The organism is Maritimibacter sp. HL-12, assembly GCF_900177545.1.
GTDB lineage: Bacteria > Pseudomonadota > Alphaproteobacteria > Rhodobacterales > Rhodobacteraceae > Sinisalibacter.
Genome location: NZ_FXBQ01000001.1, coordinates 1,290,169 through 1,347,533 on the forward strand (window position 1 = coordinate 1,290,169; position 57,365 = coordinate 1,347,533).

General features: G+C 64.7%; 52 protein-coding genes (2 of these 52 only partly in view). 23 read left to right on the forward strand and 29 right to left on the reverse strand.

The window, feature by feature from the left end; all coding sequences use genetic code 11:
- On the forward strand, positions 1–73 hold the 3' end of the coding sequence (locus B9Y97_RS06425; RefSeq protein WP_139828245.1) for a DUF721 domain-containing protein. Its footprint begins 425 nt before the window's first position; 73 of the gene's 498 nt are visible here — the last part of the coding sequence; its start codon lies beyond the left edge, outside the window; its stop codon occupies positions 71–73.
- 10 nt (positions 74–83) lie between these two features.
- Positions 84–752, forward strand: a complete 669-nt coding sequence (locus tag B9Y97_RS06430; RefSeq protein ID WP_085525967.1) for a DsbA family protein — start codon at positions 84–86, stop codon at positions 750–752.
- Here B9Y97_RS06430 and lpxK read toward each other — a convergent pair.
- The 3 genes from lpxK to B9Y97_RS06445 are packed head-to-tail and all read right to left on the reverse strand — an operon-like array spanning position 746 to position 3,255.
- Positions 746–1,693: a tetraacyldisaccharide 4'-kinase gene (lpxK, locus tag B9Y97_RS06435; RefSeq protein ID WP_085525968.1), complete on the reverse strand. Its 948-nt coding sequence runs from the start codon at positions 1,691–1,693 to the stop codon at positions 746–748. The genes B9Y97_RS06430 and lpxK overlap by 7 nt on opposite strands.
- A gap of 2 nt (positions 1,694–1,695) precedes the next feature.
- Positions 1,696–2,994, reverse strand: coding sequence for a 3-deoxy-D-manno-octulosonic acid transferase (locus tag B9Y97_RS06440; RefSeq protein ID WP_085525969.1), 1,299 nt, complete (start codon positions 2,992–2,994; stop codon positions 1,696–1,698).
- Between the two features lie 60 nt (positions 2,995–3,054).
- A complete protein-coding gene (locus tag B9Y97_RS06445) occupies positions 3,055–3,255 on the reverse strand; it encodes a heavy-metal-associated domain-containing protein (protein ID WP_085528138.1) in 201 nt (66 codons plus the stop codon).
- Between the two features lie 128 nt (positions 3,256–3,383).
- Between B9Y97_RS06445 and B9Y97_RS06450 the strand changes: the two genes are divergently transcribed.
- Both B9Y97_RS06450 and cueR read left to right on the forward strand, forming a co-directional pair.
- A complete protein-coding gene (locus B9Y97_RS06450) occupies positions 3,384–5,825 on the forward strand; it encodes a heavy metal translocating P-type ATPase (RefSeq protein ID WP_085528139.1) in 2,442 nt (813 codons plus the stop codon).
- Complete coding sequence (gene cueR / locus B9Y97_RS06455; RefSeq protein WP_085525970.1) at positions 5,822–6,220, forward strand: Cu(I)-responsive transcriptional regulator; 399 nt, start codon at positions 5,822–5,824, stop codon at positions 6,218–6,220. Before B9Y97_RS06450 ends, cueR begins: the two co-directional genes overlap by 4 nt.
- On the opposite strand, the gene B9Y97_RS06460 is transcribed toward cueR, so the two are convergent.
- Complete coding sequence (locus B9Y97_RS06460) at positions 6,217–6,540, reverse strand: P-loop NTPase family protein (RefSeq protein ID WP_085525971.1); 324 nt, start codon at positions 6,538–6,540, stop codon at positions 6,217–6,219. The genes cueR and B9Y97_RS06460 overlap by 4 nt on opposite strands.
- 135 nt (positions 6,541–6,675) lie before the next feature.
- Between B9Y97_RS06460 and B9Y97_RS06465 the strand changes: the two genes are divergently transcribed.
- The 7 genes from B9Y97_RS06465 to B9Y97_RS06495 all read left to right on the forward strand — a co-directional run bounded on the left by B9Y97_RS06465 (position 6,676) and on the right by B9Y97_RS06495 (position 12,955).
- Complete coding sequence (locus tag B9Y97_RS06465; protein ID WP_085525972.1) at positions 6,676–7,407, forward strand: GntR family transcriptional regulator; 732 nt, start codon at positions 6,676–6,678, stop codon at positions 7,405–7,407.
- Between the two features lie 113 nt (positions 7,408–7,520).
- Complete coding sequence (locus tag B9Y97_RS06470) at positions 7,521–8,930, forward strand: vanillate/3-O-methylgallate O-demethylase (protein ID WP_085525973.1); 1,410 nt, start codon at positions 7,521–7,523, stop codon at positions 8,928–8,930.
- A gap of 227 nt (positions 8,931–9,157) precedes the next feature.
- Entirely contained in the window at positions 9,158–10,144 is a 987-nt protein-coding gene (locus tag B9Y97_RS06475; protein WP_085525974.1) for a TRAP transporter substrate-binding protein, read from the forward strand.
- A 3-nt stretch (positions 10,145–10,147) separates the two neighbouring features.
- Positions 10,148–10,654: a TRAP transporter small permease gene (locus tag B9Y97_RS06480; RefSeq protein ID WP_085525975.1), complete on the forward strand. Its 507-nt coding sequence runs from the start codon at positions 10,148–10,150 to the stop codon at positions 10,652–10,654.
- On the forward strand, positions 10,651–11,955 hold the full coding sequence (locus B9Y97_RS06485) for a TRAP transporter large permease (RefSeq protein WP_085525976.1): 1,305 nt from the start codon (positions 10,651–10,653) through the stop codon (positions 11,953–11,955). The genes B9Y97_RS06480 and B9Y97_RS06485 overlap by 4 nt, the downstream gene beginning before the upstream one ends.
- Positions 11,956–11,959: 4 nt before the next feature.
- Positions 11,960–12,634: an alpha/beta fold hydrolase gene (locus tag B9Y97_RS06490; protein ID WP_085525977.1), complete on the forward strand. Its 675-nt coding sequence runs from the start codon at positions 11,960–11,962 to the stop codon at positions 12,632–12,634.
- A 3-nt stretch (positions 12,635–12,637) separates the two neighbouring features.
- A complete protein-coding gene (locus B9Y97_RS06495) occupies positions 12,638–12,955 on the forward strand; it encodes a YciI family protein (RefSeq protein WP_085525978.1) in 318 nt (105 codons plus the stop codon).
- Positions 12,956–12,978: 23 nt separating this feature from the next.
- Here the strand turns inward: B9Y97_RS06495 and B9Y97_RS06500 are convergent, their stop codons facing one another.
- Entirely contained in the window at positions 12,979–14,187 is a 1,209-nt protein-coding gene (locus tag B9Y97_RS06500) for a LysR family transcriptional regulator (RefSeq protein ID WP_176224315.1), read from the reverse strand.
- 110 nt (positions 14,188–14,297) lie between these two features.
- On the opposite strand from B9Y97_RS06500, the gene B9Y97_RS06505 reads away from it, so the two are divergent.
- Positions 14,298–15,674: an aminomethyltransferase family protein gene (locus B9Y97_RS06505; protein ID WP_085528140.1), complete on the forward strand. Its 1,377-nt coding sequence runs from the start codon at positions 14,298–14,300 to the stop codon at positions 15,672–15,674.
- A 10-nt stretch (positions 15,675–15,684) separates the two neighbouring features.
- Positions 15,685–16,563: a methylenetetrahydrofolate reductase gene (locus B9Y97_RS06510; protein ID WP_085525980.1), complete on the forward strand. Its 879-nt coding sequence runs from the start codon at positions 15,685–15,687 to the stop codon at positions 16,561–16,563.
- Positions 16,564–16,713: 150 nt separating this feature from the next.
- Here B9Y97_RS06510 and B9Y97_RS06515 read toward each other — a convergent pair whose 3' ends face one another.
- The 8 genes from B9Y97_RS06515 to B9Y97_RS06550 form a co-directional block, all read right to left on the reverse strand.
- Complete coding sequence (locus tag B9Y97_RS06515; RefSeq protein WP_085525981.1) at positions 16,714–17,883, reverse strand: polysaccharide biosynthesis/export family protein; 1,170 nt, start codon at positions 17,881–17,883, stop codon at positions 16,714–16,716.
- A 4-nt stretch (positions 17,884–17,887) separates the two neighbouring features.
- Entirely contained in the window at positions 17,888–19,822 is a 1,935-nt protein-coding gene (locus B9Y97_RS06520; RefSeq protein WP_176224316.1) for a GumC family protein, read from the reverse strand.
- A 189-nt stretch (positions 19,823–20,011) separates the two neighbouring features.
- Positions 20,012–21,643, reverse strand: coding sequence for an alpha-D-glucose phosphate-specific phosphoglucomutase (locus B9Y97_RS06525; protein WP_085525983.1), 1,632 nt, complete (start codon positions 21,641–21,643; stop codon positions 20,012–20,014).
- Positions 21,643–23,763: a glycogen debranching protein GlgX gene (glgX, locus tag B9Y97_RS06530; RefSeq protein WP_254900866.1), complete on the reverse strand. Its 2,121-nt coding sequence runs from the start codon at positions 23,761–23,763 to the stop codon at positions 21,643–21,645. The genes B9Y97_RS06525 and glgX overlap by 1 nt, the downstream gene beginning before the upstream one ends.
- Entirely contained in the window at positions 23,760–25,190 is a 1,431-nt protein-coding gene (gene glgA, locus B9Y97_RS06535) for a glycogen synthase GlgA (RefSeq protein ID WP_085525985.1), read from the reverse strand. Before glgA ends, glgX begins: the two co-directional genes overlap by 4 nt.
- 9 nt (positions 25,191–25,199) lie before the next feature.
- A complete protein-coding gene (glgC, locus tag B9Y97_RS06540) occupies positions 25,200–26,471 on the reverse strand; it encodes a glucose-1-phosphate adenylyltransferase (protein WP_085525986.1) in 1,272 nt (423 codons plus the stop codon).
- Between the two features lie 49 nt (positions 26,472–26,520).
- Positions 26,521–28,719, reverse strand: coding sequence for a 1,4-alpha-glucan branching protein GlgB (glgB, locus tag B9Y97_RS06545; RefSeq protein ID WP_085525987.1), 2,199 nt, complete (start codon positions 28,717–28,719; stop codon positions 26,521–26,523).
- 17 nt (positions 28,720–28,736) lie between these two features.
- Positions 28,737–31,139 carry a glycogen/starch/alpha-glucan phosphorylase gene (locus B9Y97_RS06550; RefSeq protein WP_085525988.1) on the reverse strand — a complete coding sequence of 801 codons (2,403 nt, stop codon included), beginning with the start codon at positions 31,137–31,139 and terminating at the stop codon, positions 28,737–28,739.
- A gap of 354 nt (positions 31,140–31,493) precedes the next feature.
- Between B9Y97_RS06550 and B9Y97_RS06555 the strand changes: the two genes are divergently transcribed.
- The 3 genes from B9Y97_RS06555 to B9Y97_RS06565 all read left to right on the forward strand — a co-directional run bounded on the left by B9Y97_RS06555 (position 31,494) and on the right by B9Y97_RS06565 (position 35,537).
- On the forward strand, positions 31,494–32,261 hold the full coding sequence (locus tag B9Y97_RS06555; protein WP_085525989.1) for an SDR family NAD(P)-dependent oxidoreductase: 768 nt from the start codon (positions 31,494–31,496) through the stop codon (positions 32,259–32,261).
- An 89-nt stretch (positions 32,262–32,350) separates the two neighbouring features.
- Positions 32,351–34,246, forward strand: coding sequence for an amylosucrase (locus tag B9Y97_RS06560; protein WP_085525990.1), 1,896 nt, complete (start codon positions 32,351–32,353; stop codon positions 34,244–34,246).
- Between the two features lie 124 nt (positions 34,247–34,370).
- Complete coding sequence (locus tag B9Y97_RS06565; protein WP_085525991.1) at positions 34,371–35,537, forward strand: nucleotide sugar dehydrogenase; 1,167 nt, start codon at positions 34,371–34,373, stop codon at positions 35,535–35,537.
- 82 nt (positions 35,538–35,619) lie between these two features.
- Here the strand turns inward: B9Y97_RS06565 and B9Y97_RS06570 are convergent, their stop codons facing one another.
- The 8 genes from B9Y97_RS06570 to B9Y97_RS06605 form a co-directional block, all read right to left on the reverse strand.
- Positions 35,620–36,366: an endonuclease/exonuclease/phosphatase family protein gene (locus B9Y97_RS06570; protein ID WP_176224317.1), complete on the reverse strand. Its 747-nt coding sequence runs from the start codon at positions 36,364–36,366 to the stop codon at positions 35,620–35,622.
- A gap of 214 nt (positions 36,367–36,580) precedes the next feature.
- Positions 36,581–38,272 carry a thiosulfohydrolase SoxB gene (soxB, locus tag B9Y97_RS06575; protein WP_085525993.1) on the reverse strand — a complete coding sequence of 564 codons (1,692 nt, stop codon included), beginning with the start codon at positions 38,270–38,272 and terminating at the stop codon, positions 36,581–36,583.
- An 87-nt stretch (positions 38,273–38,359) separates the two neighbouring features.
- Positions 38,360–39,223: a sulfur oxidation c-type cytochrome SoxA gene (gene soxA / locus B9Y97_RS06580; protein WP_085525994.1), complete on the reverse strand. Its 864-nt coding sequence runs from the start codon at positions 39,221–39,223 to the stop codon at positions 38,360–38,362.
- A gap of 42 nt (positions 39,224–39,265) precedes the next feature.
- Positions 39,266–39,592 (reverse strand): thiosulfate oxidation carrier complex protein SoxZ, encoded by a 327-nt coding sequence (gene soxZ, locus B9Y97_RS06585; protein ID WP_085525995.1) that lies wholly within the window; start codon positions 39,590–39,592, stop codon positions 39,266–39,268.
- Positions 39,593–39,652: 60 nt separating this feature from the next.
- Positions 39,653–40,069, reverse strand: coding sequence for a thiosulfate oxidation carrier protein SoxY (gene soxY, locus B9Y97_RS06590; protein ID WP_085528141.1), 417 nt, complete (start codon positions 40,067–40,069; stop codon positions 39,653–39,655).
- 34 nt (positions 40,070–40,103) lie between these two features.
- Positions 40,104–40,583 (reverse strand): sulfur oxidation c-type cytochrome SoxX, encoded by a 480-nt coding sequence (soxX, locus tag B9Y97_RS06595; protein ID WP_085525996.1) that lies wholly within the window; start codon positions 40,581–40,583, stop codon positions 40,104–40,106.
- A 193-nt stretch (positions 40,584–40,776) separates the two neighbouring features.
- Positions 40,777–41,268, reverse strand: a complete 492-nt coding sequence (locus B9Y97_RS06600) for a SoxW family protein (RefSeq protein ID WP_254900968.1) — start codon at positions 41,266–41,268, stop codon at positions 40,777–40,779.
- 113 nt (positions 41,269–41,381) lie between these two features.
- Positions 41,382–42,131: a cytochrome c biogenesis CcdA family protein gene (locus B9Y97_RS06605; RefSeq protein WP_085525998.1), complete on the reverse strand. Its 750-nt coding sequence runs from the start codon at positions 42,129–42,131 to the stop codon at positions 41,382–41,384.
- A gap of 175 nt (positions 42,132–42,306) precedes the next feature.
- On the opposite strand from B9Y97_RS06605, the gene B9Y97_RS06610 reads away from it, so the two are divergent.
- Both B9Y97_RS06610 and B9Y97_RS06615 read left to right on the forward strand, forming a co-directional pair.
- Positions 42,307–42,597: a hypothetical protein gene (locus B9Y97_RS06610; RefSeq protein WP_254900867.1), complete on the forward strand. Its 291-nt coding sequence runs from the start codon at positions 42,307–42,309 to the stop codon at positions 42,595–42,597.
- 22 nt (positions 42,598–42,619) lie between these two features.
- Positions 42,620–43,072 (forward strand): hypothetical protein, encoded by a 453-nt coding sequence (locus B9Y97_RS06615; RefSeq protein WP_085526000.1) that lies wholly within the window; start codon positions 42,620–42,622, stop codon positions 43,070–43,072.
- 22 nt (positions 43,073–43,094) lie between these two features.
- Here the strand turns inward: B9Y97_RS06615 and B9Y97_RS06620 are convergent, their stop codons facing one another.
- The gene (locus B9Y97_RS06620; RefSeq protein WP_217809441.1) at positions 43,095–43,637 is read right to left on the reverse strand and encodes a DUF302 domain-containing protein; all 543 of its coding nucleotides are present in this window, start codon (positions 43,635–43,637) and stop codon (positions 43,095–43,097) included.
- Between the two features lie 461 nt (positions 43,638–44,098).
- Entirely contained in the window at positions 44,099–45,127 is a 1,029-nt protein-coding gene (locus tag B9Y97_RS06625) for a GlxA family transcriptional regulator (protein WP_085526002.1), read from the reverse strand.
- Between the two features lie 105 nt (positions 45,128–45,232).
- Between B9Y97_RS06625 and B9Y97_RS06630 the strand changes: the two genes are divergently transcribed.
- The 4 genes from B9Y97_RS06630 (at position 45,233) to B9Y97_RS06645 (ending at position 49,290) form a co-directional block, all read left to right on the forward strand.
- A complete protein-coding gene (locus tag B9Y97_RS06630) occupies positions 45,233–46,309 on the forward strand; it encodes a class I SAM-dependent methyltransferase (protein ID WP_085526003.1) in 1,077 nt (358 codons plus the stop codon).
- A 111-nt stretch (positions 46,310–46,420) separates the two neighbouring features.
- Complete coding sequence (locus B9Y97_RS06635; RefSeq protein WP_176224318.1) at positions 46,421–47,704, forward strand: MATE family efflux transporter; 1,284 nt, start codon at positions 46,421–46,423, stop codon at positions 47,702–47,704.
- Positions 47,705–47,717: 13 nt separating this feature from the next.
- Positions 47,718–48,470 (forward strand): methyltransferase family protein, encoded by a 753-nt coding sequence (locus tag B9Y97_RS06640; protein WP_085526005.1) that lies wholly within the window; start codon positions 47,718–47,720, stop codon positions 48,468–48,470.
- A 25-nt stretch (positions 48,471–48,495) separates the two neighbouring features.
- A complete protein-coding gene (locus tag B9Y97_RS06645) occupies positions 48,496–49,290 on the forward strand; it encodes an alpha/beta fold hydrolase (RefSeq protein ID WP_085526006.1) in 795 nt (264 codons plus the stop codon).
- 254 nt (positions 49,291–49,544) lie between these two features.
- On the opposite strand, the gene B9Y97_RS06650 is transcribed toward B9Y97_RS06645, so the two are convergent.
- On the reverse strand, positions 49,545–50,759 hold the full coding sequence (locus B9Y97_RS06650; protein ID WP_085526007.1) for a serine hydrolase domain-containing protein: 1,215 nt from the start codon (positions 50,757–50,759) through the stop codon (positions 49,545–49,547).
- Positions 50,760–50,865: 106 nt separating this feature from the next.
- Here B9Y97_RS06650 and B9Y97_RS06655 point away from each other — a divergent pair, with 106 nt between their 5' ends.
- Positions 50,866–51,894 (forward strand): GlxA family transcriptional regulator, encoded by a 1,029-nt coding sequence (locus B9Y97_RS06655; protein WP_085526008.1) that lies wholly within the window; start codon positions 50,866–50,868, stop codon positions 51,892–51,894.
- A 328-nt stretch (positions 51,895–52,222) separates the two neighbouring features.
- Here the strand turns inward: B9Y97_RS06655 and gyrB are convergent, their stop codons facing one another.
- The 5 genes from gyrB to dnaN all read right to left on the reverse strand — a co-directional run.
- Positions 52,223–54,640 (reverse strand): DNA topoisomerase (ATP-hydrolyzing) subunit B, encoded by a 2,418-nt coding sequence (gene gyrB, locus B9Y97_RS06660; RefSeq protein ID WP_085526009.1) that lies wholly within the window; start codon positions 54,638–54,640, stop codon positions 52,223–52,225.
- A gap of 81 nt (positions 54,641–54,721) precedes the next feature.
- Complete coding sequence (locus B9Y97_RS06665) at positions 54,722–55,342, reverse strand: LysE family translocator (protein WP_085526010.1); 621 nt, start codon at positions 55,340–55,342, stop codon at positions 54,722–54,724.
- The gene (locus tag B9Y97_RS06670) at positions 55,339–55,755 is read right to left on the reverse strand and encodes a VOC family protein (RefSeq protein WP_139828406.1); all 417 of its coding nucleotides are present in this window, start codon (positions 55,753–55,755) and stop codon (positions 55,339–55,341) included. Before B9Y97_RS06670 ends, B9Y97_RS06665 begins: the two co-directional genes overlap by 4 nt.
- Positions 55,756–55,757: 2 nt before the next feature.
- Positions 55,758–56,873, reverse strand: coding sequence for a DNA replication/repair protein RecF (recF, locus tag B9Y97_RS06675; protein ID WP_085526012.1), 1,116 nt, complete (start codon positions 56,871–56,873; stop codon positions 55,758–55,760).
- A gap of 70 nt (positions 56,874–56,943) precedes the next feature.
- Positions 56,944–57,365: the final stretch of a DNA polymerase III subunit beta gene (gene dnaN, locus B9Y97_RS06680; protein ID WP_085526013.1), read on the reverse strand. It continues 697 nt past the right edge of the window; the window shows 422 of its 1,119 coding nt (coding positions 698–1,119); its start codon lies off the right edge, out of view; its stop codon occupies positions 56,944–56,946.

Below are 57,365 nucleotides of genomic sequence, written 5' to 3' on the forward strand. Positions count from 1 at the left end.
TGAAAACCTGCGCGAGGCGCTTGAATCGCTGGCGCAAAACGTCCTATCCCGCCGGAAACAACCGGCCGACTGAGAGGAATTCCATGACCCGTATCCTACCCGTTATCGCCCTTGCGCTCATCGCCGTTGCCGGTGGCGCATGGTATTTCACCCAACCCGGCGGCAATGGCGTGGTATCTCCCGCCGGGGCGCAGGACTCCGAGGAAGCACTGGAGTCCGCCGAACTTCTGCCCGAGCGGGTGATCGGAGACGAAGACGCGCCGGTAACCGTCGAGGTCTTTTCCTCCTACACCTGCCCGCATTGCGCCACCTTCCACGCCGACCAGTACAAGAACCTCAAGGCCGACTACATCGACACCGGCAAGGTGCGCTACGTGCACCACGAAGTCTACTTCGACCGCTACGCGCTCTGGGGCGGGATGGTCGCCAATTGCGGCGGCGACATGCGCTATTTCGGCATCTCCGGCATGCTCTACGAGCAGCAGAAAGACTGGATCGGCTCGGGCGAAGGCGACGAGATTCTCGCCAACCTGCGCCGGATCGGCAAGACCGCCGGGCTTTCGGATGACGAGATCGACGCCTGCTTCGCGGATCAGGACATGGCCACGCGCCTTGTCGCCACCTACCAGACCAACGCCGAGGCCCACGAAATCGACGCCACGCCGACCCTCGTGATCGACGGCGAAAAGCACTCCAACATGAGCTACGACGCGCTCAAGGAGATCATCGAGGCACGGCTCGCGGCTCAGTAGGGCACCGGCAGGCGCGCATCCAGCGCCGCCCAATCGTCGAGTTCGAGACGCACCGGCAGGCTCACCACCTTCGGGCGAAAGGCGCGGGGCAGACGCACCGCGTCTTTTTCCGTTGTGACAAGTTGCGCGCCGCGCTGGCGCGCCTCGGCATCGAGCCGGGCCATCAACGCAGGCGTCAACTCCTGGTGATCGGTGAGCGCCTGCGCCCGCAGCAGGTTGGCCCCAAGCCCCCGCAGCGTGGCGAAGAAGCGCTCGGGCGCACCGATCCCGGCGAAGGCCACGACGTCGAGCCCGTGCCAGTCCATGCCCGTCGGCAAGGGCTCCAGCCGCGCGGTGAGGTGCAGGCAGGGCAGCGTATCGGCCCAGACGTCGCGAAACCGCGCCTGCGCCGATTCCGGCCCCACCGTCAGCACCAAGTCAACTTCGGAAAGCCCGGTCGCAAGCCGCTGCTTCAACGGCCCGAGTGGCCAGGCAAACCCGTTGCCGAAGCCGCGCGCGGCATCTTCGACCATGATCCGCAGATCGGCGGCCACAGGCCCCGCGGGCACGCCGCCGTCGAGCACGACGATCTCCGCACCGGCCTCCGCCGCCGCCTGCACGCCCGCAACCGGGTCTGCCGCCACCCAGGTCGGCGCGAAGGCCGAGATCAGGATCGGCTCGTCGCCGACGTCGGCAACCCGGTGCCGCCGTTCCTCGACTCGCAGCGCAGCGCCTGTCCCGCCGGTGACGACATGAACCGCGCGCCCCTGCAGCGCCAGCCGCTGCGCCAGCGCGATCACTGTGGGCGTCTTGCCGGTGCCGCCAAGCGACAGGCTCCCCACCGCCACGACCGGCACCGCCATCCGTTGGGGAACGGGAGAACGCAGGGTTCGCCCCGGCGAGATCGGGCCGACAAGGCGCAGCACCGGGCCGGGCGAACGATACCAGAAACGCGCCGCCATGGTCACAATCCCCGGGCGTCGAGCGCATCGAAGACAAGTGCCACCACCCGGTCGGTCGCCTCCGCGCCCGAGGTCGTCACCTCCCAGGCCGCCGATGCCATGTCGGCCACCTTGTCGGGCGCGAGCAGAAATTCCACCGCGCGCGAGAGGCTGGCGGTATCGCTCACCGTGCGTGCCGCGCCGCCTTCGCGCAGCCGGGTATAGCTCTCGCGCCATAGCCCCATGTGCGGGCCAAACAACACCGCCGAGCCGAGCGCCGCCGCCTCGTAAGGGTTGCGCGCGCCGAACTCGGGTTCGCCAAGCAGGGTGCCCCCGATCAGCGAGATCGGTGAAAGCCGATACCAGAGCCCCAGTTCGCCGGGCACATCGGCGATGAAGATTTCCACGTCCGGCTCGGGTTCATCCTCTGCCGACCGCAAACCGACCACCCAGCCGTCCGCCTCCAGACCGGCGGCAATCTCCGGTCCATTCTGGCCGGGTTCGGGGGCGAGAATCAACAACAGCCGATGTGCCCGCCGCATCGCCTGTTGATGCGCCGCGGTGATCATCGGCACTTCGCCCGGCGTCGCCCCCGCGGCGAACCAGACCGGCCGTGCGGCCAGCAATTCCGCGAGCAAGTCGCGCTCGGCCTGACTGCAGGGCAGCGGCGCGGCACCCTCCTGCAAAAATCCCGTCACCTCGATCCGCTTGGCCGCGACACCGAGCGCACGCAATCCCGCGTCGGCGCGCGCATCGCCCGCCAGAACATGGGCAAAGCGGCGCAATACCGCGCGGCGAAGCCCCGGCATCCAGCGCCAGCCGGGCCGCTCCGGCACCCGGGCATCGACCAGCAGCAGCGTAACGCCAGCCCGGTGCGCCGTCTCGATCAGAACCGGATCCAGTTGGTTGTCGGCCCAGATCGCCACGTCGGGCCGCCAGTGCGCCAGAAACCCCGCCGGCCCCGGCCCGATTCCATAGGGTGCCGATTGCAGCAAGACATCGCGTGGCAGCCGCGCCGCGAGCAGTTCGTCGGCGCCGTGCCGTGCCGTTGTGATCAGGACGGCGATTTCCTCGCGGTCGTCGCGCAACCGGTCGATCAGGTCGGGGATACCAAGCGCCTCGGTCTCGCTACCAACGTGGATCCAGACAAGCGGCCCCTCCGGGCGCGCGAGATCGGATGCGCCCAGACGCTCCGCGGCGCGGGCAGCATCTTCCCGCCCGGCTTTCATTTCCTGCCGAAGGCGCTTTTCCGCCCGCACCCGTCCGCGCGATTTCTGCGCGGCAAGGTAGAGCGAGAGCGCTAGCCCCGGTCCTCTGGTCATGACGCCTCCGCCGTGTCGGTCACGGTGACCGTAGTTCACCGCTGCGAAAGCGAAAAGCCCTCAGCCGAGCGGCTTGGCTTCGAAACCCGCGGCCTTGATCGCGGCGATGATCTCGCCCTCGTCGAGCACGGCGTCCACCGCGACTTCGCGCGCCGCCATGTCGAAGTCCAGCTCTGCGCCCGGATCGGCATCGAGCAGCGCGCCCTCGATCGACGCCTTGCAATGGCCGCAACTCATCTCGGGAACGGAAAATCGGCTCATGGTCACCTCCATTTTTTTCGAGGTAAGGTCGGCGCCCGGCCGCGGTCAACGGTCAAAGCGCAGGTGCCCCTTGACCTTCCAGTAACTGGAATGTCTAACTGTTGCGCGAAAACATCCATGGACCGCAGATGACCGATCTCACTCTCCAAGTCGAAGGCATGACCTGCGCAACCTGCGTCGGCAAGGTGGAACGTACACTCGACGATCTCCCGTTCGTGCAAGGTGCCAGCGTGAACCTTGCGGGCGAAAGCGCGCAGATGTCGGTCGAAGACCCGTCCGACCTTGCCCGCGCCGTCGAGGCACTGTCTCACGCCGGCTACCCTGTGGTAACCGACAGGCTGGAGGTCGCGGTCGACGGCCTGACCGACGCCGCCGCCGTCTCCAAGGTTGAACGCGCGCTCATTGGCCTGCCCGGCGTGGTGGAAGCCCATGTCAACCTCGCCACCGATACCGCGAGCGTGACCATCGCCTCCGGTGCGGTGAAGCCTTCCGCCGTGGCTGCCGCGATCACCGCCACCGGCTATCCGGCGAAGGTGCGCACCGCCTCCGGGCAGGACATGGCCCGGCGCAAGGCGCAGGAAATCACCCGTCTCGGCTGGCTGACGTTGCTCGCCGCCGCACTGACGCTGCCGGTCTTCATCGTCGAGATGGGCGGGCATCTGGTGCCTGCGTTTCATCACTGGGTTCATGACACGATCGGGATGCAAACGTCCCGCGTTCTGCAATTCCTGCTCACCGGGGCGGTGCTGATCGGCCCGGGCCAGCGGTTCTATACCAAGGGCATCCCGCAGCTCCTGCAAGGCTCGCCCGACATGAATTCGCTCGTCGCCATGGGCACCGCCGCGGCGTTTGTCTACTCCAGCCTCGCCACCTTCGCGCCGGGGCTGTTCCCCGAGGGCACCGCCAACGTCTATTTCGAGAGCGCGGCGGTGATCGTGGTGCTCATCCTGTTCGGGCGCTGGATGGAAGCGCGCGCCAAGGGCCGCACCGGCGAGGCGATCCGGGCGCTGATGCAGCTTCAGCCCAAGACCGCGCGAGTCGAGCGCGACGGCGCGACGGTGGAAATCGCCGCAGACGAGATCACGACCGGCGACATCGTCCTCGTGCGGCCCGGCGAGTCGGTCGCCACCGACGGGCGGGTGGTGTCCGGCGAGAGCTACGTTGACGAAAGCATGATCACCGGCGAGCCGGTGCCGGTGGAGAAGGCGCAAGGCGCGCAGGTCACCGGCGGCACCGTGAACACCACCGGCGCGCTCCGGGTGGAGGCCACCCGTGTCGGTGCCGATACCACGCTTGCGCAGATCATCCGCATGGTCGAGCAGGCGCAGGGCGCCAAGTTGCCGATCCAGTCGCTGGTCGATCGGGTCACGCGCTGGTTCGTGCCGGGGGTGATGGCGATTGCCGTGATCACCGTGCTGGCCTGGCTTGCCTTCGGCCCGGCACCGGCGCTGAGCTTCGCGCTGGTGGCCGGGGTTTCGGTGCTGGTCATCGCCTGCCCCTGTGCCATGGGTCTCGCCACGCCCACCTCGATCATGGTGGGCACCGGGCGCGGGGCCGAGCTTGGGGTGCTGTTTCGCAAGGGCGACGCGTTGCAGGTGATGGAAAGCGTAAAGGTGATCGCGCTCGACAAGACCGGCACACTCACCGAGGGCCGCCCGGAACTGACCGACCTCGTGACCGCCAAGGGAATGGACGACGCCGAGGTGCTCCGCCTCGTCGCGGCCGCCGAGGCGCAATCGGAACACCCGATTGCCTCCGCGATCCTGCGGGCCGCCGAGGCGCAGGGCCTCACCTTGCCGGAGGTCGCAAAATTCCGCGCCCTGCCGGGCTATGGCATCAAGACCGAGATCGAGGGCAAAACCGTGCTCGTGGGGGCCGAGCGGCTGATGGAACGCGAAAAGATCGCGCTTGAAACGCTGGCCGATACCGCCGCCGGGTTCGCCCGCGACGGCAAGACCCCGCTGTTCGCCGCCATCGACGGAAGCGCCGCCGCGGTGATCGCGGTGGAGGACCCGATCAAGCCGAGCACCCCCGCCGCGATTACGGCGCTGCACCGGATGGGGCTCACGGTCGCCATGATCACCGGCGACAACCGTGCCACCGCTGAGGCCATCGCGCGCCGCCTCGGGATCGACCATGTCACCGCCGAGGTGCTGCCGCGCGGCAAGGTCAAGGCGATCGAAGACCTGCGCGCGGCGCATGGTACCACCGCGTTCGTCGGCGACGGGATCAACGATGCCCCCGCGCTTGCCGGGGCCGACATCGGGCTGGCCATCGGTACCGGCACCGACGTGGCCATCGGCGCGGCCGACGTGGTGCTGGTGTCCGGCGAGTTGTCCGGCGTGGCCACGGCAATTCACCTCTCGCGTCAAACCATGCGCAACATCCGGCAAAACCTGTTCTGGGCTTTCGGCTACAACGTGTTGCTGATCCCGGTCGCCGCCGGTCTGATCTACCCCGCCACCGGGCTGCTGCTCTCGCCGATGCTCGCCGCCTTCGCCATGGCGATGTCGTCGGTCTTCGTGCTGACCAATGCGCTCCGGTTGCGCTTCGTGGAGGTGCCGTCATGAACATCGGCGAAGCCGCAGAGGCCGCGGGCCTGCCGGCGAAAACCATCCGCTATTACGAGGAAATCGGGCTGATCACGCCGGGCCGCACCGCCAATGGCTACCGCGCGTTCAGTGCCCGCGACGTGCACAACCTCGCCTTCCTCGCCCGCGCCCGTGCGCTCGGATTTTCCATCGAGGATTGCCGCGCGCTGCTGGCGCTCTACGAAGACACCTCGCGCGCCAGTGCCGATGTGAAACGGATCGCCCAGCGCCATCTCGACGAGATCGAGGAGAAGATCCTCCAGTTGCGCGAGATGCGCGACACGCTCGCCCGCCTCGTGGAAGCCTGCCGGGGCAACCACCGGCCGGATTGCCCGATCCTCGCCAGCATGAGCGGTGCCAAGGCCGAGGCCTAGACCGACGAGAAACAACCGATGGCATTGCCGTGCACGTCGATGTCGACCGGGCCGAACCGGCTTTCCACGGCAAGCGAGAACGCGTCGAGCCAGGGCAGCCAGAGCACCCTGTAGCACCCGTTGGTTCGGGTGACGGCCCAGGCCCAGTCGGTGACCCCGCCGGCGAGGTGGACCTCGATCAGCTGCGGCTCGATCAGCGCCGCCTCGAAATCGGCGAGGATCGCCCGGTTCCACGCGCCGATGCCATGGCCGTGGCTGTCGGGATCGAACCCGTCGATCTCGGCGGCAAGCCGCGCCTTGATGTGCTGGATTTCGCGCATATCGGATCGTCACCCCCCGCGGTCGTGGCAGAAAGCTAGGTGGCACCTTGGCCACGGTCAAGCCGGCCGGAACGCCTTCCCCCTTTCAAGAAGGCCGGCAATGTATACAATCAAGTGTATACATCTGGAGGAAACATGCCGGACTCAAAGGGCAGCACCCATACCAAGCGCGCGACCTATGAACTGCGCCACCGGATCATTGAAGGCCAGCTTGCGGGCGGCACGCGGCTCTACGAAGTTGCGCTTGCGGAAGAGCTGGAAATATCGCGCACGCCGGTGCGGGAAGCGATGTCGCGGCTCGCGGAGGAAGGCCTTCTCGAACGCGCGAGCGGTGGCGGCTTCGTGGTGCGCTCGTTCACCTACCGCGACGTGATCGACGCCATCGAACTGCGCGGCGTGCTTGAGGGCACCGCCGCCCGGCTTGCCGCCGAGCGAGGCGCTGACGCGAATAAAATCAAGAAGATAAAGTCAATCGTCACCGAGATTGACGGCTGTTTCGGTGCCATCGACGCGCCCGCCGATTTCGACCGCTACAGCGAGTTGAACGCCAGGTTCCACGACGCGCTCGCGCAACTTTGCGACAGCGCCATCATCCTGCGTGAACTGGAGCGGGTGAAATCCCTGCCTTTCGCCTCGCCCTCAGCCTTTGTGCTCGGGCGTCGGCAGACCCTGGCCGCGCACAGGGGGCTGGTGATTGCCCAGATGCAGCACCGCGCGCTGGTGGAGGCGATCGAATTGCGTGAAGGCGCGCGGGCCGAGGCGCTGGCGCGCGAACACGCGCGAATCGCCCGGCACAACCTGGAGACCAGCCAGAAAGAAGAGAACAACGACTTCACCCTGCCCGGAATGTCGCTTGTCATCGACTGAAGCCCCCATTTGCATACATTTTTTCGCGGAATCCGACGATCCCATCATTCGCTCTTGAAAAACGAGATGGAAATCAGGATGATTGTATACATTCGAACCCATGGGAGGAAAGCATGGCAACCAGCCTAGAAGACATCATCCAGGGCTCCGGCAACATCGTTGAGGTTCTTCGCAACTCGAAGATCGGGATGTATGTCTACCCTGTCGTCGCACCTGAATTCACCAACTGGCGGTCGGAGCAGGCCGCGTGGCGCAATTCGGTCGTGCTCTATGACCAGTCGCACCACATGGACGAAGTCACCGTCGAAGGCCCCGATGCGGAAGCCTTCCTGTCCCATGTCGGGATCAACGATTTCTCCAACTTCTCGCTCAACCGCGCCAAGCACTTCGTGCCGGTGACGCCCGCCGGCCACGTGATCGGCGACCACATCATCTTCCGCCTCGCGCAGGACAAGTTTCTGACCGTCGGCCGCGCGCCAACCTCGAACTGGATCATGTTCCAGGCCGCGATCGGCAAGTGGAACGTCAAGGTCAGCCACGATCCGCGCTCGGATTCGCGCCCCGATGGCAAGGCGATCTACCGCACCCATTACCGCTTCCAGATCCAGGGCCCCGATGCCGACAAGATCTTCGAGAAGATCAACGGCGGCCCGGTGCCGGAGGTGAAATTCTTCCACGTCGAAACCATCAACATCGGCACCCGCCGTGTGCAGGCGCTGCGTCACGGCATGGCCGGCGCGCCGGGCCTCGAAATCTGGGGGCCCTACGCCGATAAAACCTACATCCAGTCGACCATCGAGCAAGCCGCCCGCGACGTCGGCGTCAATCTCCACAAGGTCGGGGCCCGCGCCTATTCGACCAACACGGTTGAATCCGGCTGGATCCCCTCGCCGCTCCCCGGCATCTACACCGGCGACGGCATGATGCAAGACTACCGCCAGTGGCTGAAGGAAGACAGCTACGAGGCCGCCGGGTCGATCGGGGGCAGCTTCGTGTCGGACAACATCGAAGACTACTACACCAACCCGTTCGAACTGGGCTACGGCTTCTACATCGGCTGGAAGAAGGACGACTTCATCGGCAAGGACGCCCTCGCCAGCCTGAAGGGTGCCAACAACCGCAAGAAGGTCACCTTCGAGTGGAACGCCGACGACGTGATGAAGGTCATCGAAAGCTCTTTCCGCCCCGGCGAAGAGAACTACAAGTGGATCGACTTCCCGCAGCCGAACTACGCGTCCTCCACCGCCGACATGGTGATGCAGGGCGACAAGATGGTCGGCATGTCGATGTTCAACGGCTACTCGTTCAACGAGCGCTGCCTGCTCTCGCTCGGCGTTGTCGATGCCAGCGTCGAAGAGGGCGACGTGCTTGAAATGGTCTGGGGCGAGCCCGATGGCGGGTCGGCCAAGACCAGCGTCGAACCGCACAAGCAGACCACGATCCGGGTGCGCGTCTCGCCGACGCCCTACTCGACGGAAGCCCGCACCAGCTACGCCGATAGCTGGCGCACCAAAGGCAGCTGACGACACCAAACTTGAATGCGGCGGGGCGAGGGAGCCCGCCGCATTCGCCTGAAGCCACGGGCTTACGGCACTGGCTCGACGCGCCGCCGGTGCCTGGCTTTCATAGCCTCAGCTTATCCAACAGGGCGCGAATGTGATTTGACCGGTTCGGGCGGCGCACTAGGGTCAAACCTTGTTCCGCGCGGCCCAACAAGGGCCGGTGCGATTCAATATCGGGAGGAATACCTATGATCAATGCACGCTACCTTCGCACGGCCGCTACCGCCGTTGCGCTCGCCGCCGCCGCCGCACTGCCGGCCGGGGCCGAAACCCTCAAGTTCGCGCACTGGGTACCGCCCGCGCACACGCTCACCAATTCGACGATCGAGCCGCTGCAGGCAGCGGTGGCCGATGCCGGGATCGAAATCGAGGTCTACCCCGGTGGCGAGCTGGGCGCAGGCCCGCTTGAGCAATATGTCCGCGTCGTTCAGGGCGTGGCCGATATCGTCTGGGGTCTGCAGGGCTACACCTCGTCGCAATTCCAGAAAACCATGGTCTCTGAGCTTCCCGGCGCGCTGCCCGAAGGCATGACCGGCTATGACGCGATCTGGAACGCCTACGACGCCGGCCTGCTCTCCAACGAGTTCCCCGGCACCAAGCCGCTCGCGCTCTGGCTCTCCGAGCCGAACGTCTTCATCATGAAAGACATCGACGTGCGCGCGCCCGAAGACCTTCAGGGCCTGAAGATCCGGGTGTCGGGTTCTGCCGCCGCCGCAGCGGTCGAATCGCTGGGCGCAACCGCGGTGCAGATGCCAGCCGGCGAGATCTACAACTCGCTGCAAACCGGCCTGATCGACGGCGTGATCACCGGCGCCTCGGCGATCGGCGACTTCAAGCTCGACGAAGTGGCCAACAGCTACACCCTCAACGCGCCGCTCGGGCACATCTCGTTCTATGTCGCGATGAACCAGGCGAAATACGACAGCATGACGGAAGACCAGCGCGCCGCGATCGACGCCATTGCCGGTCGGCCGCTTTCCAAGTCGGCCGAAGACGGCTGGAACGCCCGCGCCCTTCAGGTGATCGAGGAGATCAGCGCCGACTCCGGCAACACCGTCTACACCCTGACCGACGAAGAGCGTGAAGCCTTCGCCGCACTCACCCACCCGGTGATGGAACAGGTTGTCTCGGACGGCGGCCACGAGGACGTGCTCGCCGTGATGCGGGGCGAGTAAGCCTTGCTTCGCTGGCTCAACAAAGGGGCAGACGGGCTTATCAGCCTGTCTGCCCTTGTCGGCACCCTCGGCCTTCTGGTCGAGGTTGTCGTGATTCTGACCGACGTGGTCGGCCGGTACTTCGGCAAGCCGCTCAGCGGCGCGCAGGATATCACCCAGATGGCGATGGTGATCGTGGTCTTCGGCGGCATGGCGCTGTGCGACAAGATCGGGGGCCACATCTCGGTCGATATATTTGAGACTTCCATGCCGAACTGGATGATCCGCGCGGGCGATATCGTGTCAGCCCTGCTCGGCGCGTTGATCTTCTTCGGCATCGCCTGGACCACCTGGGCTTCCATCGCGCAGATGCGCGGCTTCGGCATCATTCTCTCGACCAACATCATCGGCCTGCCCTTCGATTGGTTCAAAGGTGCGATCATCGTGATGTCGGTCATCACCGGGATCGGCATGAGCCTGCGTGCCATTGCCCTGATCCTCGGCCTCAAACCTGTCAGGAAGACCGCATGAGCCCCGAAACTATCGGCCTCCTCGGGATGGCCATCCTCTTCGTGCTGCTCGGCCTGCGCGTGCCCGTCGCCTTCGCCATGTTCGGCGTCGGCTTTGTCGGCAACTGGTATCTCAGCAGTCCGCAGGCGGCGATGAGCCAGCTTGCTTCGGATGCCTTTTCGCTCGCTTCCAGCGCCGAGCTCGTGGTTGTGCCGCTGTTCATTCTGATGGGCAACGTGGCCACCGAAACCGGCATGAGCCGCAAGCTCTACGATGCGGCCTATGCCACCATCGGCTCGATCCGCGGCGGGCTGGCCTCGGCCACCGTCGTCGCCTGCGGCGGCTTTGCCGCGCTCTCGGGCTCCTCGGTGGCCTCGGCGCTCACCATCGGCCGGGTCTCGCTCGGCGAGATGGACCGGTTCAATTACGACAACCGCCTCTCCACCGGGGTTGTCGCGGCCGGGGGTACGCTGGGCATCCTCATTCCGCCCTCTACCGGCTTCGTGATCTATGCGCTGCTGACCCAGGAAAGCATCGGCCGGCTGTTCCTCGCCGGGGTGCTGCCCGGCCTGCTGCTGCTGAGCATGTTCATCGCGACAATCATGATCGTGACGTGGTTCAAGCCCGCCTACGGACCGGCCGGGCCGGGAACTTCGGGCAGCGAGAAGCTGCGCGCCCTGGGCGGTGCCACGCCGATCCTCGTGGTGATCTTCCTCACCATCGGCGGCATCTATGGCGGCATCTTCTCGCCGGTCGAGGCCGCCGCCGTCGGGGCCGGGCTGGTAATCCTGTTCGGTGCCGTTTCGCGCCAGCTCTCATTCGAGAAGCTCTGGAAAGCCGCAAAGGATTCGGTCGTCACCACCGCGACGGTGATGCTGATCCTGATCGCCGCCTACATGATCAAGACGTTCCTCGCGCTCAGCCACATCCCCCAGATGCTCGGTGTCTATCTCGAAGGTCTCGCGATCCCGGTGCTCGGGGTGCTGGCGATCATGCTGGCGATGTATCTCATCCTCGGGCTGTTCCTCGAAGGCTTCGCGATGATGGTGCTGTCGATGCCGATCTTCTTCCCGGTGGTCCAGCAACTCGGGATCGACCCGATCTGGTTTGGCGTTCTCGTGGTGCTCACGCTGGAAATGGGCCTGATTTCGCCGCCCGTGGGGCTGAACGTGTTCATCGTGAAATCGGTCGCGCCTCAGGTGCCGCTCGCGCGGATCTTCTGGGGTGTGGTGCCGTTCTGGATCGCCATGCTGATCACGCTGATCATCCTCGTGCTGTTTCCGCAGATCGCGCTGTACCTGCCCAACACCATGATCGGGTGACGCGATGACCAACCTGCTCATCCCCGGCCTTCTCTGCGACGCCTTCACCTGGGCGCCGTTGCTTGCCCGGATCGAGGCAGAGGTGGCCGACCTCACGACGCAGGACAGCATCGGCCAGATGGCCCGCGATTGCCTTGACCGGCATCCGGGCAAGCTGCGTGTCGCTGGTCACTCGATGGGTGCGCGGGTCGCGATGGAACTGGCCCGGATCGCACCGTACCGTGTCGAACGGCTGGCGCTGCTGGATACCGGCATTCACGCGCTCAAGCAGGGCGAGCGCGAGAAACGCGACGAGATCGTGCGCTTTGCTTACGAGAACGGGATGGAAGCGCTCGCCGCCCGCTGGCTGCCGCCGATGGTGCATGAGCCAAACCAGACCCCCGAATTGATGCAGGGCCTCACCGACATGGTGCTGCGCCGCGATCCCGATCTGCACGCGCGCCAGATCAAGGCGCTGGTGGATCGTCCCGATGCCGCGAGCTACCTGCCGGAGATCGCCTGTCCCACGCTGCTCATCGTCGGGCGGCAGGACCAGTGGAGCCCGCTGGCCCAGCACGAAGAGATGCGGACGCTACTTCCCGACGCGCGGCTGGAGATCGTCGAGAACGCCGGTCATTTCGCCCCGGTCGAACAACCCGAAACCGTCGCCCGGCTCGTGGCCGAGTTCTTCGAGGGCTAGGCGATGTTCTTCCTGATGGAATGCCGCCATCACCCGGGAAAGGACGCCGAGCGCGATCGCTTGCGCTCCGCGCATCGCGACTGGGTGCGCACGGGCGGCAACGGCCTCGCCTCGGTGCTCGTCGGCTCGGCACTTTGGGACGCGGCCGGGCAGGCTGTCGGGCATTGGGGCATACTCGAAGCCGACACTTTGCAGACCGCCCACGCCTTCGCCGAGGGCGACCCCTTCGCCGCCGAGGGCGTGGTGGATGAAACCCGCCTCACCCGGCTCGCCGACACCTTCCAGGCCCACCGAATCGCAGAGCGTTTGACTCAGCCATGACCCGCGCGTGCCCATATCCGCCCCTAGGCCGGATCGGGCTGCCCGACCCGGCGTTTCAGGAGCGCCTCGAACGCCGAGACGGCCAGGCTCGGCGCTTCGCCGATGTTGCGTGTGATGCCGATTGGAACACCGGCTTCCGGCAGGTCGATATCGACCCGGCGCAACTCGGGGCGCAGATTTCCCAAACCGACATCGGAATAGCACAGCAGGGCCACGGAATCGTTGCCCACCACCACCTGTTCGGCATTGGAGAAAGACAGGATCTCGCAGGATTGCGGCACAGGCGCGGGGGTGATCCCCGCGAAGAGCCACTCGAAATACCGCCGGATCGGCGTGCCATGCGGGGCAACCATCCACCTGAGCCCTGCCAGAACCGCGAGATCCACCGGCGCGGCATGGCAGGGGTGATCTCGGCGTGCGACAGCGGTGATCGTCTCATTGTAGAGGTATTCCTCCGAAAACCCCTCGGGCGGTGGAGCGCGAAGGATGCCGACGATGAGGTCGATCTCGCGGCGCTTCAGTGCCTCGCAAAGCGAGGTATAGCTGCCCGGCACGGCAACAAGCCGCAGGTTCGGGTTCGTCCGGCTGATTTCCCCGAATGTCTCCATCACGAAGTTCTGGCCGGAAAACGGCAGCATTCCCACGGCGATCCGTCCCGCGAGCCCCGAGGATTCGCGTTTGAGCATGTCGGCGATCTGATCAAGGTCGGCACCGATACGGGCCCAGAGCGCCGCAAGCGCGCGGCCTGTCTCGGTTGGCCGGAGCCCGCCCTTGCAGCGGGCAAAAAGTGCCGGCCCGACATAGGCGCTCACATCCCGCAGGGCTTGGCTCACGGCGGGTTGCTGCACGCCCATTTCCCGAGCCGCGGCGGTGGCACTTCCGGTGTGCACAACAGCCGCCACCGCCTCAAGGTGACGCCACCGCGCAAAGGTGGCAAACCGCGCGCGGCCGGCGGGTGTGCCAAGGTCCACCCGCTCGAAGCGATGCAGATCGTCCATGATCCGGGTGCACTGGCCAAGCACGATCTCGCCCTCCGCTGTCGGTTCGGTGCCGGACCAGCCGCGCTGGAACAAGGTGACCCCCAGCCGCGCCTCGGCCCCACGCAGGGCGCGGGAAAGCGACGACTGGCTGGTATTCAGGACGTCGGCCGCGTCGCGCAGGGTGCGGGCGTCGGAAAGCGCCCGGATCGTGCGTACCATTTGTGCCGAAAGACGGGTTCTCTGGCTGACCATTCGAGCATTATAAGCAAACCGAAAGGCAATATTCAAACACGGCATGAGCCACGCCCGGTCGTTCCCGGTATCCATGGCCCCAACCAAGGCAGATGGAGGACATGAACCCGATGTGCGCAAAAACCCTCGAAGACCGCATCAACGAGCACGGCAACCCCGCAAAGATGCTCTATCACAGCCAGATGGGGCGCTATGCCTTCCCGGTCCCTTCGGAATTCACCCACTGGATGGAAGAAATGCGGGCCTGGCGCGAAACCGCCGCGCTGATGGACCAGTCGTTCCACATGACCGACCTTTACGTGAAGGGCCCCGACACAATCAAACTGCTCTCCGATCTGGCGGTGAACAGCTTTGCCGGATTCGGACGCAACAAGGCCAAGCAGCTCGTCTGCGTGAGCCACAAAGGTTACGTGATCGGCGATGCCATCGTCTTTGGGCTGGAAGATGACGAAGTGAATATCGTCGGCCGCCCGATCCTGCCGAACTGGGTGCAGTTCTTCGCCGAAACCGGCGGCTATGACGTGGAGGTGGTGCGCGACCAGCGGTCGCTCGACGACCCCGACAAGCCGCGCCTGACCTACCGCTACGAGGTGCAGGGGCCGAAGGCGCTCGATATCCTGAACATGGTCAACGAGGGCGGGCCGCTCACCACCAAGTTCTTCAACATGGGGCGGATCACCATCGCCGGTTGCGAGGCGCGCACGCTCAGCCACGGCATGGGCGGCCAGCAGGGGCTGGAGATCTGGGGGCCGGTGGAAGACGGACCGAAGGTGAAGGCCGCGCTTCTCGAAGCCGGGGCCGAGTTTGGCATGCGGCAGGTGGGCGCGCGTGCCTATGCGGCGGCGGCCGCCGAATCGGGCTGGGTGCCTTCGCCCCTCCCCGCGATCTACGCCGGTGCCTTCATGGAACCCTACCGCAAATGGCTCGGGGCCAATTCCTTCGAGGCGCTGGCCTCGCTCGGCGGCAGCTTCGTGTCCGACAACATCGAGGATTATTACCTCACGCCGTGGGATCTCGATTATGGCCGGGTGGTGAAGTTCGACCACGATTTCATCGGCCGCGACGCGCTGGAGAAGATGGCCGCCGGGCCGCACCGCCAGAAGGTCACGCTGGTGTGGAAGGCCGAAGACGTCGCCGCGGCCTATGCCGGTTTGATGGATCACGACGGGCTTGCGCCCAAGCACATGGAAATGCCCGCCGCGCATTATGCCGCGCATCCCTACGACAAGGTGACGAAGGATGGCCGTTTCGTCGGCCTCTCCATCGCCCCGGCCTATTCACCGGGTGAGCGGGCATGGATCAGCCTCGCGATCCTTGACGCAGACGTGGCGGAAACCGGCACAGAAGTGACGGTTACGTGGGGCGAACCTGACGGCGGAAGCGATAAACCGACTGTCGAACGCCACCGCCAGGTGGAGATCCGGGCCGAGGTGCATCCGTGGCCAATTCACGAGGCCGCGCGCCTCGGTTATCGAAGCCAGACCTGAGGAGGAGAATATGGCCGTGGTGAACATTCTCAACGTGCAAAGCCCGTTGAAAGCCTTCCTCGAAGGCACTTCCCTGGAGGTCATGCCGCGCACGGCGGCGAAGATCTCTGATTTCAAGCCGCTGCTCGCTCCGGGCAGCCGGGTCTACATCGCGCATATCGAAGGCACCCCGATCGAGGACATGGTGGCGACCGCCAAGCGCCTGTCGGCCGATGGTTTTGCCGTGATGCCGCATTTCCCGGCCCGGATCATCGCCGACGAGGCGGTTCTGGAAGACTGGATCAAGCGCTATGCCGGTGAGGCGGGGGTGGCCGAGGCACTGGTTCTGGCCGGTGGCGTGGCCAAGCCCGTGGGCAGGTTCGACAGTTCGATCCAACTGCTCGACACCGGGCTTTTCGAGAAACACGGGTTCAAGCGCCTGCACGTCGCCGGTCACCCCGAGGGCAACGCCGATATCGACCCGGACGGCTCGACCACCAGGGTGGACGATGCGATCATGTGGAAGCAGGCCTACGCCGAGAAGACCGGTACCAAGATGGCGCTGGCCACCCAGTTCGTGTTCGACGCCAAGCCCATGATCGCCTGGGCCGACCGCCTCGCCGCGCGCGGGGTCACGATGCCGATTCACGCCGGCGTTGCCGGCCCGGCCAAGCTGCAAACCCTGATCAAGTATGCCATTGCCTGCGGCGTCGGCCCCTCGCTGGGCGTGCTCCAGAAACGCGCAAAAGACCTAACCAAGCTGCTCAAGCCGTTCGAGCCCACCGAGGTGCTCACCGCGCTGGCCGAACACAAGGTGGCCAACCCCGACAGCCTGATCGCCCAGGCGCATGTCTTCCCGCTGGGGGGGATTCAGGCCAGCGCCGACTGGATCTCCGGCGCGACCCGCTGACACCATGCGACCGCCAGCCGAGCGCTTGACCGGGCTTTTCCAGATCCCGGTCAAGCGCCGCTGGAGGTCATCAGGCAACGGAACAACAGGTTGTTCCGATTGCCGTTTGTTCCAAGAATAAACCAGACCCGGTTGGTGGTTCCACCAATCCTACGGAATTGCGCCCGCCTGAAGATCTCGAATCAGCAAGCGCAACGGCGCGATCGACTGCAGGGTGCGGTTCAGTGACGAAAGCGGCTGCTCCGGCACGAAGATGATGTCATTCGGCCGCAATTCCATGGCTGCGGCCACAACGATCCGCGTCGGATCGGTCGCATCCAGTTTGAACGCCTCGACAGGATTGCTCCCCCGCAACAGATAGACTTCCGATCTCTGCGCCGAGGGGCTGGCAAGAACGCCGCCCGGGGTGAACAGGATATCGGCCATCGTCTCGCGCTTTTCAGGCGAGATCGGGATCGTCACCGGTGCCACCGCGCCAAGCACGAAGACCTGTCCGGGCTTGTATCCCATCGCCTCGATCACGACCTGATCCTGGTCGCGCAGGTAGATGTCGCGCGCGCCCGGTCTCAGCAACTCTTCGGAGGTGATCCGGTATTCGCGACCGTCCCGTTGAATTCGGATGACCACGACCGATCTCCCGTCGATCCCCTCCCCGGTTGATATCACCAGTTCTTTCAGCGTCAGGCCCTGATCGGTGAGCGGCACAACACTGCTGCCCCCGACATTTGACGCAACGAAGACCTTCTGCGAGTTGAAACCGGTGATCTCCAGTTGGAATTTCGGGGCGATACCGTTTCGGATCAGGATGTTGCGGACAAGATCGCGGGCTTCGTTGAGGGTCTTCCCGCCAATATCGAGCTTGCCGAGCCCGAGCAGCAAAACGGAGCCGTCCGACCCCACGCGCCCAACGCTGGTAATCACCTGGTCGGCCTTCTGACCCGACGAAGTACCGTTACCGGAGGTGATCATCTCGTTGATCGTCGAAACCCCGCCTTCGGCAAACTGCGCGAAGGTGAGTTGATCGCCAATGCCCAGACGATAGGTTTCCGGCCCAAGTTCCGGCGGCAGGTTGCCCCGCGTTACGGAACCCTCGGAGATCACACCGGCCGCAGCGCCAATTCCGCTCCGCATCACCTGGCGCGGGTAATTCGTCGTTTGAAGGTCGCGGGCCATCGCGAGCGTGAGCGGCTTGACGACAACCTCGAAGTCTTCCTGTTCCGTCGTCGTGTCCTCTGCAACGGTCTTCAGCGTCGGAGACTGGAGAACCTCCGAACACGAGGCGAGCGCAAGAACGGCTATGAGGGCGAGGAGATGTTTCAATGGTTCACTCTAGCATCATAACGGTCGGCAGTTTGAGACTGCCAAGCCTGTGGATCAAGGACTTCGAGGTTCGTTTTGGCCGCGCGAGCAAGACAGTGGTCGGATTCGTGCCAGACAGCGCCGTGGCCGCAACTTCTGCAACGGGCGTTTCTGCCGAGAAAATCACGATGTCCGCACTTTCAACAAGCTCCTTCATGGCAGCGTCATAGTCGCGCGACGAAAGCAGGTCGATGTTTCTTTCGCCCTTGGTGAACGCACATTCCCGAACCGCACCTTCCGACTGAACCTCGGTCCAGAAACTTTCGCCGGCCTCGGCGCTTTGCGACGCTGCGGCGGTGGAGGACAAATCCACGATCGCAACCTTGCGGCCACCCTTGGCAACAACCGTGCCGACCGCAAACGCCGCCGATTTCGCGCGGCATTTCGCGCCACCTCCCAGAACCACAGCGCAATCCGATGTGCTGTTGCGAAGCGCTATGGCGATTTCCGACAAGACCGGGTTGCCCTTCGCTTCAAGCTGCGCGCGCACCGCTTGAAGCGACCGGCCGTTGTGCCGCCGCATCCCCCTCGCAGACACCGATGCCAGCGGGTTCAGTTCCTCGACCAGGCTCCGCTTCGAGAAAAACACGCCCTTTCGCGTCGCGAAAGCAAGCGCAAAGCCGGAACCGACGAAGAGCCCCAGCGCCAGCGATCCGGCAAGCACGAGCATCCTGTTGGGTTTGCTCGGTGCCAGCGGAGGCACCGCCCGCTCAAACACTTTCGCGGTTTCGCCTTCATACCCTGCAAGCAGTGACTGTGCTTTGACCTGCTCGATCAGGACGGTGTAGGACGCTTCCGCAATATTCGCCTCACGTTCGAGTGTGGCAAGCTGCTCAGCCGCATTGGCATAGGAAATCGCCTCTCCTTCAAGACGCTCCTTTTCCCTCTCGATCCGCTCCCGGCGGTCTTTCAGCGTGGTCGCCACCGCGTCGAGCAAGTCCTTGTCGGGCCAACTGAACTCCGAAATGATCTCGCTCAGGCCGAGAACACGACGGAATTCGACATCATCAATAATCGGGTGCGACTGGCGAAGGCGCGCATAGGCATCGGGGCCGGTTTCACCCCTGTTCAACACATCGAGCAAGGCATCCGCGGCCTCCTGGAGCCCGATCGCGCGATCAAGCCGGTTCCTGATTTCATCGAGCGCGACAGATCCGGCACCCAGCGCTTCCAGCGAAAGCGTGGAGTTTTCAATCGCGAAATTCTTCAGCCGCGCCTGAGTCGATTCCATTTCGCGCAACGTGTCGGCAAGGGTTTCCGAGAGATAGGACAATTCCCGGGTTTGCCTGGTCTCGGTCTCGAATTCCCGCAGGGTGACAATCCTGTCCATGACGATGTTGGCGATATCGGCCGCACGGGTCGGATCGGTGTGCTCGACAGAAATGGTCAGCGCACCGTTTTCGGTTTCTTCGACCAGAACGTTTTTCCGGAAGTTATCGACGACATTTTTCTCGGCAACCTGATCTGGATCCAGTTCATCCGAGCGATACCCGATTGCCCACTTGATGACCGCTTTCCAAAGCGGATCCTGCGCATCCGGGTCGTAACTGTTGAAAAACTCGTCTTCCCTGAGTGCCGCGGCCGTATCAATTTCCTCGATGAACTCGCGGCCGTGGATCCGGTCGAACAAAATGTTGCCCTCGTCCGTGATGCCGCCAAGACCGGCAAGTGCCGCAAGGCCGCCCATCTCGCTGGGAAGGCTCAGTCCGGACGACTTGGAATCCTCGAGTTGAAAAACCGCATCGGCTTGATAGACCTTTTCGGCATTGAGGGCATACCAGCCGCCGCCAACGACCGCCACCGTCGTCACCAGCGCCGTGACCGCTCGGTAAGCCCATAGCCCGGCGACCAACTCGCCCAGGTCAACCTCATCATCAGGTACTTCAGGATGGTTTGCCATCGTCTCTCCCACCAGACAGCACCCGCGGCGCTTCCGATGGCAATACATGTCCCGAATTGCATCCGCAAGGACACCCCGATACCGATGAAGTTTTCGGCATCTTGAGTGCTTTGCGGGTATCGCGGGAAACCCTCAAAACGTGCGCCGACAAGGGCCGCACCCAAAACCGTTTCGCTGGCATTGTCCCGATCAGGTGATCACGTCGGGGCCTTCCCGACCACTGGTGCCGCGAATGCCCGCAAGGCGTTCCGCCGCCATGGCAACAGGCGCAAGGGCCTCCTGCACGTCGAGATCAAGCCCGCCGGGGCCGGCAACGTAGCGTTCGAGGTAGAGCCGTAGCGTTGCGCCCTCGGTGCCGGTGCCGGAAAGCCGGATCACGAAGCGGGAGCCATCGGTGAAGCTGACCCGCAGGCCCTGCCCCCGGGAAACGGAGCCATCCACCGGGTCGGTATAGGCAAAGTCATCCGCCGCGGCGATTTCCATACCCTCGGCCTCGGTGCCGGGAAGCTCGGCCAGCCGGGTGCGCAATCCATCGACCATGGCGCTGGCCTGATCGACCGGGAGCGCCTCGTAGTCGTGGCGCGAATAGTAGTTGCGCCCGTACTGTGCCCAGTGGTCGGCAAGGATCTCGGCGACGGTCTGGCCGCGCTCGGCAAGGACGTTGAGCCAGAGCAGCACCGCCCAGAGCCCGTCTTTCTCGCGCACGTGGTCGGACCCGGTGCCGAAACTCTCCTCGCCGCAGAGCGTGACCTTTCCGGCATCGAGCAGGTTGCCGAAGAACTTCCAGCCGGTCGGAGTTTCGAACGCTGCCACGCCCAGCGCCTCGGCCACACGGTCGGCGGCGGCGGAAGTGGGCATCGAGCGGGCAACGCCGGCGATGCCACCGCGATAGCCGGGCGCGAGATAGGCATTCGCGGCGAGCACCGCGAGACTGTCGGAGGGCGAGACATAGGTATTCTTGCCCACCACCATGTTGCGGTCACCGTCACCATCGGACGCGGCACCGAAATCGGGGCCATCGGCAGCGAACATCACGTCCATCAGGTCTTTCGCCCAGGTCGGGTTCGGGTCGGGATGCATACCGCCGAAATCCGGCAGCGGCGTGCCGTTGACAACGGTGCCCTCGTGCGCACCGAGGCGGCGTTCGAGAATCTCGGTGGCATAGGGCCCGGTGATCGCGCACATCGCATCGAAGCGCATCCGGAATCCGGCCGCGAACATGTCGCGCAGCTTGGGGAAATCAAACAGCGTTTCCATCAGGTTGGCATAGTCGGTCACGGGGTCGACCACCTCGACGGCCATATCTCCGAGCCGCGTTGCGCCGATGCGCGCAAGATCGACGTCGTGGGCTTCCAGAACCCGGTATTCGGTGATCCGCGTGGTCGCCTGATGGATCGCGTCGGTCACGCTTTCGGGCGCGGGGCCACCATTGGCCATGTTGAACTTGAGGCCGAAATCCTCGTCGAGCCCGCCGGGGTTGTGGCTGGCCGACATGATAAAGCCGCCATCGGTCTTGTTCAGCCGGATGAGATGGCTCGCGGCGGGGGTGGAAAGCAGCGCGTTCTGCCCGACGATCACTTTCGCCGCGCCATTGGCCGCGCACATCCGCAGGATCACCTGGGCCACCTGTGGCGAGAAATAGCGCCCGTCGCCGCCGAGCACGAAGGTTTTTCCCTCGGCACCCCCAATCGCATCGAGGGTGGCCTGAACGAAATTTTCGAGGAAGTGCGACTGCATGAAAACGCGGGTTTTCTTGCGTAACCCCGAGGTGCCGGGCTTCTGCCCGTCGATGGGTTGTGTCGCGATGGTCCGGATCGTCATCAGCTTCCCTCCTGGGTGGTGGCGTCGGGATGGGCAAACAGAACCACCGATTGCTCGGCGGCCTTGTAGGCGTCGGACACCGGCTTCTCATCGCTATCGGGATTGGCGCTGTCGAGGATGCGGACCCAGTCGCCCGGAGGCAGGATCACCTCGCGCGCATGGCCGGCATTGAACACCACAAAGACCTCGTGTTCGCCCAGATCCTTCAAGGTTTCAGCCGAACCGCGAACGATCATGCCGATCGTGTGGATGTGGTCGTGCCAGTCGGCGTCGGACGGGGCGCGGCCGTCGGGGTGCCACCATTCGAGATCGAGCAGACCATCGGCGGGGCGCGGCCGCGAATGCAGGAAGTTGCGCTGGCTCAGAACCTTGAAGCGGCGGCGCAGGTCTGAAAGGCGGCGGGTGAAGGCAAGCAGGTCGATATCGGCTTTTTTCCACTCGATCCAGCCGGTTTCATTGTCCTGCGCGTAGGCATTGTTGTTGCCACGCTGGGAATTGCCGATCTCGTCGCCGCCGAGCAGCATCGGGATGCCCTGGCTGAAAAACAGCGTCGCCAGGATCGCGCGCTGGCGGCGGGCACGGGCCTTCACGATCAGCGGATCGGCGGTTGGTCCCTCGTGGCCGAGATTGTCGGAGAAATTCGCCGAGTGACCGTCGCGGTTGCCTTCGCCGTTGGCCTCGTTGTGCTTGTCCTTGTAGGCCACAAGATCGGCGAGGGTGAAGCCGTCGTGCGAGGTGATGAGATTGACGCTCGCGGTGGCCGGGCGGCCGTCACGGTCGAAGATTTCCGGGCTGGCGAGCAGCGCCTTGGCGAGCCCCGGCAACATGTGGGCATCGCCACGCCAGAACGCGCGCACGTCGTCGCGGTAGCGGTCGTTCCATTCGCGAAACGGGTGCGGGAAATGCCCAAGCCGGTAGCCGCCCGGCCCCACGTCCCAAGGTTCGGCGATGAGCTTGACCCGTGCCAGAACAGGGTCTTGCCGGATCGCATCGAGGAAGCCGGAGTCGAAGCCGTGCCCGCCGCGCGTGAGCGCCGCGGCGAGATCGAAGCGGAACCCGTCGACATGGTATTCCTCGACCCAGAAGCGCAAGCTGTCCATCACCATCCGCAGCACCGCCGGGTGCGCGAGGTTCAGCGCGTTGCCGGTGCCGCAATCGTTGATGTAGTGGCGCCGGTCGGGGGCGAGGCGGTAGTAGGCGGCGTTGTCGAGCCCGCGAAACGAGAGCGTGGGGCCAAAGCCGTCGCCCTCGGCGGTATGGTTGTAGACCACGTCGAGGATCACCTCGATCCCGGCCTTGTGCAGACGCCGCACCATTTCCTTGAACTCAGCGGTGTCGCCGTGGTCGAGATAGCGCGGCTCGGGGGAAAAGAAGGCGATCGTCTGATAGCCCCAGTAATTGCGCAATCCGCGCTCGACGAGAAAGCGGTCGTCGATGAACGCCTGCACCGGCAGAAGCTCGATGGCGGTGACGCCAAGACTGGTGAGATGCTCGATGATCGCGTCGGAGGCCACACCCCTGAATGTGCCGCGCCGCGATGGCTCGATGCCCGGATGGGTTGCAGTGAGGCCTTTCACATGGGCCTCGTAGATCAGCGTTTCGGGGCCAGGACGCGCGAGCGGCTTGTCACCCTGCCAGTCGAATCCGTCGGGGCCAACCACCACGCATTTCGGCACCGCGAAGGCGCTGTCGCGGGTGGAGAAGCTCAGATCGCCCAAGGGCGAGCCGACATGGTAGCCCATCAGCGCCTTCGACCAGCGCACCTTGCCGTCGATCTTGCGGGCATAAGGGTCGATCAGGAGCTTGTTGGGATTGAAGCGGTGGCCGTTCTCGGGTTCGTAGGGGCCATGGGCCCGCAAGCCATAGCGCGCGCCCGGTCCGATCCCCGCGATGTGGCCATGCCAGATATCGCCATCCCGTTCGGGCAGCGCGATCCGGGTCAGCTCGGTGCGCCCATCATCGGAGAAGAGGCAAACCTCGATCTTCGTGGCATGGGCGGAGAACACCGCGAAATTGACCCCGGCCTCATCAACGCTCGCTCCCATAGGCCAGGATTGGCCGGGCGAAAGTTCGAGGCGCGCGATGCGCTCGGGGGTGAGGGATGGGCGTGGAACGGTCACGCGATCAGTCTCCGGTATAATGCGCCGTATACGGCGGCGGGGGCAGACCAGCCCACCTCGGCCTTCATCGCCCGCTTCACCAGCCCCGCCCAGGCCGGGCGATCGTCGAAAAGCTGCACGAGCTGGCGCAGGGCCCCGGCAAGCGCAATGCCGTCAATCGGGTGGAAGGCGATGCCGGTGGCGGCGTTGGCGGCAAGGCTGGCGGGGCTCGCGCCGATCACGGTATCGTTGAGGCCACCGGTTGCGGCGACCACGGGCACGGTGCCGTATTTCAGGCCATACAACTGGGTCAGCCCGCAAGGCTCGAAGCGCGAGGGCACGAGCACGGCGTCGCCGCCGGCAAACATCCGGTGCGCGAGGGGTTCGTCATAGCCGATCCGCACCGCGACCCGGTCCGGCCAGCGCGCGGCCGCGTTGCGCACCGCCTGTTCCAGCCCGTGCTCACCAGACCCGAGCAGCACCAGCCCGCCGCCTGCCGCGATGAAGCCCGGGAGAGCTTCCGCGAGCAGGTCGATCCCCTTTTGCCAGGTCAACCGGCTGACCACGATGGCGAGCGGCCCCGGCACGTCGCCAAGGCCGAACTCCTCGATCAACGCGGCCCGGTTCGCGGCCTTCGGCTTCATGTTCCGGGCCGAGTAGGGATGGATCTCGGGGTCCGTTTCCGGGTTCCAGGTGACTTCGTCCACCCCGTTGAGAATGCCGGTAAGATCGGCAGCCCGCGCGGCGATCACGCCTTCAAGACCCATGCCGAATTCCGGCCGCATCAACTCACCCGCATAGGTCGGCGACACGGTGGTGATCGCGTCGGCGGTCACCAGCCCCGCCTTCAGGGTGGAAAGATTGCCGTGATACTCGGCCTTGTCGGGGTGCCAGGCGTGCCAGGGCAGGCGCAGGCTGTCGAGCCGGTCGCCGCCGGTGACACCCTGAAACGCGATGTTGTGAATGGTGAGGACGGATTTTACCCCGCCGTCGCCATGATAGCGCAGGTAGGTCGGGGCGAGCGCGGCCTGCCAGTCGTGGGCATGCAGGATATCGGGCTTCCAGCCGTCGCCGGCACCTTCGCGCGCAACCGCGGCGGCGGCCCATGACAGCGCGGCAAACCGCTCGGGGTTGTCCCAGTAATCGCCATCCGCGTCGGCATACGGCCCGCCGCGGCGGTGATAGAGATAGGGCGCATCGAGGGCGAGAACGGTAACACCGCCGATTGTGCCCTTCATCAGCCCGGCGTGGCCGCCATAAAGATTCCAGTCCGCCCAGACTTCCTCCACCTCCCCGAGCTTTTCGAGAATCCCTTCATAGGCCGGGATCATCGCCCGCATGTCGATGCCATCGCCGGCAAGCGCGACGGGCAGCGCGCCGACAACATCGGCGAGTCCTCCCGTCTTGATCAGCGGGACGCATTCGGAGGCCACGGAGAGCACGCGCATGTGAAGGTCCTAGTCGAGCGCCGCCTGCCGGGCGGCGATCATGTCGCGGGTGATCAGGGTAATGCCATTCTCGGTGACACGGAACCACTTGGCATCTTCAACCGGGTCTTCACCGACGACGAGGCCTGCGGGAATATCGACCCCGGAATCCACCACGCAATTGACCAACCGGGCATTTCGGTTGATCTGCACATGCGGCAGGATCACCGAGTAATCGACAGACGAGAACGAATGCAGCCGCCCGCCGGTTGAGACCAGCGAGTTTTTCACCACCGAACCCGAAATGATGCTGTCGCCCGCGATCAGCGACGAAATGGCGGCCCCGCGACGCCCTTCCTGGTCGTGGATGAACTTTGCCGGCGGGACGATCTCGGCATAGGTCCAGATCGGCCAGGTGCGGTCGTAGATGTCGAGCTTGGGGACGAAATCGGTCAGGTCGATATTGGCCTGCCAATAGGCGTCGATCGTTCCGACATCCCGCCAGTATGCTTCCTTTTCCAGCCCGGACCGCACACAACTGTCGCTGAACTTGTGGGCAATGGCCCGGCCGTTCTTCACGATATGCGGGATCAGGTCGTGGCCGAAATCGTGGCTCGACGAGTCATCATGCGCGTCCTGCAGGAGCATTTCTCGCAGAACCTTCCAGTCGAACACGTAGATGCCCATCGAAGCGAGGGCATGGTCAGGGTCACCGGGCATGTGCGGCGGGTTGGCGGGCTTTTCGAGGAAACTGGTGATCTGGCCCTCGGCATCCACGTCCATCACGCCAAAGGCGGTGGCTTCGGCCACCGGCACGGTGAGGCACCCCACGGTCACGTCGGCACCCGAATCGACGTGGTGTTCGAGCATGATCTCGTAGTCCATCTTGTAGATGTGATCGCCCGCCAGCACGACGATGTATTCGACGTTGTAACTGTCGATGATGTCGATGTTCTGGCGCACGGCGTCGGCGGTGCCCTTGTACCAGTTCTCCTCGTCGATTCGCTGCGACGCGGGCAGGATGTCGAGGTATTCGTTGCGCTCGGCGCGGAAGAAGTTCCAGCCGCGCTGGGCGTGGCGGATCAGGCTGTGGGCCTTGTATTGCGTGGCGATGGCCATCTTGCGGATACCGGAGTTGAGCGCGTTGGAGAGCGCGAAGTCGATGATCCGGGTCTTGCCGCCGAAATAGACCGCCGGTTTCGCGCGCCGGTCGGTGAGTTCCTTCAGTCGAGACCCGCGGCCGCCGGCCAATACGAAGGCCATCGCCTGCGAGGACAATCTTCTGGGCTTTTGCCGTTCCATGCGTTCACCTCCTCCTGTTCACCGGCTCCCCTTGCCGGTCAGTCTCCACTCACGTCTGCCTGAAAACAACCACCGAGAGTGGCGGCAGAACGACATAGGCCGACTGCGGCTGGTTGTGCCATGCGACCGGTTCGGTTTCGATTCCACCCAGGTTGCCCCGGTTGCCGCCGCCGTAGAGCCCGGCGTCGGTGTTGAGGATCTCGTCCCAGCGCCCGGCAGCGGGAAAGCCGATGCGGTAGACCGGACGTTCCAGCGGCGTGAGGTTTGCCGCGACCACGATCATCGGATCGCCTTCGCGCCCCTTGCGGGCAAAGACCAGCACCGAATTGTCGGCGTCATTCGCCTCCAGCCAGGCGAAGCCTTCGGGGCGGGTATCGTTGACATGCAGCGCCGGGTTGTCGCGATACATCGCGTTGAGATCGCGGACCAGAAGCTGCATGCCGCGATGCTCGGGAAGATCGGTCTGGTTCCAGTCGAGGCTCTGGGCATAGTTCCACTCCCGCCCTTGGGCGAATTCCTGCCCCATGAACAAGAGCTTCTTGCCCGGATGGGTCCACATGTAGCCGTAGAAGGCGCGCAGGTTGGCGAATTGCTCCCAGGCGGTGCCCGGCATCTTGGCGATCATCGAGCCCTTGCCGTGCACAACCTCGTCGTGGCTGATCGGCAGGATGAAATTCTCGCTCCAGGCGTAGACCATCGAGAAGGTCAGCTCGCCGTGGTGGAACTTGCGAAAGAGCGGCTCCTTCGAGATGTACTCGAGGCTGTCGTTCATCCAGCCCATGTTCCACTTGAAGCCGAAGCCGAGCCCGCCGTATTCGACGGGGCGCGACACGCCGCCAAACGCGGTGCTTTCCTCCGCCACGGTCATGATGCCGGGGTGTTCGCCGTAAGCCAGCGTGTTGGTCTTGCGCAGCAGGTCGATCGCCTCGTAATTCTCGCGCCCGCCATCCTTGTTCGGGATCCACTCGCCGTCCTTGCGGCTGTAGTCGCGGTAGAGCATCGAGGCGACGGCATCCACACGCAGCCCGTCGAGGTGGTATTCTTCCAGCCAGTAGAGCGCGTTGGCTTCGAGATAATTGGCCACTTCGGTGCGGCCGTAGTTGTAGATCAGCGTGCTCCAGTCGCTGTGGAAACCTTCCTTCGGGTCGCCGTGCTCGTAGAGCGCGGTGCCGTCGAAACGGCCCAGCCCGTGCTCGTCGGTCGGGAAATGGCCGGGCACCCAGTCGATCAGCACGCCCAGCCCGGCATTGTGCGCAGCCTCGACGAAGGCGGCAAACTCCTGCGGCGTGCCGTGCCGGATCGTCGGAGCGAACATGCCGATCGGCTGGTACCCCCACGAGCCGTCGAACGGGTGTTCGCTGATCGGCATCAGCTCGATATGGGTGAAGCCCATCCACTTGACGTAATCGACCAGCTCGGTCGCGAGTTCATGATACGACAGCGGGCGCGCGCCATTGTCGACCCGGCGCCACGATCCAAGATGCACCTCGTAGATCGAGATCGGCGCATCGACGCTGTTGCGTGCGGCGCGCTCGTTCATCCAGCCGCTGTCGTCCCACGCGCGGCCAAGCCCGGGATGGCGCACCACCGAGCCGGTGGCTGGCGGGTGCTCCGAGCCGAAGCCGACCGGATCGGCCTTGAGCGGCAGGATCGCGCCCCCAAGCGCGCGGATCTCGTATTTGTAGGTCGTGCCTTCCCCGATGCCCGGAACAAAGATTTCCCATACCCCGGTCGCCCCGCGCTTGCGCATCGGGTGGGCGGTGCCGTTCCAGGCGTTGAAATCGCCAACCACGCTCACGCGTTCGGCATTGGGGGCCCAGACCGCGAAATGCGTGCCGTCCACCTTGTCGATCGTCATCGGGTGCGCGCCCAGCGCCTCCCACAGCCGCCGGTGGCCACCCTCGCCGAGCAGGTATTCGTCCAGTTCGCCCAGCACCGGGCCAAAGCGGTAGGGATCGGCAAAGCTCCAGCCGGTGCCATGGATGTCTTCGGCTTCGAGCGTATAGGGCTTGCCGGGGTCTACCGTCCCCTCGAACAACCCGGGGCATTCGGGGTGCTGCACAAGGGCAACGGGCTTGCCCCGGCCCTGTTTCAGCGCAAGCGTTGCCGCACCGGGTGCCCAGACAGCCAGTTTTCCATCATGCGGCCCGAGCACCGAAAACGGATCGCCGTGGCGACCCTCGGCAATGGCTTGGGCCTCGTCCTTCGTCACCCTGAAGGCGGGTTGTGGATCGGACTTCTTCGCCATCGCTGCGCTCCCCTCGTTTAGAGCGCCGAACGCGCGCCCCAGATATTCTCCATGTAACCACGGATCGCGCGATCAGACGAGAAAAAGCCCATCCGCGCTGTATTGATCGCGGCCATATGCGCCCATCTGTCACGGTCGAGGAAGGCCGCGTCAACCTCGGCCTGTGCGCGCTGGTAATCCGCGAAATCGGAGGTGACGAGAAAATAATCGCTGTTCCAGGCGCGGTGAACAAGGCCATGGTAGCGGTCGCGCTGTTCCGGCGAGAACCTTCCCTCGGCGACGAGCTGGAGCACATCCTTGAGCGTCTGGCTCGCTTCGATCGCTTCGCGGGCATGGTTGACGTTCTTGCGCCGCTCGATCACCTCCTCGGCGGTCATGCCGAACAGGAAGAAGTTCTCCGCGCCCACCTGCTCGCGAATCTCCACGTTGGCACCGTCGAGCGTGCCGATGGTGAGCGCACCGTTGAGGCTGAGCTTCATGTTGCCGGTGCCGGAGGCTTCCTTGCCGGCGGTGGAAATCTGCTCGGAAAGATCGGCGGCCGGGATCAGCCGCTCGGCCATCGTAACGCTGTAGTTCGGCGGATAGATCACCTTGAGCCGTCCGCGCATGTCGGGGTCGTTGTTGATGACTTCGCCGACGTCGTTGATCAGGTGGATGATCTCCTTCGCCACCGCGTAGCCGGGCGCCGACTTGCCGCCGAAAATCTTCACCCGGGGCACGAAATCGCCCTCCGGGTTTTTCTTGATCTCGTGCCATTGCGCGATCGTCTCGAACACGTTCATGAGCTGGCGCTTGTATTCGTGGATGCGTTTCACCTGCACGTCGAACATCGCGTCGGGATCAACGTCGATGCCGCATTTCACCTTCATCCAATGCGCCGCCTCGACCTTGTTGGCGCGCTTCACCGCCATGAAGGCATCGCGGAATCCGCTGTCTTCTATATGCGGCACAAGCTCTTCCAGCCGGTCGAGATCGGCCTCCCAGCCCTCGCCGATGGTTTCGGTGATGAGGTCGGCAAGGCCGGGGTTGGCAAGCTTCAGCCAGCGCCTCGGGGTCACCCCGTTGGTGACGTTGATCACCCGGCCGGGGTGCAGCCTGTCGAGCGCGGGAAAGAGTTGCGACTTCACAAGCTCGGTGTGCAGCGCCGAGACGCCGTTGACCTTTCTGGCCATCACGAAGGCAAGCTCGCCCATGTGCACCTCGTGGTTGCGCACGATCCCGATGCTCGAAGGCCGGGCCGGGTTGGCCTTGAGGTGGGCCGCGTCGATCTTCTCGATGATCTGCATGTGGCGCGGCAACACGCTGCCCATCAGCCATGTCGACCAGCGCTCAAGCGCCTCCGGCAACAGCGTGTGGTTGGTATAGCCCAGCACGTTCTGCGAGATTTCGAGAGCATGGTCGAAGGGCAGGTCATGACGATCGACGAGCAGGCGGATCAGTTCCGGGCCCGCCAGCGCCGGGTGGGTGTCGTTCATCTGGATCGCGACGTGCTTGTCGAGCTCGGTGATGTCGTCGTGCGCTTCAAGGTAGCGCCGCAGGATATCCTTGATCGAGGCCGAGGTCAGGAAATACTCCTGCTTCAGCCTGAGTTCCTTGCCGGCATAGGTGGTGTCGTCGGGGTAGAGCACGCGGGTGATCGTGCGCGCAAGCGTCTCGGGTTCGGCGGCGGCGGTGTAGTCGCCCCGATTGAAGCGCTCCAGATCGAACAGCGTGGTGGGCTTGGCCCCCCAGAGCCGCAGGGTATTGGCCCAGCGCCCTTCCCAGCCGATCACCGGGGTATCGTAGGCGGTGGCGATCACGGTTTCGCCGGGCACCCAGACGGTCTTGCCATGGCGTTCCTCGACATGGCCCTTGAAGCGCACGGTGTAATTCGATTCCGGCCGCTCGAATTCCCACGGGTGGCGCTGGTTGAGCCAGTCTTCCGGGGTTTCGGCCTGCTGGCCCATCTCGAAACGCTGGCGGAACAACCCGTGCTCGTAGCGCACGCCGTAGCCATAGCCGGGGCAGCCGAGCGTCGCCATGCTCTCCATGTAGCACGCGGCGAGCCGCCCCAGCCCGCCATTGCCCAGCGCGGCATCGGGCTCATCGAGCGCGATCACGTCGAAATCCTGGCCAAGATCCATCAGCGCGGCAGCGGCAAGGCCCTTGAGCCCGAGATTGATCGCGGCGTCTTCGAGGATGCGCCCGATCAGGTATTCCATCGAAAGGTAATAAACGCGCTTGTGGCCATCGTCCCATGTTGCCTTGGTCGAGGTGAACCATGGCTCGACGATCCGATCGCGCAGGGCGTAGGACAGCGCGAGGCGCCAATCGTAGGTCGAGGCATGATACCTGTCCTTGCCCACCGTGTATTTCAGGTGATGCAGGATATCATCGCGGAAGCTTTCCCGCGTCAGGGTGGTTGTATTCTTGTCTTTCACGGCTCGTTGTCCTCGCTCGCCCCTTTGGGCATGCTGATAGCGCTATCGGCCGGAAACTTCCAGACCGTCACACCGGGTACTGTGCTCGCTGTTGCCATTCGTCCACCGCTAGATCCGGCGACGTGTTGCGTACTGCAAAGGCTTGCCCGAAAACCGGGCAATTCCAGAGTTTTTGCGCAAAGTACGGGCCGATTTCGCGGCAAACAGCGACTGCGGTTTTTTCAACCGCATCGTTACGCCTTTCGGCAGGGGGCAGGAAGGGCGAATTGTCCCGAACCTCAGTGCCACGCCGCTTCACAAAGCCGCGTGCCGGACATAGGCTCGCCTTGATCCCGCAAGCCAAGGAGCGATGCAATGCGACGAGCGATCTTTCCCGATCTCGAAGGCGTGTCTGTCTTCATAACCGGCGGCGGATCGGGAATCGGTGCCGCCCTGACGGAAGGGTTTCTGGAGCAGGGAGCGAACGTCGCCTTCGTGCAGCGGTCCGATGCAACCGGTTTCTGCGACGAGATGGAAACCCGGCACGGCGCGCGACCTCTGTTCATCGCATGCGACATCACCCGGATCGACGCGCTTCGCGCGGCCATCGGCCGGGCAGCCGAGGCGCATGGCGATCCGACCGTCCTGATCAACAATGCCGCCAACGATGTGCGCCACGAGACCCTCGCGGTGACCGAAGACTTCTGGGACGAGAACCAGGCGATCAACCTGAAGCCCTATTTCTTTGCAGCCCAGGCGGTGATCCCCGGCATGCAGCGGGCCGGCGGCGGGCGGATCGTGAATTTCGCGTCGGTGGCCTACATGATGGGCATCGGGGAATACCCGTCCTATGCCGCCGCAAACGCTGCCATCGTCGGGCTGACGCGGGCGCAGGCCCGCGAGTTCGGGGCCTCGGGCATCCGGGCGAATGCCTTGGCACCGGGCTGGACCATGACCCAAAAGCAGATTGATCTCTGGGTCACACCGGCGAAATACGAGGCCTTCCTCGCCCGCCAGTGTCTGCCGCGCCCGATCGTGCCGGAAGACATGGTTGCACCCACGCTGTTTCTTGCCTCCGAAGCCTCGGGCGCAATCACCGGGCAGTGCTTGCCGGTGGATGGCGGCGTGGTGGTTACGGGGTGACATGATCGCGGCCCTTGCCGCGACCCGCCAAATCCTGTTGTAACCCCGCGGATGGCATTGGCATCATGGTCGGAAAAATGGATCGAGACATGGTCGACGCATCAAACCTGGGCGCATTCAACGATCGCCTGTTCCACATGCGGCTGGAACGCTCTCGCGACGACCTGTTCGGTATGCTCGAACGCCTCTATGGCCACCGGCCCGACTATCCCGGCGTTGTCGAGGAACTGACCGAAGCGCTGGAAGCAGCCTGGGAAGCGCGGCCCGAAGACCTGAAGTGGCGCGACATGAGCCGCGATCTGGAACCCGACTGGTTTCAGCGTCCGGGGATGAACGGCTATGTCTTCTACATCGACCGTTTCGCCGGCAACCTCGCGGGCGTCGTCGAGAAGCTCGACTACCTTCAAGACCTCGGGATCACCTATGTCCACTTCATGCCCTGCCTGAAACCCCGCCCGGGCGACAGCGACGGTGGCTATTCGGTGATGGATTATACCGAGATCAATCCCGCGCTGGGCACGATGGACGAGTTCGAGACGGTCACCCGGGCCTGCCACGAACGCGGCATCTCGGTTTGCATCGACCTCGTGCTGAACCACACGGCGAAGGAACACGAATGGGCCCGCAAGGCATGGGAGGGCGACGAAGCCTTCCGCGATTTCTACCTGATGTTCGTCGACGACACGCTGCCCAAGGCCTACGAATCCACGCTGATCGAGATTTTCCCCGCCAATGCACCGGGCAATTTCACCCGCTACGACGAGATCAACCGCTGGGTCTGGACCACGTTCAACGAGCACCAGTGGGATCTCAACTGGTCCAATCCGCGGGTTTTCATCGAGATGACCAAGGCAATGCTGTTTCTCGCCAACAAGGGGGTGGATGTGCTGCGCTTCGATGCGCCCGCCTTCCTGTGGAAGCGGATGGGAACGCGCTGCCAGTCGGAGCCCGAGGTGCATATTCTGCTGCATGCGCTCAGGGCGGCGAGCCGGATCGCGGCACCGGGAGTGATTCACCTTGAGGAAGCGATCGTGGGCCCCGCCGAGATGCTGCCCTATCTCGGGCGCGGCGAGCACGACGGCAAGGAAGGCAACCTCGCCTACCACAACTCGCTGATGGTGCAGTTCTGGTCGGCGCTGGCGGCGCGCGACACGCGGCTGATGACCCACGTGATGCGCACCCATTTCCCGACCTCGGTCACCAACGCGACCTATGCCACCTATATTCGCTGCCACGACGATATCGGCTGGGCGGTCACCGACGAAGACGCCAAGGCGGTGGGCGTTTCCGGCTTTGGCCACCGGGCGTTTCTCTCGGATTTCTACGAGGGGAGCTTCCCCGGCTCGTTCTCGCGCGGGGCACTGTTCCAGGTCAACGAGGAAACCGGCGACAAGCGCATTTCCGGCTCGACCGCCTCGCTTGCCGGGCTGGAAGCCGCGCTGGAAACCGGCGATGCGGAAGGGATCGACCGGGCGATTGATCGGATCCTGATGGGCCATGCCCTGATCGCGAGCCACGGCGGCATCCCGTTGGTCTACATGGGCGACGAGCTGGCGCTGCTGAACGATCACTCCTACGTCGAGGTCCCCGAACACGCCCATGACAGCCGCTGGATTCACCGACCGATGATGGACTGGACGCGTGCGGCGCGGCTGCCCGATGGCGGCGGCACGCCGGAGGGACGGGTTTTCGACGGGATCCGCCATATCCTTGCACGCCGCGCTGCGGTGACCGGCTTTCATGGCGCGGTGCCAACCGAGATCGTCGATACCGGGCAGGATGGGCTCTATGCTTTCGTGCGCCAGGCACCGACCGGGCCGATCATCTGCGTGTTCAACTTCACCGAGCACTGGTCGGGCCTGCCGGTGTCGTGGTTCACCGCGCTGGGTGCCACGCAGATGCACGATCACCTGTCGAACGCGCCGGTGATGGGGCCGGAGGGCGGCGTGCCGCTGCCGCCTTACGCGCGGGTCTGGGTTGGTTGAGGGGGTGTCGTTTTTCTTGATGATGCCGCAATCGCCCCTTATGAGGGCCGGAAACAACATGAGCAGTTCCAATGGTTTTTTGTGCAGATAATCCCTCCCGCCTTCGTTTCCCGGGAGGTCGCCCGTGAAAATCGCCGTTATCGGCCTCGGTTACGTGGGCCTGTCCAATGCCGTTCTGCTGGCGCAAGACAACAATGTCGTGGCGGTGGATATCTCGCCCGAACGGGTGGCGATGGTGAACACGCGCCAGAGCCCGATCGAGGACGCCGAGCTTGAGGATTACCTCGCGACCCGGCCACTCAACCTGACCGCGACAACCGATCTCGACGAGGCGGTCGCCGGGGCCACCTTCGTGATCGTCGCCACGCCGACCGACTATGACCCGGTGGAGAATTACTTCGACACATCCTCGGTCGACAAGGTCACGCGCGCGGTTCTGGCCGCAGACCCTGAAGCGGTGGTGGTGATCAAGTCCACCATCCCGGTGGGCTACGTGCGCCGGATACGCGAGGAACTGGGCAGCGACCGGATCATCTTTTCGCCCGAATTCCTGCGCGAGGGCCGCGCGCTGTATGACAACCTTCATCCAAGCCGGATCGTCGTCGGCGAGCGGAGTGCGCGGGCCGAGACCTTCTCCAACCTCCTGCGCGAAGCGGCGATCGCCGACAACGTGCCGACGATGTTCACCGATCCCGACGAGGCCGAGGCGGTCAAGCTTTTTGCCAATACCTACCTCGCGATGCGGGTGGCCTTCTTCAACGAGCTCGACAGCTACGCCATGGCCGGCGGCATGGACACGCGCCAGATCATCGAGGGCATTTCGCTCGATCCGCGCATCGGCGGGCATTACAACAACCCCTCCTTCGGATACGGCGGATATTGCCTGCCGAAAGACACCAAGCAGCTCCTCGCCAACTATGCCGAGGTGCCGCAAAACCTGATCCGCGCCATTGTCGATGCCAACCGGACGCGCAAGGATTTTCTCTCCACGCAGATCGTTGGAATGCAGCCGAAAGTGGTGGGGGTCTACCGGCTGGTAATGAAGGCCGGATCGGACAATTACCGCCAAAGCGCGATCCAGGGGATCATGAAACGGATCAAGGCCAAGGGCATCGAGGTGATCGTCTACGAGCCGGTGCTTGAGGAGGACCTCTTCTACAACTCGCGCGTGATCCGCGACCTTGAGGCGTTCAAGGCCGAGGCCGAGGTGATTTTGGCCAACCGGGTGACGGAAGAGATGCAGGATGTCGCTGCCAAGATCTTCACCCGCGACATTTTCGGCGGCGATTGAGCGCCGCACCAGACGGCGCCTGCTTCCCACGCCGGTATGCCGCCTGATCCTTTCGACGATGATCCGGCGCGGTTTCCGGCCGTCAGAAATCCATCGTGAACCGGCTCACGACACCGTAGTGATCCGAGTTCAGTTTTGGCCGCTGCATGATGATCCCTTCGCCGCCGGTGGCCATGATGTGATCTATCGCGATGCCGATGCGATCGAACAGGTTGAACGTTGTTACCGGTCGGCCGATCCTTTCCACACCCGCCGCATCGGCAAGCCGGTGCGTCGAGGTGAAATAGGGTTCGGAGTTGAAATCTCCGCCGATGATCACCGGCTCCTCCAAGGCCTCAAGCTGCGGCACCAGCGCTTGCAGGATCTCGCGGCGGAAACCTTCTAGAAAAACCTCGATATGGGCCGACAAGACCCAAACGCGGCCTTCCGGCATATCGACCTGAAACCCGGCGATGCCCCAGCCTCCGAAGCAGGTTTGCGTGCCCTCAACCATCGGCCATCGCGATACGGCCGCTATCCCGCTGAGGTGCTTCACATAGCAATAATGCTGCGAGGGATAATCGTCCTTGAGCAGATCGAGAACCGGTTTGTCCGCCTCCGCGATTTCCTGCAGCGAAATCGTGTCGGGGCGAAAGCTCACGATCTCTCGCACCAGTTCCGCAGGCCTGCTGTGATTCACCCGGATATTCTTCTGGTAGTGGATGATTTCGCGTTGACCGGTATCCTGCGCCGACAGCGTTGCGGCGATGACCGACAGGATCAGGCCAAGGCCCCAGAACAGGAATACATTCACACGCTGCAAGATGGCCGCCCTCACCTTTTCAACCATGCACGATACCATTTCCCGCAGAGCGTGGCGACAACCCCCTGCCCTGCGGGTTGTCACCGGCCATATCTCACCGAGTCACCAACCGGAAGGCCTGGGCATTCCGCAGCAACGCGCCAGGCGAACGCCGCAGCGGCCCGCCACGCGCGGGCCCTTTCGGCAACCCGAGCAGGGAGGCGTCATGCCAACGCCCCCCCCCGTGTGACATGCCGAAGCCTTACGCCCCGACCACCTCGACCGATTGGTTCGGGTCGATGGTCACCGTGCCCTGACGGCGCACCCAGTTTTCGACCACCTCCCAGATCGGCGGCCCCTCGGTGCCCTCGTTCACGCTGGCCCAGCCGGCGACGACGTAGGTCTTGCCCGGGTCGATTGCCTCGCCGGTCTTGAGCAGGGTCATGTTCGACAACCGCTCGCCTTGCGGCTTCGAGACGTCGATCCGGTAGCCCATGCCACCCACGCGCACCATGTCGCCGCCCTGCTGGTAATAGGGATCGGGGTTGAACAGGTTGTCGGCCACGTCTTCGAGAATGGTCTTGAGCGTTTCGCCCGTCATCTCGCTGCGATAGGCTTCGGGGTAGCTCATCGAGGTGGCGGAATAGATATCCTCGCGGGTGATCGGGGTATCGGCGATCAGGCTCGGCCCCCAGCGGAAACCGGGCGAAAGTGCGATATCGGCCTCGCGCTCGTCGATCAGGGCATTGCAGATCAGATCGTCCCAGGTGCCGTTGAAATTGCCGCGCCGGTAGAGCGTCGAGCCGGTCTGGCCGATCACCTCCGACATTTCCGCCTCGTAGGGCGCGCGGTGGCCGTCGATCACCGCCGCCATCTCGGCGTCGGGTTCGATCACGTCGGAGAAGATCGGGATCAGCTTGTGACGGAAGCCCATGAGTTGGCCCTCGCGCACGTCGAGATCGAGCCGGGTGATGAACTTGCCGTTGGAGCCCGACGCGATCACCAGGGTCTGCCCCACCATCACCGGCTCGGGCAGCGCATCGTGGGTGTGGCCGGTCAGGATCACGTCGATCCCTGGCACGCGACCGGCAAGCTTGCGGTCGACGTCAAACCCGTTGTGCGAGAGCAGCACCACGAGATCAGCCCCTTTGGCGCGCACCTCGGCGACCATCTCGGCAACCCGCTCCTCGCGGATCCCGAAACTCAGACTCGGGAACATCCAGCCGGGATTGGCGATCGGCATGTAGGGGAAGGCCTGGCCGATCACCGCCACCTGCACCCCGCCGCGCTCGAACATCTTGTAAGGCTCGTAGGCCGGTTCATCCCATTCGGCATCGAAGATATTGGCACCGAGGAAGGGGAAGGGCAGGCTGTCGACGATCTCGGTGACGCGGTCGATCCCGAGGGTGAACTCCCAGTGCGAGGTCATCGCCTCGACGCCGAGTTGGTTCATCGCGTCGACCATGTCCTGCGCACCGGTCTTGAGCACGGTGTAGGAGCCGTGCCAGGTATCGCCGCCGTCGAGCAGGAGCGCATCGGGCCGCGCGGCGCGAATGGATTTCACCACCGTCGCCACCCGATCAAGCCCGCCCATCTTGCCGTAGGCGCGGGCGAGGGCATCGAAATCGGTGTTGGTGAGCGCATAGGCCTCGGGCGTGCCCGACTCGATGTTGTAGAGCTTGAGGAAATCCTGCCCGGTGACGTGGGGCGGCAGGCCCTTGACCTCGCCGACGCCGAGATTGATCTCGGGTTCACGGAACCAGACCGGCTTGAGCTGGCCGTGAATGTCGGTGATGTGAATCAGCGTGACGTTTCCGAAGGTATCGAAATCGAGCAACTGATCTTGCGTGAGCTGCTGGCGGGCCCCGATCTGCGCCCAGGCACCAACGCCGCTGCCGCCCACGATCGCCGACGCGGCAACCGTGGCCTGAAGGAAGTCTCTCCGCGAGATCATGCCTTCCCCTCCCCGAAATACTGGATTGTTTGTGAATCAAGTTTCAGGTGCGGCGGCACCTCGAAAGGCCCGCCGCACCTGTTTGGCTCAGTTCCGCACCGAAGGCGCTTCGACCGAAAGCCCGTTGCCGCGCGAGGCAACGTAGAGTTCGAGCGCGCGGAATTCCGGGCCGCCCCGCTCGTAGCTTTCCGCACGGGTATCGCGGACACAGCCGAAGAAGCGGTTGTGCAGCGAGATCATGTTGCTCTGCTTGAGACGGTAGACCGGGAAACCGTTGATCTGGCCCTGGCTGAGGTGATCGGCCCGGATGTAGTTGCCGTTGTTCTCCTCGTGGCAGCTTGCGCAGGACAGGTCGAGCAGGCCATGGCGCTTGTAGTAAAGCTCCTTGCCCTGTTCCCAGTAGGGCTGCGCCGGACCGTCGATCGCCACATTCACCGGCATGCCGCGTGATTGCAGCGCGATCGCTGCGGTCATGTCACGCATCGGACCGGTGTTCCAACCCCAGGGCTCGGCACCCATCCGGTTCTCGCGGCAGTCGTTGATGTAGTTCTCCATCGACCACAGCTCACCGTCGGCGGTGACCTTGGGAAGCACGGCGCGCAGGCCCTTCATGCTTTCCTCGATCGACCCGTGGCACGAGGCGCAGGATTCTCCCTCGCTGCCCTCGACGGTTTCCCAGGCGGTAAGGCCCTGTTCCACGTGAATGAAGGCCGGGTTCTCGAAGTCGTCCGTCTCCAGCTTGCGGGTTGCCGCATCGCGAAAGTGCCAGCCCGAAATGACCTTGTCGAGCGCACCTTCGAGATGCGCCGGCGGGTCAACCATCGTCACCATTTCCAACTCGTCGTTGATCACCAGCACAGCATCGAGATCGGGCTCGGCAACCGCCGTGTTCCCGAAGGCGAAACTCGTGGCCACGGCCAGAACCGCCACCTTCTTTGCGCGAAAAGTCATCGCGTCTCCTCCCTGACGTTCTTGTTTTTTTGTTTCCGGCGATCAGGCCAGATCAATCGCGTTCGTTGTTGTGTAGACCGAGCCGTCGTCGTCGTACCAGGTGAAGGTGAATTCACCCGCTGCATCGATCTGGGCTTCGAACTCGATATAGGGGTTGGCCGAAACCGCCCCGTGCAACTCCATGTCGAGAACGTTGGCACCGTTGAATTCACAGGTGAATCGATTGATGATCCGGCGCGGAATCGCGTTGCCGTCGGCATCCTTGCGCAGGCCCGATTCCATCGGGTGGCTGATCAGCGTCTTGACCGTGAACGCCTCGCCGGCACTGGCCGAGGACGGGATCTTAACGCGGGGTTTGACATCTGCCATTTGGGTGTCTCCTGAAACTTGTTGGTCCTTGTGCCGCGGCGCTTGTGCCGCGGACCGGAATCAGCCGCCGCAGCCGCCGATGGTCACTTTCACGGCGCGTGTTGCCTGAACAAAGCTGCCATCCGACATGCGCGCCATCGCCAGCACGTCTTGCGTGCGGGCAAGGCGAATGCGGGTGGAGAGCCGTTGAGACGCAGAGCCGGGGCCGAAGCTCACCGAGCAGACCGGCGGCGAGGGGTTGCCGGTTGCCAGCACCATGATCTCCTCGGCACCGGGGGCCGATACCTCGATCGGAACCACGTTGCCGTTCTCGGCGATCTCGGGCGCGGTGATTTCCACGCCACCATCGGTAACGGCAGCGCCGCCGGTGAAGGCCGCAACGGCTTCCTCAACCGCGGACGCCATCGCCGGGGTCACCGCAAGCAGGGCAATCCCGCCGGCACCGATCACCAGGGTTTCTCTTCTCGTATAGGTCATGTCTTGCATATCTCCCTTGTGTTGGCCCTGGCGCTCATTCTTCGGTGAAGGTCAGGAGCAGGGCGAGGATGTCTTCGATTTGCTGTGCTGTCATCACGGTGACATCGAGTGATTTGGCTGCCTTGCCGGTATATCCATCGCCCAACCGATAAAGATCGGACACGTTGTAGAAAGCCGGCATCACGGTTTCGGGGAAGGTGTGCTTGGCGTTCACCAGGATCCCCCGAAGCTGGGCCGCTTCATGGCGGGTTGCCACGCCGGTCAGATCCGGGCCGACATCGCCCGGGAACTGTTCCTTGCTCCAGCCTTCGGCGGTGTGGCAGGCAACGCAGTTGCCGGTTCCGCGACTGACTGCCGCCTTGTAGCCCTCTTCCGGGTTGCCGGGAACGCCGGTGAGGGATTCAAGCACCTCGCCGTACTCCGTGAAGCTCACGGCGGTGGGTGCGGTTTCAGCATTGAGGATCGCGGGAAACGCAGTCGTTGCTGCTACGCAAAGCGCAAACAGTGTTCTCATAAGAGCCCTCCCTAAGCTCGTTATTTGGTCTGCGGCGCTGTGCCGCTCGTTCTGTGGCGAAATGCCTCATTGTCGGGCACTGCCTGAGTCGGGACTTTAGCAATCCCCCTCGCAATCAAACAACAAAAAGATTTGATTTTGTGCATGAAAGTTTTGCGCGGCACCCGGAGCGCCACCTCAGGTTTCCCTTAAGTCACTCTGGCGAATAGAAGTTTTCCGCAAAGTAGCGTTGGAACTCGATGTTCTCGTATTCCTTGTCGCGCACCCAGGTGAACATCGCGAGCGTGGTACCGCGCTCGAAAGCCCCCGGCATGACCGCAGACGCCGCCTGGATCGCCATGACACCTTCCGGGACCTCTTCGGGAAGGAAAATCATCGTCGGCGTGAACACCGTGTTCCAGCGGCGGGCCGTGTCTTTCTCGGTGAGCACGGTGCCGTCGAAATCGGTGACTTCGAGATCGCCGTAGAGGTTGATCTGCACGACGAAAAAGCTCTCCCGGATGATCGCGTCGATATCGGGGTCGGGAAAGACCTTCTCGTGCATCCTCGTGCAATAGATGCAGCCGCGCTGCTCGACGATGATCAGCATCCGCTTGCCTTCGGCATTGGCGTCGGCAAGATCCTCGCGCAGATCGAGAAAGGTCTCCTTGAGCCAATCGGGCTTGTGCAAGCCATCGTCACCCATCGCAACCTCGGCCACGGCCGGGCCCGCGAAGGCCAGAACCGCCGCGGCGGCGAGCGCACGAACCCCTTGTTTCACGGCAAATCCAATCATGTTGTCCTCCCTTTCGCGACGCTTCAGATCAGCGTCTTTTCCCAGCTGAAATTGTTGATCATCCATTCCGCGATGTAGTTCACGGAATTCGTGGCGATCAGGATGGCGAAGACGATCATCATCACCCCCATCGCCTTCTCGGCATAGACCATGAAGCGCCGGTTCCGCCCGACCCAGCCCAGGAACGGACGCGCCGCGGCGGCGGCGAGCACGAAGGGCAGCGTCATCGCAAGGCCGTAGACCAGAAGCAGCGTTCCGCCCCGGAACAGATCACCGGTGCCGCTGGCCACCATCAGGATCGCCGCGAGCGCGGGGCCGACGCAGGGTGTCCAGCCGAATCCGAAGGCAAGGCCCATGACGTAGGCGCCCACCATGGTCGTCGGGTCCGATTTCGCTTCGAGCCGGGCCTCGCGGTAGAGAAACTTGAGCCGGTAGATCCCGAGAAAGTGCAGCCCGAAGACAAAAAGCACCGCCGCCGCCGCCCATGCGAGCTGATCGCGCCACTGGATGAAGGCCGACCCCAGCGCCGTCGCCCCGAGGCCGAGCAGCACGAATATCGAGGTTACCCCGAGCGCGAAGGCCATCGCCGAGAAGATCAGCCGGCGCTGTGCGCCCGGCGCAATCTGCGGGCCGCCCTCGTCGCCGCGCAGTTCCTGCATCGAAAGCCCGGCCATGTAGCACAGATAGAAGGGCACGATCGGCAGAATACACGGCGACAGGAAAGAGAGCAGGCCAGCAAGCGCCGCGCCGCCCAGTGTCGGATCAAATCCCATTTTTTACATCCTTGTCGCGCAACATATCATAACATAGCATTCTTTATGTTCGAAAAATGGGACGTCAATGAAATATCCTTTCGCAAACGCAGCATTTCAGACACTTGCCGGGGCCTTGATCTTCGGTCTTTCAACCGTCGCGGGCCCTGCTGCCGCGGGCGAACTCCGGCTCCTCATGTTCGAGCAGGCCGGCTGCATTTATTGCACCCGGTGGAACCGCGAGATCGGCGTTGCCTATCCCAACACCGAGCAGGGCATGCTTGCACCGCTGACCCGTTTTGACTTGCGCGACGCGCTTCCCGACGACATTTCCATCACCCGCCGGGCCCACATCACCCCGACCTTCGTGCTGCTCTCCGACGGCACCGAAGTCGGCCGGATCGAAGGCCACCCTGGCGGCGATTTTTTTTGGTTCCTGCTTGATGAACTGATCGCAAGAGCCCCCGACGACCCCGACGACAACTGAAAAAACCTGGAGGAGAATACCCATGAAATTTCTTGCCATCGCCACCGCCGTTGCGCTCGCCGCTGCGGTGCCTGCCCAAGCTGATGGGCATGATCCCGTCACCCGCACCGTGTCGGGTTCCTATGACGACGTGATGTTCGACGTCGAAACCGCGATCACCAACGCGGGCCTCGTCATCGACGCGTTGAACAATGTCGGCGACATGCTCGAACGCACCAAGGAAGACGTCGGCGGCACCGAAACGCTGTTCACCGGTGCCAAGGTGTTCAACTTCTGCTCCGCCGAGGTCAGCCGCGCGGTGATGGAAGCCGATCCGATGAACCTGCAATTCTGCCCCTACACCATCTTCGTGATGGAGCAGCCCGGCAGCGCGGGCGAAATCACCGTCGGCCGCCGGAATTATCCGGCGGGCGCGATGGAGCAGGTAAGCGCCATGCTCGACAGCATCATCGACGAGGCGCTTGCCGACTATTGATCAAGGCAAGCAAGAGGGGAGCTCAGAAGCTCCCCTCGGCTGCCTGATCGAGGATCGCAAGGATCGTTTCCTTCACCTCCAGCGCCTCTTCGAGCAACTCGGGCGGAAGCGGTTTGCCACCGTGGATCATCATGTCCATGTCGAGCGAGTAGATCCACAGATCGCCATTCGCATCCTCGACCAGCGAGACCCGGCACGGCAGGTAGGCCGAATAGGCTTCGGACACTTCGACCATCTTCGCGGCCGTCATCGGGTTGCAGTAGAGATAGATCTTGAGCTTGCGCCACTCGCTCTCCTGCATCAGCGAAACCTGTTCGCCAAGCGGAAGCGAGCCCACATCGCGGATATTCTGCTCCAACGCGACCGACTTGATCGATTCGTCGACCTCCTCGAAGCTCAGCCCGTCCGCCACCTTGCGCTTCCAGACGGTCGCCTCCGCGGAGTTGCCGGTTTCCGCCAACCGCATCGCCATGTTCCAATAAACCCCGGGTGCCTGCGGATCGAATCCGCGAAACGTCCAGAACACCCAGCCCGTCGCGACAATCGCAACCAGACCAATAACCATCAAAATGGCACGAATTGCCTTCATGCGACGATCCTCCCTGTTTCACTTCGTTCAAACCATATCCGGAACACTGGAGGCGCAAGTCAAGCACGATAGTTGCGCGGGCGCGATCAGTCCCTTTGCAAAACTTGAAAAAAAGGCGTGCACACCGGGGCAAGAAGGCCCGTCCGGGGCTTTCGGCCGCGCGCGCCCTCAACCGAAGCACCCGCACCAGCCGATTCGGAAGAGCGGGGATCGTCAAGGCCATCCGGCGCGCGCAAGAAGGTGCACGAGGGGTCCGCGTCTTGCCGGATTAGCCATCAGGGCAGCACGCGAAATTCAGGATCTCGCCACGCCGGTGCGGCTCCATTGAGCGAACCCCGCGACCTGCCGAGACCACATGCGCTTTCGGTCTTGCCAACGCAACGCCTGTCGGGAACGGCTGCGATCAGGCCTGTGCGGGCCCTGCCAAAACGCCGTCATCAACCGATCTGACCGGCCAGCAGCCTCACCTTCGAGAACCTCTGTCGATAGCGCGCCGGGGTCACCCCCACCCGCCGCTTGAACAGGCGGCGGAAGAAGTTCGGGTCTTCGTAGCCCACCTCGATCGCGACCTGCTCCACAGGCATGTCGGTGGTTTCGAGCAGGTGCTTTGCCTCCTCGACCCGCATCATCTGGACGTATTCCATCGCTGCAAAGCCGGTCGCCGCCCGAAAACGGCGCATAAAGGTGCGCTCGGTCAGTCCCGAGCGTTCGATCATCGCGGCCACCGGGTTGGCACGGTGATAATTGTCGGCGATCCAGACCTGCATTTCGGCGATCACCGCGTCGTCATGGGTGCGCGGGCGCTGCGCCCCGGCAAACGGCAACTGGCCCTCGGAATGATCCCCGAACAGGAAGATCTTCGCGATGCGCACTGCCTCGGGCGGGCCGCAAAACCGGGCGACGAGATAGAGCGCCAGTTCCTCCCACGCCGTCGCGCCCCCGCCGGTGATGATGCGGTGCTCGGGGCCTGCGGGCACAAGGATCTTCTGCGCCGCGAGGCGGACCGCGGGATATCGGCGGCGGATCGTCTCGGCGATCGACCAGTGCGTGGTCGCCTCAAGCCCGTCCAGAAGCCCCGCTTCCGCAAGCAACGCGGTGCCGGTGCAGACAGAGCAGATGATGCCGCCGGCCGCGTATTGCGCGCGCAACCACTCGATCTGCGCCGGCCAGAGGCCTTCAAAAGGCCGGTCGTGGTCGAGCAGGAGATCCGTCACGATCACCACGTCGGCCTCGCCCATCGCCGCGTGCGGCCAGATCGACAAGCCGTAAGGCGACGCGACCGGGCGACCGTCGGCGGTAACGATGCGCGGCGAAAGAATCGGCACTTCCAAGCGCTCGCCCGTCAGTTGCTCCCAAGTCCGGCCAGCAGAAAGGAAGACCTCGTAGAGGCCATAGATCGAGGCCGGCGTGCTTTCCGGCAACGCCAGAAGGGCGATCCTCAAACCGTCTGATTTTTCGCTCGGCATGGCCCAAAATGGCGGAATCGCCCCGGTCTTGTCCAGTCCCGCCCTTATGCGAGGGTTCAGTCGCGGCGTATCGCGTCCCGGTCAACGCACTAGGGAACCGAGAAAATGACCGCAGACCTTCAGGACACTTCCACGCAATCCGCCGAGCGCTTCGCCGAGAGCGTCGCCGACATCGTCGACAAGGGTGCCATCGCCGTCATGCTGTCGATCGGCCATCGCACCGGGCTTTTCGACATCATGGCCGCGCTTCCGCCCGCGACGAGCGAGAAGATCGCCGAGGCCGCCGAGCTGTCGGAACGCTACGTTCGCGAGTGGCTGGCGGTGATGGTGACCGGCGGGATCATGCGCTACGACCCCGCAACCGGGCACTACACCCTGCCCGACGCCCACGCCGCCTGCCTTACGCGGGGCGGGGCTCAAGGCAACCTTGCCGTCTACGCGCAGCACGTTGCGCTGATGGGCACCTTGCAGGATCGAACGACCGCCTGTCTCGAAACCGGTGAAGGCACCGGCTACGGCGATTATCCCTGCTTCCACCAGATCATGGCCGAAGACAGCACCCAGACCGTCGCCGCCGCCTTGTTCGATCACATCCTGCCCTTGGCCACGGGGATTGAAGCGCGGCTCGAACAGGGGATCGAGGTGATGGATGCGGGCTGCGGCCGGGGCCGCGCGCTGATCGAGATGGCAAAGCGCTTCCAGAAGAGCCGTTTCACCGGCTACGACCTCTGCGCCGACGCCATCGACTGGGCCCGCGCGGCGGCCCGGCGGGCCGGCGTCGGGAACGTCACCTTCGAGGCGCGCGACCTGACCGGCTACGCCGAGCCCGGACGCTTCGATTTCATCACGTCGTTCGATGCGATCCACGACCAGAAAGACCCCGAAGGGCTGATCCGCGGCCTGCGCGCGTCGCTGAAGCCGGGCGGCGTCTATCTGGTTCAGGACATCGGTGGTTCAGCGAAGCTGGAAAACAACCTCGACTTCCCGATGGCCGCGCTGCTCTACGCGGTCTCGCTCACCCATTGCACGCCGGTATCCATCGGCCAGGGGGGCGCGGGCCTCGGCACGATGTGGGGCTGGGAAACCGCGGAACGGATGCTGCGCAACGCCGGGTTCCAGACGGTCGGCCGCCATGTGCTGCCGCATGATCCGATGAATGTCTGGTTCGTCGCGCGCGCCTGAACCGCATCGCGACCTTCCCAAAACTGAACGGGTAACAATATGACAACCCTCACGCTTTCCCGCGCGCGCGGGCCGCGGGGCCTCTCCCTTTTTGGCGCCGAGACCGGCGCGATGCTCCGCCTCGCGGCACCGATGACGATGGTCGCGCTTGTCAACATGGCGATGAGCGTGACCGACACCCTCATGGCCGCGCAATTCGGCGTCGCGGGCCTTGCCGCCGTGGCGATCGGCAGCGACTTCTACAGCCTCGTGTTCGTCTTTGCGGCGGGAACGATCTCGGGCCTCGCCACCCTCTACGCTGCGGCCGCCGAGGCCGAAAACACGCCACGCCTGCGCCGCCTGCGCGCGGCGGGCTGGTTGCTCGCGCTGCTCCTCGGCGCGCTTCTCGCGCCGCTGATCTGGACCGCGCCGGGCTGGCTGGGGCATCTCGGCATCCCTTCGGACCTGCTTGACCAGGGTCGCAATTACACCCGCGCGATGGCGACGACGCTCCTGCCGATGCTTGCCGTCGCGGTGATGCGCAACCGGCTTGTGGCGCGCGAGCGACCGGGTGCGATCCTGCGCGTGACACTCGGGGCGATCCCACTCAACGCGGCATTGAACCGGGTTCTGATGCACGGGGTCGGGCCTTGGGAAGGCCTCGGCATCACCGGCGCGGGGGTCTCCTCGCTGATCGTCGCCTGCTCTATCGCGATCGCGCTCTCTGTCATCTGCCTGCGGCAGGGCGACGTCGGGGCCGACTGGCGCGCGGGCCGCGAACTGGCCGAGGCGCTGCGCCTGGGTCCTCCCATCGGCGTGACCATGCTGGCGGAACTCGGCGTTTTCCTCGGCGCCACGCTCTTTGCCGCCCGCTTCGGCCCCGAGGCAGCCGCTGCCCATGCCCTGACCTTGCGCCTTGCCGGGATCGTCTATGCCGTCACCTCCGGGCTTCAGCAGGCCGCGACGGTCCGCATGGCGCGGCAGGCCGAGGCGGGCGACCCGCGCTGGCCGTTGCGCGCCGGTGTCCGGCTGGGCCTTGCCGCCGGCGCGGTCAACGTAGCCCTGCTTTGCACAATCGCGACGCCGCTTTCCCGCGCCGTCTTCGCCGACCCGGCGACCGCTGCCACGGCGGCCGGGCTGATCCTGCTCCTCGCTCTGTCCGAGGCCGCCGCACCGCTCGGCGCAGTGGCGGCAGGGCTGATGCGCGGTCTGCGCGACACGCGGGTGCCGATGCTTTTCTCCCTCGGCGGGAACTGGGGCGTGACGCTGCCGATGGCGGTGCTGCTCGCCGGCGCCGGTTGGGGTGTCACCGGCCTCTGGGCGGCGCTCACCGCGGGCACGCTTGCCGCGTCCCTGCTCACCACGCTTCGTCTGCGGCGGCACCGCCCCGCCGCAGTCCTCCACCTCCAGACCTGAAAGGACCTGTTCCATGCTTCGATCAATCCTGAGGCTCGCCTACGGCGCGGGTGGCTACGCCGCCGGACTCGCCAGCATCGCCGCCGTCGTCGCCTTCCTTGCCGATCTGCCCTTCTTCAAGGGCGTCAACGCCGGCGACCCGGGGCCAATCGGCCCTTCGATTGCCATCAACCTCGGACTGATCGGCCTTTTCGGCCTGCACCACTCGGTAACCGCCCGGCGCTGGTTCAAGGCGCGCTGGACGCGCCTGATCCCACCCGCGCTTGAGCGCACCACCTATCTCTGGATGAGCACCGCCGCCGTCGCGCTCCTGATCCTGTTCTGGCAACCCGTCACGATCCCCCTCTGGCAGGTGTCCGATCCTTGGGCGGCGGGCGCGATCTGGGCAGCGTTCCTCGCGGTCTGGGGCTTGATGTTCAGCGCCACCTTCCCGATCGGGCACTTGCGCTTCTTCGGCCTCGCGCAGGTCTGGAACCGGGTGCGCGGCTTGCCGGAACCGAACCCCGCCTTCACCGCGCGCTGGCTCTACGGGCTCGTGCGCCACCCGATCAGCCTCGGCTGGATGCTGGTGCCCTGGCTCACCCCGCAGATGACGCTGGGCCAGATCACCTTCGCCATCGGCACGATGGTCTACGTCCTGACCGCCACCGCCTTCGAGGAGGCCGACCTCGCCGCAGACCTCGGTGAAGCCTATCGCCGCTACCGGCGCGAAGTGCCCGCTTTTCTGCCCAGACTGCGCCGTTCGCGCAGGCGGTCCGGTATTTGACCCTCCGAAAGAAAGGAATGAACCGATGAACCATCCCCCGATGAGATCGAAGCCGCAGGTGCTCGCCCTGCATTGCACCGGCGGGACGCCCCGCCAATGGGATCCACTGGCGGCGGGCCTCGCGGACTTCGCCGCGTTTCACGCCCCGCCGCTGCCGCGGTTTCCCGAGACCTCGCGGCCCACGCTCACGGCACAAGCCGCGCCGCTTCTCGACTGGCTCGACCGCACACCCGCGCCCGTGCATGTCGTCGGCCATTCGCACGGCGGCGCTCTTGCGCTTCACCTTGCGGGCCGCAGGCCCGACCGGGTCGCGAGTCTTTCGCTCTACGAACCCGCCGCCTTTCACCTGCTGCGCGACTGCGGCAAGCCCGGAGAACGCGCATTGTGGGAGCTTCTGGACGTGGCCCTTGCGGTGCGCCGCGCGCTGGCCGAAGGCCGTCGCGACCACGGTGCCCGGCGCTTCGTGACCTACTGGGGCGGCGACGCGGCCTGGGACACCCTCGACGAAGGAACACGCCTGCGGATCGGCGCCGTGCTTGAGCAGGGCCTCGCCGGTTTCGAGGCGCTGCGAAGCGAGAATGCCGGAGCCGGCGCGCCGAGCGTACTGCGCTGCCCGGTCGATTTGTTGATCGGTTCCCGGTCGTACAATCCGGCACGGCTGGCAACCGAACGGCTTGCGACCCTGATACCCGCCGCAAGAACCCGCGAGGTGCGCGGCGCGGCGCATATGGGGCCGCTGACCCACGCAGACGTGGTGCATGACATTCTTGCCACAAGCCTGCGGGAAAGGATCGCCGGGCAGGCGACCAGGGCGGCATGACCCCGCGCCATTCTGGCGGGGTGCCGTCGCGCCGGTTTCCATGCCCGGCAGCATCTGAACGCATCACGATCGCCGTTAGCTCCCTGCATGCGCGCAACGCCAGTGCACCTCGGTCCTCCCGGGCCCGCCACCGCATCACCTGAGCGGACACCCTCGGACCCGGCGGATCAGAACGTCCAGAAGCAGAGGCAGGCGGCCCCGTCTCCGCTTCTGGATACATTCAGCGCGGTCGGCTTGCGCACAGGCTTCTTGGGTCACTCCGCATAGGTGGCATAGATCGCGTCACGCATCTCTGCCGGGAAGTCACCGATCACGCCCGCCACCGAGGTATTGGTCAGCACCACAACCGTCAGGCCGACGGCGGGGTCCACGAACCAATGGCTGCCAAGCGCGCCGCCCCATTGGAAGGTGCCGGGGGTCTGCGGCGTGTCGGCGGCCTCCGCGTCGAGCAGCACCGCAGCGCCGAGCCCGTGGCCCCAGCCATCTCCCTCGGTCCAGGCCCGAAGGTTTCCGATGGCGTGGGTTCCGATATCTCGCGCGGCGGCTTCCGACAGGATCGGCGCGCCACCGGTGCGGATCACCTCGAGCAAGGCAAGATAGTCGCCCGCGGTACCGCTCATCCCGCCGCCTCCCGAGGGATAGGCTGCGGCGTCGAGCACACGTGCCGGCCAGACCGGCACGCCCGCTTCGCCCAGCGGCACCAGGTCGCCCTCATCCGCCATTCTCTCCGCGACGTCGTCACCGTCGCGATAGGCGGCCGACAGCCGGTCCGGTTCAGTGACGACGAAAGTCGTGTCCGCCATACCGAGCGGCCCGGTGACATAGTGCCTGACCGCCTCGGGCAGCGGCATCCCCGCGGCCTCTTCGATCACCGCCCCGAGAACGTCCGTGCCCAGCGAATAGCGCCACTCCGATCCGGGCTCGAAGAAGAGCGGCGCTTCGGCGAGTCGGCGCAACGCCTCTTCAAGCGAAAGATCCTCCGCGCCAAGGCCCTGGGGCACACCCAAGGTCTCGTAGGCGTTCCCCTGCGGCTCAAGGAAGACATAGCTGAGGCCCGCGGTATGCGTCATCAGGTGCCGGATCGTGATCGTCGGTTGCCGCCCGTCCGGCAGCGCCGGGGTGAACCAGGGCAGCCAGTCGGTCACCGGGGCATCCAGCGAAAGCCGGCCCCGATCGACGAGGGCGAGCGCCGTGGCCGAGGTGATCAGTTTGGTCATCGAGGCATGGCGAAAGATCGTGTCCTCCGTCACCGGCATTCCGGCTTCGCGGTCGGCATGCCCGGCAGCGCGGCGATAGACGATCTCGCCATCCTTTGCCACCAGCGCCACGGCACCCGCAATACGGCCGGACTCGACCCAGCGGTCGAGCACCGCGTCGATGCCCGGGGCGGGCGTGGCCTCGGCCGCGACGCCGAGCAGAAGCGCGGCACCCAGGGCGAGGGGCACGGCGCGGCGATATATGTGAGTCATCGGGTCATCCTTTCTTTGATCGTGACGGGCGCCGTGATGCCCTCATTCCGCCCGGCTGGTGAGCGGGCGAATGGACAAAACCTGTCCAAATGTGCCAGTCTGGGCCATGCACCCTGCCGCTACCGTCGAAGTCAGGCTGCTCGCGTTGCCCGAGTCGACGCCGACGACGCTCTTCGCTTTCCTCGAAGTGTTCTCGGCCGTGGGCATCGCCTGGGCGCAGATCACCGGCGAGACCGGTCAGGCCCCGCGCATGCAGGTGCGCGTCGTGGCGCGCGAAAGATCGCCGTGGCGGTCCCCCGTGGGGCCGGTCATCGCGCCCGATCTTTCCCTCGAAGAGGCAACCGCCCCGGCCGACATCGTCATCGTCACCGATCTTGACCTCACCGCAGGTCTCGGAGACCCGGCGCGCTGGCGGCCTGAGGCAGCCTGGCTCCGCGCCCAGGCCGAAACAGGCGCGACGCTCTGCTCGGTCTGCACCGGCTCGGTGGTCCTCGCCAGTACCGGGCTTCTCGACGGCGGCGAGGCGACGACCCACTGGGCCGCGGCGGACTTGATGCGGGAAGCCTTCCCCGAGGTGCGCCTCCGCCCCGAACGCATCCTCTGCGCGTCGGGGCCCGAACAGCGCCTCGTCACCGGCGGTGGCCCGGGGTCATGGGAGGATCTTGCGCTGCACCTGATCGCGCGGTTCTGCGGCCCCGAAGAGGCGGTGCGGATTGCCCGCGTCTTCGTGCTGGGGGATCGCTCCCGGGGGCAGCTCCTGTTCTCGCTCCTCGGTCGCCCCCGCCACCACGCCGACGCGCCCGTGGCCGCAGCGCAGGAATGGATCGCCGAAAACTACGCCATGAAATCGCCGGTCGCGCGCATGGTCGCCCGCTCGGGACTGCCGGAGCGCAGCTTCAAGCGCCGCTTCCGCGCCGCGACGGGATATGCCCCGGTCGACTACGTGCAGGCGGTCCGGATCGAGGAAGCCAAGCACCTGCTCGAAACCTCCGACATCGCCACCGACGCGGTCGCCTTCGAGGTCGGCTATGACGACCCTTCCTATTTTCACCGCCTTTTCCGCCGCAAGACCGGCGTCACCCCCGGTGCCTACCGCCGTCATTTCGCGCGCGTCGTGCGGCCGCACATCGCGTGATCCCTTGGTGAGCCGCGCGCGGGGCGATCACTTCACCGCTGGACGAAAACCTGGAGATGCCACGTGGCCCGCCTGGCTCGGGTTGCTCGGCCACGGCGTCGAAGATACTGCCGAACGCGACGCGCCGAGCCACGGTCTTCCGCCTCGACCCGTCACCGCCCTCGTATCGCGGTGCACCGCGCGCAAGCGCACCGTGCGGAACCCGGTGTTGGTTTCGGGATGGCCGCGCGACAGGAACTCGAACAACGCGACGCTGCCCGTCGCCGTCCACGATGCGAGGACCGGGGCTACCCGGCAGGAGTCGGGCGCCCCGGCTCCCGACAAGGACTCAGAAATCGAGGTTCTCGACGCTCAGCGCGTTTTGCTGGATGAACTCGCGCCGCGGCTCCACCACGTCTCCCATCAGCTTGGTGAAAATGTCATCGGCATCGGCGAGGTCGTTGATCTTCACCTGCAGCAGGGTGCGCGCTTCGGGATCGAGCGTGGTTTCCCAAAGCTGGTTGGGATTCATCTCGCCAAGTCCCTTGTAGCGTTGCAGGGTGAGGCCCTTTTCACCCTCGGCAAGCATTGCGTCGAGCAGATCGAGGGGGCCATAGATCAATTGTTCGCGCTCCTTGCGAACCAGGTGCGAGGGTGCCTTGTAGTGGTCGCGGGATGCGCCGCTCACCTGCGCCAACCGCCGTGCCTCGCCCGAACGCAGCACCGCGCCATCGAGTGTGCGCACCTCTTCCACGCCGCGCAGCACCCGGGCCAGCCGGATCCCATGATCCTGGGTGATCCGCCCTTGCCAGCCCTGCTCGTACTCCAGCGCCACCAGGTCGAGCCGTTTGGCGACGGCATCGGCCACGCCCTGAAGGTCGGCATCCGCGGCACCGGGATCGAAGGCACCGGCGAGCGCCGCCTGTTCGAGAATGGAGCGCGGGTAGTGCGTCGGGAAGGCGTCGAGCACCCGGCGGATCTGGCGCGCGGCATCGACAACGCGGGCGAGGTCTTGCCCGGCGATCTCCTCGCCGGTTTTCAGCCGCAGAACGGCCCCCTCGATCCCCTGCTGGATCAGGTAATCTTCCAGCGCCGGCACGTCCTTGAGGTAAACCTCCGACTTGCCGCGCGCCACCTTGTAGAGCGGCGGCTGGGCAATGTAGAGATAGCCGCCCTCGATCAGTTCCGGCATCTGCCGGAAGAAGAAGGTGAGCAGGAGCGTGCGGATATGCGCACCGTCCACATCGGCATCGGTCATGATGATGACCCGGTGATAGCGCAGCTTGGAGATGTCGAACTCGTCGCGGCCGATCCCGGTGCCGAGCGCGGTGATCAGCGTCCCGATCTCCTGGCTGCCCAGCATCCGGTCGAACCGGGCACGCTCGACGTTGAGGATCTTGCCTCTGAGCGGCAGCACCGCCTGGTCATGGCGCGAACGCCCCTGCTTGGCCGACCCACCGGCGCTGTCGCCCTCGACGAGGAAGATCTCGCGCTTGCTCGGGTCTTTCTCCTGGCAATCGGCGAGCTTGCCCGGCAGGCTGGCCACGTCGAGCGCCGATTTCTTGCGCGTCATCTCGCGCGCCTTGCGGGCCGCCTCGCGCGCCAGAGCCGCCTCGACGATCTTGCCGATGATCAGCCGCGCCTCGTTCGGGTGCTCCTCGAACCAGTCGCTCAACCGCTCGTTCATCAGCCCCTCGACGGCGGGACGCACTTCGGACGACACCAGCTTGTCTTTCGTTTGCGACGAGAATTTCGGGTCGGGCACCTTGACCGAGAGCACGCAGGTGAGGCCCTCGCGGGCGTCGTCGCCGGTGAAGTTGACCTTCTCTTTCTTCGCCAGCCCCGAGGAGTTTGCGTAAAGGTTCATCGTGCGCGTCAGCGCGCCACGGAAGCCGGCAAGGTGCGCGCCGCCATCGCGCTGCGGAATGTTGTTGGTAAACGGCAGCACGGTCTCGTGGTAGCTGTCGTTCCACCACATCGCCACTTCCACGGTGATCCCGTCTCGCTCGCCGGAAATGAAGATCGGCTCCTCGATCATCGGCTGTTTGTGCCGGTCGAGATACTTCACGAATTCCTTCACCCCGCCATCGTAGTGCAATTCCACGTGCAGGGGTTCTGCCGGGCGCTCGTCCTCAAGGATGATGCGCACACCCGAGTTCAGGAAAGCCAGTTCGCGCAGTCGGTTTTCCAGTGTCTTGAAGACGTAATCGAGGTTCGAGAAAGTATCGGTCGAGGCGAGAAAGCGCACCATCGTGCCCTTCTTGCCCGGGGCATCGCCAACCACCGTCAGGTGTTCCACCGTCTCGCCGCGCTCGAAGCGGGCGCGGTGTTCCTTGCCGTTGCGCCAGATCGTCAGTTCCAGCCAGTCCGACAGCGCGTTGACCACCGAAACGCCCACACCGTGCAGGCCTCCCGACACCTTGTAGGAATTCTGGTCGAATTTTCCGCCCGCGTGAAGCTGGGTCATGATCACCTCGGCGGCGCTTACGCCTTCCTCGCGGTGAATTTCCACCGGGATACCGCGGCCGTTGTCCATCACCGAAACCGAATTGTCGGCGTGGATTTTCACCGTAACCGCATCGGCATGACCGGCCAGCGCCTCGTCGATCCCGTTGTCGACGACCTCGTAGACCATGTGGTGCAGGCCCGAGCCATCGTCGGTATCGCCGATATACATGCCGGGGCGTTTGCGAACGGCATCCAACCCTTTGAGAACCTTGATGGATTCTGCGCCGTATTCGGTTTCGTTCTGTACGTCGTCGGCCATGCGGACCTTCCTTGGAACTGGTCGGGAATTTATAGGGGTTCCGGCAGGGATTTACCAGCGCCACGCCGCATTATCGGGGGGTCAGACAAGCGCGATCGCCACGCCCACGGCGATCAGCAACAAGCCGGCCACGATGTTGAGCCGCCGCACCACGAGCGGCGATGTCAGCCGCGCCCGAACGTGGCCGACAAGAAGCGCAAGAGTGAGGTTGCCCGCCATCGGCACAGCGAAGGAAACCCCCGCGATCACCACCACGTCGAGCGCGCGGAGACTGGAGAGATCGAAGAAGCCGGGCAGGAAGCCCATGTAGAACAGGATCGCCTTCGGGTTGGCGAGGATCACCAGCAGACCGGCGACGAACCCGGCCCAGATGCCGGGCCGGGTCAGCCGGTTGTCGCGCTCCACCGGCGCGTCGGCGTTGCGCAGGACGGCAAGGCCGAGCAGCACGAAGACCGCGATGGCGAGGTAGCGAAGCACCTCCATCGCGCCGGCAAAGCTCGCCGCAACCCAGCCCACGCCCAGCACCGCCAGCACCGACCACATCACGTCGCCAAGCGCCACGCCGAGCGACAGCGGCCAGGCCCGCGAAAAGCCGCCCGAGAGCGCCCGCGCGATCGTCGCCACCCAGACCGGCCCCGGTGTGAGTGTCAGCACCACCATCGCCAGCGCGTAGAGCGCAAGCTCCCCGGCCCCGATCGTCACGCGATGCGGCCTTCGGCGTCGAGCGGCGAAAACGGGTTGAACGCGAATTCCCACAAATGCCCGTCGGGGTCGGCGACATAGCAGGAATAGCCGCCCCAGTCTGTCTCGAAAGGCGTCCGCACGCCGGTGGCACCGCAGGCGACGGCATGGGCAAAGGCGGCATCCACCGCTTCGGGCGAGGGATGGTTCTGCGCCAGCGTCATCGCCCCGGTGCCCAGGGCCGCAACATCGCGCCCGGTTTCGGCGGCAAGCCCGGCGCGGCTGAAAAGCGAGAGCTTCTGTCCGTCCATGGCGTAGAAGGCAACCATGTCGTTGGCGCTTTCCACTCCCCAGCCAAGCGCCTCGTAATAGGTGCGGGCACGGGCAAGATCGTCGACCGCGAGGGTGATGAAAGTCACCCGGTTCATCGGCAGGCTCATGGGGCCGCTCCCGTTACCGCGCTCACCCCGTCGGTTTCGCGCACCTCGAACACTTGCGCCCGATCGCCGAGCGCCTCGAACAGTTCCGGCCCGGTGCCGGTCATGAAAGCCTGCGCCCCGAGGCCACAGATCTCGTCAAAAAGCGCCGCGCGGCGTCCGGCGTCAAGATGCGCGGCGACCTCGTCGAGCAAAAGGATCGGCGGCGCGCCAATATCCGCCGCCAGCGCCCGGGCGTTGGCCAATACGAGCGACACGAGCAGCGCCTTCTGCTCGCCGGTAGAGGAATCTTTTGCCGCCACGCCCTTGGCGGCGTAGGTGGCGGCCAGATCGGCCCGGTGCGGTCCTTGCAACGTGCGTCCGGCGGCCAGATCGCGCTCGCGCCCGGCCTCGAACGCCTCGATCAGGTCCGCCTCACCCTCCGGCCCGGACTCGGCACCGTCCGCATGCAGGATGTTCAGATCGGCTGTGGGGAAACTGGTTTCCGCTTCGGCCTGCGCCGCCGCCAGCCGGGCAATGGTATAGGCGCGGTTTTTCTGGATCTCCGCACCCGACCGCGCCATCTGGCTTTCAAGCGCGTGATACCAGCGCCGGTCACCCTGCCCATCCTTCAGCAACCGGTTACGCTCGCGCATCGCCTTCTCGTAGGCCAGCACCGAATCGGCATGGCCCGGCTCGAAACTCATCGCCATCCGGTCGAGAAACCGCCGCCGGCCCTCGGCGCTCTCGGTCCAGAGCCGGTCCATCACCGGCACCAGCCAGACCACCCGTGCGATCCGCCCAAGCGCCACCTGCGCGGCGGGCTTGCCGTCGATCGTCACCTGGCGGGACGCACCGGCCTCGGCCCATGTTTCGACCTCGTGAAGCTGGTGCAGCGATTGCAGGAGCGCGGTCACCTTCCACCCCAGCGCCTCCGGCCGACGCGCGATCTCGTCGGCACCGGCCCGCCGCAGCCCACGGCCGGGGCTGAGCAGACTCACCGCTTCGAGGATGTTCGTCTTGCCCGCGCCATTGCGGCCATGGATCGCCACGGGGCGGCCGTCAAGCGCCAGCACAGCGCGCTTGTGCGAGCGAAAATGGCTGAGGGTGAGGGCGCGCAAAAAGAGGCCCGTCATCGGCGGGCTCCCTCGAAAGTTTGGAAAACGCCCTTTGGCGGGGCGCGAAAGTTATAAAACCTTCCGCCGGTCACACGCGCATCGGCATCACGACGTAGATCGCCGAAGTGTCGTTGCCTTCACGCATCAGCGCCGGTTCGCCAGCCGAGTTGAACATGAACACGGCGTTTTCCCGGTCCACCTGGCTGGCGATCTCCAGCAGGTACTTGGCGTTGAACCCGATCTCGAGCCGCTCGTCGCCATAGGCCACCGCAAGCTCCTCTTCCGCCGCGCCCGCATCGGGCGCGTTGACCGAGAGCACCAGCCGGTCTTCGTCGAGTTGCAGCTTCACCGCGCGCGAGCGTTCGCTCGAAACCGTCGCCACGCGATCGACCGCCCTGGCGAACTCGGTGGCGTCGACTTCCATTTTCTTGGTGTTTCCCGTGGGAATCACGCGGGTGTAGTCGGGGAAGGTTCCGTCGATCACCTTGGACGTAAGGATGATCTCGGGGG

Bases quoted from the DNA above. Each gene is read 5' to 3' on its own strand.
- B9Y97_RS06630 (WP_085526003.1), top strand. From the start codon at position 45,233: ATGACCGCAGACCTTCAGGACACTTCCACGCAATCCGCCGAGCGCTTC.
- B9Y97_RS06465 (WP_085525972.1), top strand. From the start codon at position 6,676: ATGCCGGACTCAAAGGGCAGCACCCATACCAAGCGCGCGACCTATGAA.
- soxZ (WP_085525995.1), bottom strand. From the start codon at position 39,592: ATGGCAGATGTCAAACCCCGCGTTAAGATCCCGTCCTCGGCCAGTGCC.
- B9Y97_RS06460 (WP_085525971.1), bottom strand. From the start codon at position 6,540: ATGCGCGAAATCCAGCACATCAAGGCGCGGCTTGCCGCCGAGATCGAC.
- B9Y97_RS06650 (WP_085526007.1), bottom strand. From the start codon at position 50,759: ATGACTCACATATATCGCCGCGCCGTGCCCCTCGCCCTGGGTGCCGCG.
- B9Y97_RS06555 (WP_085525989.1), top strand. From the start codon at position 31,494: ATGCGACGAGCGATCTTTCCCGATCTCGAAGGCGTGTCTGTCTTCATA.
- B9Y97_RS06485 (WP_085525976.1), top strand. From the start codon at position 10,651: ATGAGCCCCGAAACTATCGGCCTCCTCGGGATGGCCATCCTCTTCGTG.
- B9Y97_RS06620 (WP_217809441.1), bottom strand. From the start codon at position 43,637: ATGGTTATTGGTCTGGTTGCGATTGTCGCGACGGGCTGGGTGTTCTGG.
- B9Y97_RS06490 (WP_085525977.1), top strand. From the start codon at position 11,960: ATGACCAACCTGCTCATCCCCGGCCTTCTCTGCGACGCCTTCACCTGG.
- B9Y97_RS06505 (WP_085528140.1), top strand. From the start codon at position 14,298: ATGTGCGCAAAAACCCTCGAAGACCGCATCAACGAGCACGGCAACCCC.
- glgC (WP_085525986.1), bottom strand. From the start codon at position 26,471: ATGGAACGGCAAAAGCCCAGAAGATTGTCCTCGCAGGCGATGGCCTTC.
- B9Y97_RS06600 (WP_254900968.1), bottom strand. From the start codon at position 41,268: ATGGGTGACGATGGCTTGCACAAGCCCGATTGGCTCAAGGAGACCTTT.
- glgA (WP_085525985.1), bottom strand. From the start codon at position 25,190: ATGCGCGTGCTCTCCGTGGCCTCCGAATGCGTCCCGCTGATCAAGACG.
- B9Y97_RS06430 (WP_085525967.1), top strand. From the start codon at position 84: ATGACCCGTATCCTACCCGTTATCGCCCTTGCGCTCATCGCCGTTGCC.
- B9Y97_RS06445 (WP_085528138.1), bottom strand. From the start codon at position 3,255: ATGAGCCGATTTTCCGTTCCCGAGATGAGTTGCGGCCATTGCAAGGCG.
- B9Y97_RS06510 (WP_085525980.1), top strand. From the start codon at position 15,685: ATGGCCGTGGTGAACATTCTCAACGTGCAAAGCCCGTTGAAAGCCTTC.
- B9Y97_RS06615 (WP_085526000.1), top strand. From the start codon at position 42,620: ATGAAATTTCTTGCCATCGCCACCGCCGTTGCGCTCGCCGCTGCGGTG.
- soxX (WP_085525996.1), bottom strand. From the start codon at position 40,583: ATGAGAACACTGTTTGCGCTTTGCGTAGCAGCAACGACTGCGTTTCCC.
- B9Y97_RS06500 (WP_176224315.1), bottom strand. From the start codon at position 14,187: ATGGTCAGCCAGAGAACCCGTCTTTCGGCACAAATGGTACGCACGATC.
- B9Y97_RS06625 (WP_085526002.1), bottom strand. From the start codon at position 45,127: ATGCCGAGCGAAAAATCAGACGGTTTGAGGATCGCCCTTCTGGCGTTG.
- B9Y97_RS06520 (WP_176224316.1), bottom strand. From the start codon at position 19,822: ATGGCAAACCATCCTGAAGTACCTGATGATGAGGTTGACCTGGGCGAG.
- B9Y97_RS06440 (WP_085525969.1), bottom strand. From the start codon at position 2,994: ATGACCAGAGGACCGGGGCTAGCGCTCTCGCTCTACCTTGCCGCGCAG.
- B9Y97_RS06525 (WP_085525983.1), bottom strand. From the start codon at position 21,643: ATGACGATCCGGACCATCGCGACACAACCCATCGACGGGCAGAAGCCC.
- B9Y97_RS06560 (WP_085525990.1), top strand. From the start codon at position 32,351: ATGGTCGACGCATCAAACCTGGGCGCATTCAACGATCGCCTGTTCCAC.
- B9Y97_RS06640 (WP_085526005.1), top strand. From the start codon at position 47,718: ATGCTTCGATCAATCCTGAGGCTCGCCTACGGCGCGGGTGGCTACGCC.
- soxY (WP_085528141.1), bottom strand. From the start codon at position 40,069: ATGACCTATACGAGAAGAGAAACCCTGGTGATCGGTGCCGGCGGGATT.
- lpxK (WP_085525968.1), bottom strand. From the start codon at position 1,693: ATGGCGGCGCGTTTCTGGTATCGTTCGCCCGGCCCGGTGCTGCGCCTT.
- B9Y97_RS06610 (WP_254900867.1), top strand. From the start codon at position 42,307: ATGTTCGAGCAGGCCGGCTGCATTTATTGCACCCGGTGGAACCGCGAG.
- B9Y97_RS06495 (WP_085525978.1), top strand. From the start codon at position 12,638: ATGTTCTTCCTGATGGAATGCCGCCATCACCCGGGAAAGGACGCCGAG.
- B9Y97_RS06470 (WP_085525973.1), top strand. From the start codon at position 7,521: ATGGCAACCAGCCTAGAAGACATCATCCAGGGCTCCGGCAACATCGTT.
- cueR (WP_085525970.1), top strand. From the start codon at position 5,822: ATGAACATCGGCGAAGCCGCAGAGGCCGCGGGCCTGCCGGCGAAAACC.
- soxB (WP_085525993.1), bottom strand. From the start codon at position 38,272: ATGATCTCGCGGAGAGACTTCCTTCAGGCCACGGTTGCCGCGTCGGCG.
- B9Y97_RS06570 (WP_176224317.1), bottom strand. From the start codon at position 36,366: ATGGTTGAAAAGGTGAGGGCGGCCATCTTGCAGCGTGTGAATGTATTC.
- B9Y97_RS06605 (WP_085525998.1), bottom strand. From the start codon at position 42,131: ATGGGATTTGATCCGACACTGGGCGGCGCGGCGCTTGCTGGCCTGCTC.
- gyrB (WP_085526009.1), bottom strand. From the start codon at position 54,640: ATGGCCGACGACGTACAGAACGAAACCGAATACGGCGCAGAATCCATC.
- B9Y97_RS06655 (WP_085526008.1), top strand. From the start codon at position 50,866: ATGCACCCTGCCGCTACCGTCGAAGTCAGGCTGCTCGCGTTGCCCGAG.
- B9Y97_RS06645 (WP_085526006.1), top strand. From the start codon at position 48,496: ATGAACCATCCCCCGATGAGATCGAAGCCGCAGGTGCTCGCCCTGCAT.
- glgB (WP_085525987.1), bottom strand. From the start codon at position 28,719: ATGGCGAAGAAGTCCGATCCACAACCCGCCTTCAGGGTGACGAAGGAC.
- soxA (WP_085525994.1), bottom strand. From the start codon at position 39,223: ATGACTTTTCGCGCAAAGAAGGTGGCGGTTCTGGCCGTGGCCACGAGT.
- recF (WP_085526012.1), bottom strand. From the start codon at position 56,873: ATGACGGGCCTCTTTTTGCGCGCCCTCACCCTCAGCCATTTTCGCTCG.
- B9Y97_RS06475 (WP_085525974.1), top strand. From the start codon at position 9,158: ATGATCAATGCACGCTACCTTCGCACGGCCGCTACCGCCGTTGCGCTC.
- B9Y97_RS06635 (WP_176224318.1), top strand. From the start codon at position 46,421: ATGCTCCGCCTCGCGGCACCGATGACGATGGTCGCGCTTGTCAACATG.
- B9Y97_RS06450 (WP_085528139.1), top strand. From the start codon at position 3,384: ATGACCGATCTCACTCTCCAAGTCGAAGGCATGACCTGCGCAACCTGC.